The 57,671-nt window shown below is 64.9% G+C and carries 26 protein-coding genes (1 of these 26 running past the window's edge); 18 read left to right on the top strand and 8 right to left on the bottom strand.

What is annotated here, in order from left to right; all coding sequences use genetic code 11:
• From FRC98_RS13155 to egtD, 4 genes are all read left to right on the top strand, one after another.
• Nucleotides 1-339: the end of an FHA domain-containing protein gene (locus FRC98_RS13155; RefSeq protein ID WP_230467590.1), read on the top strand. It extends 645 nt beyond the left edge of the window; 339 of the gene's 984 nt are visible here — the last part of the coding sequence; its start codon lies off the left edge, out of view; the stop codon is at nt 337-339.
• Nucleotides 336-1,886: a PP2C family protein-serine/threonine phosphatase gene (locus FRC98_RS13150; protein ID WP_146981903.1), complete on the top strand. Its 1,551-nt coding sequence runs from the start codon at nt 336-338 to the stop codon at nt 1,884-1,886. Before FRC98_RS13155 ends, FRC98_RS13150 begins: the two co-directional genes overlap by 4 nt.
• 88 nt (nt 1,887-1,974) lie before the next feature.
• Complete coding sequence (gene egtB / locus FRC98_RS13145) at nt 1,975-3,267, top strand: ergothioneine biosynthesis protein EgtB (RefSeq protein WP_146981902.1); 1,293 nt, start codon at nt 1,975-1,977, stop codon at nt 3,265-3,267.
• Between the two features lie 46 nt (nt 3,268-3,313).
• Nucleotides 3,314-4,276 carry an L-histidine N(alpha)-methyltransferase gene (gene egtD / locus FRC98_RS13140; protein WP_230467589.1) on the top strand — a complete coding sequence of 321 codons (963 nt, stop codon included), beginning with the start codon at nt 3,314-3,316 and terminating at the stop codon, nt 4,274-4,276.
• 23 nt (nt 4,277-4,299) lie between these two features.
• Here the strand turns inward: egtD and FRC98_RS13135 are convergent, their stop codons facing one another.
• On the bottom strand, nt 4,300-5,184 hold the full coding sequence (locus FRC98_RS13135; RefSeq protein WP_146981900.1) for a hypothetical protein: 885 nt from the start codon (nt 5,182-5,184) through the stop codon (nt 4,300-4,302).
• 62 nt (nt 5,185-5,246) lie between these two features.
• Nucleotides 5,247-6,323, bottom strand: a complete 1,077-nt coding sequence (locus FRC98_RS13130) for a hypothetical protein (RefSeq protein WP_146981899.1) — start codon at nt 6,321-6,323, stop codon at nt 5,247-5,249.
• 103 nt (nt 6,324-6,426) lie between these two features.
• Here FRC98_RS13130 and FRC98_RS13125 point away from each other — a divergent pair, with 103 nt between their 5' ends.
• Nucleotides 6,427-7,248: a hypothetical protein gene (locus tag FRC98_RS13125; protein WP_146981898.1), complete on the top strand. Its 822-nt coding sequence runs from the start codon at nt 6,427-6,429 to the stop codon at nt 7,246-7,248.
• Nucleotides 7,249-7,341: 93 nt separating this feature from the next.
• Nucleotides 7,342-9,054: a GspE/PulE/PilB domain-containing protein gene (locus FRC98_RS13120; RefSeq protein WP_146981897.1), complete on the top strand. Its 1,713-nt coding sequence runs from the start codon at nt 7,342-7,344 to the stop codon at nt 9,052-9,054.
• Here FRC98_RS13120 and FRC98_RS13115 read toward each other — a convergent pair.
• Nucleotides 9,051-10,274: a cyclic nucleotide-binding domain-containing protein gene (locus FRC98_RS13115; protein WP_230467587.1), complete on the bottom strand. Its 1,224-nt coding sequence runs from the start codon at nt 10,272-10,274 to the stop codon at nt 9,051-9,053. The genes FRC98_RS13120 and FRC98_RS13115 overlap by 4 nt on opposite strands.
• A gap of 199 nt (nt 10,275-10,473) precedes the next feature.
• Between FRC98_RS13115 and FRC98_RS13110 the strand changes: the two genes are divergently transcribed.
• The 5 genes from FRC98_RS13110 (at nt 10,474) to rnz (ending at nt 17,830) form a co-directional block, all read left to right on the top strand.
• Entirely contained in the window at nt 10,474-10,806 is a 333-nt protein-coding gene (locus FRC98_RS13110; RefSeq protein WP_146981895.1) for a HesB/IscA family protein, read from the top strand.
• 170 nt (nt 10,807-10,976) lie between these two features.
• Nucleotides 10,977-12,911, top strand: a complete 1,935-nt coding sequence (locus FRC98_RS13105) for a hypothetical protein (protein WP_146981894.1) — start codon at nt 10,977-10,979, stop codon at nt 12,909-12,911.
• A 90-nt stretch (nt 12,912-13,001) separates the two neighbouring features.
• Nucleotides 13,002-15,821: a DNA polymerase I gene (gene polA, locus FRC98_RS13100; protein WP_230467586.1), complete on the top strand. Its 2,820-nt coding sequence runs from the start codon at nt 13,002-13,004 to the stop codon at nt 15,819-15,821.
• Nucleotides 15,822-16,061: 240 nt separating this feature from the next.
• Nucleotides 16,062-16,532, top strand: coding sequence for a thioredoxin-dependent thiol peroxidase (bcp, locus tag FRC98_RS13095; RefSeq protein WP_146981893.1), 471 nt, complete (start codon nt 16,062-16,064; stop codon nt 16,530-16,532).
• Between the two features lie 374 nt (nt 16,533-16,906).
• The gene (rnz, locus tag FRC98_RS13090) at nt 16,907-17,830 is read left to right on the top strand and encodes a ribonuclease Z (RefSeq protein ID WP_146981892.1); all 924 of its coding nucleotides are present in this window, start codon (nt 16,907-16,909) and stop codon (nt 17,828-17,830) included.
• Between the two features lie 292 nt (nt 17,831-18,122).
• Here rnz and FRC98_RS13085 read toward each other — a convergent pair whose 3' ends face one another.
• Entirely contained in the window at nt 18,123-21,104 is a 2,982-nt protein-coding gene (locus tag FRC98_RS13085; protein WP_230467585.1) for an MXAN_5808 family serine peptidase, read from the bottom strand.
• A gap of 820 nt (nt 21,105-21,924) precedes the next feature.
• Here FRC98_RS13085 and FRC98_RS13080 point away from each other — a divergent pair.
• Together FRC98_RS13080 and FRC98_RS13075 are read left to right on the top strand one after the other, a co-directional pair.
• Nucleotides 21,925-23,157, top strand: a complete 1,233-nt coding sequence (locus tag FRC98_RS13080) for a serine/threonine-protein kinase (protein WP_230467584.1) — start codon at nt 21,925-21,927, stop codon at nt 23,155-23,157.
• A 160-nt stretch (nt 23,158-23,317) separates the two neighbouring features.
• Nucleotides 23,318-26,113 carry a VWA domain-containing protein gene (locus FRC98_RS13075; RefSeq protein WP_146981889.1) on the top strand — a complete coding sequence of 932 codons (2,796 nt, stop codon included), beginning with the start codon at nt 23,318-23,320 and terminating at the stop codon, nt 26,111-26,113.
• A 598-nt stretch (nt 26,114-26,711) separates the two neighbouring features.
• Here FRC98_RS13075 and FRC98_RS13070 read toward each other — a convergent pair.
• Genes FRC98_RS13070 through FRC98_RS13060 form a run of 3 tightly spaced genes read right to left on the bottom strand, consistent with a single transcriptional unit; the run spans nt 26,712 to nt 40,501 of the window.
• On the bottom strand, nt 26,712-28,484 hold the full coding sequence (locus FRC98_RS13070; protein ID WP_230467583.1) for an acyl-CoA carboxylase subunit beta: 1,773 nt from the start codon (nt 28,482-28,484) through the stop codon (nt 26,712-26,714).
• Nucleotides 28,484-29,095, bottom strand: coding sequence for an acyl-CoA carboxylase biotin carboxyl carrier protein subunit (locus FRC98_RS13065; RefSeq protein WP_230467582.1), 612 nt, complete (start codon nt 29,093-29,095; stop codon nt 28,484-28,486). The genes FRC98_RS13070 and FRC98_RS13065 overlap by 1 nt, the downstream gene beginning before the upstream one ends.
• Nucleotides 29,096-29,152: 57 nt before the next feature.
• On the bottom strand, nt 29,153-40,501 hold the full coding sequence (locus tag FRC98_RS13060) for a type I polyketide synthase (RefSeq protein ID WP_230467581.1): 11,349 nt from the start codon (nt 40,499-40,501) through the stop codon (nt 29,153-29,155).
• 919 nt (nt 40,502-41,420) lie between these two features.
• Here FRC98_RS13060 and FRC98_RS13055 point away from each other — a divergent pair.
• The 5 genes from FRC98_RS13055 (at nt 41,421) to FRC98_RS13035 (ending at nt 55,826) form a co-directional block, all read left to right on the top strand.
• Nucleotides 41,421-45,185 (top strand): tubulin-like doman-containing protein, encoded by a 3,765-nt coding sequence (locus tag FRC98_RS13055; protein WP_230467580.1) that lies wholly within the window; start codon nt 41,421-41,423, stop codon nt 45,183-45,185.
• Between the two features lie 279 nt (nt 45,186-45,464).
• On the top strand, nt 45,465-49,874 hold the full coding sequence (locus tag FRC98_RS13050; protein WP_146981885.1) for a hypothetical protein: 4,410 nt from the start codon (nt 45,465-45,467) through the stop codon (nt 49,872-49,874).
• Complete coding sequence (locus FRC98_RS13045; protein WP_146981884.1) at nt 49,871-53,485, top strand: DEAD/DEAH box helicase; 3,615 nt, start codon at nt 49,871-49,873, stop codon at nt 53,483-53,485. Before FRC98_RS13050 ends, FRC98_RS13045 begins: the two co-directional genes overlap by 4 nt.
• On the top strand, nt 53,482-54,516 hold the full coding sequence (locus FRC98_RS13040) for a hypothetical protein (RefSeq protein ID WP_146981883.1): 1,035 nt from the start codon (nt 53,482-53,484) through the stop codon (nt 54,514-54,516). Before FRC98_RS13045 ends, FRC98_RS13040 begins: the two co-directional genes overlap by 4 nt.
• A gap of 344 nt (nt 54,517-54,860) precedes the next feature.
• Entirely contained in the window at nt 54,861-55,826 is a 966-nt protein-coding gene (locus tag FRC98_RS13035; protein WP_146981882.1) for a transposase, read from the top strand.
• Here the strand turns inward: FRC98_RS13035 and hutI are convergent.
• On the bottom strand, nt 55,793-57,076 hold the full coding sequence (gene hutI / locus FRC98_RS13030) for an imidazolonepropionase (protein ID WP_146981881.1): 1,284 nt from the start codon (nt 57,074-57,076) through the stop codon (nt 55,793-55,795). The two genes, FRC98_RS13035 and hutI, sit on opposite strands and share 34 nt — an antisense overlap.
• Between the last annotated feature and the right edge of the window lie 595 nt (nt 57,077-57,671).

Below are 57,671 nucleotides of genomic sequence, written 5' to 3'. Positions count from 1 at the left end.
AACTCCCAACACTGGCCCGCCCGCCCCGAGCACTTCTGGGATCTCAGCGGCCTGCCCGACGTCGAGCGAAAATTCGTCGCCTTCCACCACGCCCGACTCTTCTTCAAGAACCAACGCTGGCATATCGAACCGCTCTCATCACGACAGCGCACCTACATCAACCGCATCCCCATCAACGCCCCGACCGCTCTCGAACCCGGCGATGAGATCGGCCTGAGCTCGGCCCTCTTCCACCTTCAGCATCCCTCTGCGCGCGCAATCCCCCGACGCAACATCACCCCTCCGCGCCCCGTCAACTGGAGCGAGGGCCGCCCCCCGGCTGAGGACCCCGACCGATGAGCACCAACCCCGACCCTCAGATCGCAGCGCTTCCCTCCGAGCCCGACGCCCCCACCGCCTCGCTGCTCCTGGGCCCAGACGAACAGCCTTACCTGCGCTGGTCCGGCCCTGCAGGCTGGCTCAACGACGTGTGCGAAGCCTTCGCCGCCCCCGGCCACCCCTGCCTCCCGGCCTCCGCAACGCGTCACGACGATCAAACCCTCACCCTTAATCTCCCCTCCCCCAACCTCCAGCCCTTCGACACCTGGGCATGGCGAAACCTGCCCGATCATCAGGCCGTTGACGCCCTCCTCGACCTCACCCGCGCCATTCAACAACTTCATCACCGCGGCTGGACGCTGCGCGGCCTGCGCACAGGCGATCTTCTCCTCGACACCTCCCGCGGCACCCTCCTGATCGCCGCCGCGCCGCGCCTCGCACCGCTGCCCAGAACCCCCGACAACGAGACCATCTGGCGAGACATCCGCCTCTTCGCCGAGCTCGCCTACGAAAACTTTCTCGGCCACGAGTACCCCGGCGGCCACCACCTGGTCGCCATCCTCCAGGATCGCAACGCCCTGCGTGATGTCGGCCTCACCCACCCCTCACTTCCCCAGCTCCTCGCCGGCTGCGTCACCCCCTACGGCGACCTTGCCTACCGCCACACCGACGAACTCATCGACGGGCTCACCCACCTGCGCACCGAACTCTCCCGCCCCCTGCAACTCGAGATCGCCTCGCGATCCACCCAGGGAAACTACCTCTTCCGCCAGAACAACCAGGACAGCTGCGGACACATCCTCCTCGACACCGTCTGCGACTCCCGCACCCACCGCACCGGCTTCTTCTGCGTCGCCGACGGCATCGGCGGCATCCAGGACGGCGCCGCAGCCAGCACCGCCGCCGTACGCGCGGCCTGCTCCGCTTTCTTGCGCGCCTGGGAGCACGCCCAACCTCAAGACCTGCTCAACGCCCCCACTGACTTCGCCCGCGCCATCGCCCGCGTCACCAGCCAACATCTGGCCCTCTACGGCGAATTCTCCCCCGACCAAAACCGCGGCGGCACCACCTTCACAGGCCTGCTCATCGCCGGCGATCGCGCCGGACTCTGCCACGTCGGCGACTCCCGCGCCTGGCTGCTGCGCGGCGATCGCCTCGTTGCCCTCTCCGAAGATCACACCCTGGCAAACATCTTCAAAAAACTCGACCACTCCCCCTCCCCTGCCGAACGCGACGCCAGCAAACGCACCATCGCCCGCTTCCTGAGCACCGGCACCGAACTCGATGACGCCCGCATCGACGCCTTCCGAAACGACCTCTCCGCCGAACTCGACCAGCCCGATCTTCCCTCCCGCGGACTTCAACTTCGCGACGGCGACCTCCTCATCTTGACCACCGATGGCGCCCACGGCGAGCTAAGTGACGAAGATTTACAATCCCTCGCCCAGACACACCGCGACGCCCCCCACGCCCTCTGCGACGCCATCGTCCAAAACGCCCTCACCCGCGTCGGAAAAGACAACAGCACCGCCATGGTGATCCGCCTTACCAGGCCTCAAAGATCCTGACGCTGAACATCTTTTTACTTGTCTCTCGCTCGCGTGCTCCTAGCTTGGCTGTACTCGTTTTCAGCCATCCCTCTTTTTGGGAGCCAGTATGCGTGGGGACACATCCCGGTCGCCGGTACTCGACCGCCTGCCCGACATCGACGCCCTCGTTGCGCGCTTTCGCCACGTGCGACGCGCCACCGAACGCCTCGCCGAACCCATCCCGGCCGAAGATCAGGTCGTACAATCGATGCCCGATGCCAGCCCCACCAAATGGCATCGCGCGCACACGAGCTGGTTCTTCGAGACCTTCGTCCTGGCCCCCCACCTGCCCGACTACCAGGTGTATCACCCCCGCTTTGCCCTGCTCTTTAACTCCTACTACCAGGGCGCCGGCCCCCAATTTCCCCGCAATCTCCGGGGCACCCTGGGGCGCCCCACCTGCGACGACATCACCCGCTACCGCGCCCACGTCGACGACGCCATCGAACGCCTCGTGGACCACCACCCCGACCGCCTGCGCGACGTCGCCTCATTGATCGAAGTCGGCCTGGAGCACGAGCGACAGCACCAGGAGCTCCTTCTCACCGACATCAAGCACGCCCTCGCGTCCAACCCCCTTCAACCCGCGTACCGCGAACTCGAGGCAGCACCGCCGGCAGATCCCACGCCCCTGCGCTGGCGATCCTACAGCGGCGGCGTCTACCGCATCGGCCACTCCGAGCAGCTCAACGCCTTTGCCTTCGACAACGAACGCCCGCGCCACGGCGTCTTCCTGGAGCCCTTCGCTCTGGCCGATCGCCTCATCACCAACGGCGAATTTCTCAACTTCATCGAGGACGGCGGCTACGACTCCCCGCGCTGGTGGCTCTCCGCCGGCTGGGACCTCGTCCAACGCGAGCAATGGCACGCCCCCCTCTACTGGCAGCGCCTCGACGAGCGCTGGCACACCTTCACTCTGGGCGGCTTGCGCGAACTTCGCCTCGATGAGCCCGCCTGCCACCTCAGCTACTTTGAGGCCGACGCCTACGCCCGCTGGGCCGGTGCCCGCCTCCCCACCGAGGCCGAATGGGAAGTCGCCAGCGCCGACCTCCCCCTCAACGGAAACCTCCTCGAGAGCCACGCCCTTCACCCTCGCCCGGCCACGGAGAGCCCTTCCAACGCGCTCCGACAAGCCTTCGGCGACGTCTGGGAATGGACCTCCAGCCCCTACTCACCCTACCCCGGCTTCGAACCCTGGTCGGCCACCCTGGGCGAGTACAACGGCAAGTTCATGTGCAACCAGTTCGTCCTGCGCGGCGGCTCCTGCCTGACCGCCACCGACCATATCCGCCCAACCTACCGAAACTTCTTCCCGGCACAGGCCCGCTGGCAATGCACCGGTATACGCCTGGCCCGTTGATTTCCCTGATGTTTCTACCTGCGAATCTCTTCGTGCGAGCATGTTCATGAGCCTTGATACCACCCCCTTTCCCTCCCCCGCTTCTCGCTTCCTCTCCGACGTCGTTGACGGCCTGACGCGTGAGCAAAAGCGCCTGCCCTGCAAATACCTCTACGACGACCGCGGCTCGCAGCTCTTTAACGCCATCTGCGAGCTGCCCGAGTATTACCCCACGCGCACCGAACTCGCTCTGACCGAGCGCTTCGCCCCCGAAGTCGCCCAGCGCATCGGCGAGAGCGCGAACCTCATCGAGCTCGGCGCCGGCAGCGGCCTCAAAACGCGCACCCTGCTCACCCACCTCGAAGATCCGGCCGCTTACATTCCGGTCGACATCTCATCCCACGAGCTCTCCCGATGTGTGCGCGCCATCTCTTCCCAGTTCCCCGAACTCACCGTGAAGCCCGTGGTCGCCGACTACACCGGCGACTGGTCATTGCCCCGTCTGGCCAGAAGTGCCCGCTCCCTCTTCTACTTCCCCGGCTCCACCATCGGTAACTTCGAGCCTGACGCCGCACGCGGCTTCCTCGCTCAAAAAGCCGCCCTCGCCGGCTCCGACGGGGCCCTCCTCATTGGTGTCGACCTCAAGAAAGATCCCGCCATCCTTGAGGCCGCTTACAACGACCGCGCGGGCATCACTGCAGAGTTCAACCTCAACCTGCTCCGACGCATCAACCGCGAACTCAACGCCGACTTCGCCCTACACGACTTCCGCCACCAGGCCATCTACAACGCCGACGCCGGACGCATCGAGATGCACCTGATCAGCGAACGCGACCAGCAGATTGCCCTTCCAGGCCGCACCATCGAGTTCACACGCGGCGAATCGATCATCACAGAGCACTCCTACAAATACGCCATTGAGGAGTTCGCAAGCCTCGCCGAAGACGCCAACTGGCGCACCCGCTCATTCTGGGTCGACCCTGACGGCCTCTTCAGCCTCTGGTACCTCGAAACTTCCGAAATCCACTGATGTGCGCCCCCTTCGCGCTCGTTTTACTCAAACCCCTGGGGCATCCCCCGCGGCCAGAACACGCTGCGGGCCGGATACTCATCGAGCTGACGCTCACGCCACGTCCCGCCGTGACGCGCCGGCCACAGGCCGACTCTGGCCTGCGCCGATGCCTCCCAGGCCGACGCCCGACGATGGTCAAACGCCGGACTCACAAACGCCGCGCCGGTGACCTCTTCCCACAACACCAGGTGCAACGCCTCCAAAACCCAGCGCTCGGGCTGCGCCCACGCCGCAGCATCGGTGGGCTCCGCCTGCGCATCCATCGCCCCCAGCCCCACCCACCGGGCCTCATCCTTGTGCCAGCGCATCGCCAGCCCGGACGACTCCTCGACCGCCGGCTCCACCCGCACGCGCCACTCCGAGACGCCTTCCCCCGGTACACCCGACGCCTCCACCCATACACCCGGGCCAACCTCCCCCTCCGAGAAGATGCGCAGCACCACCCCTTCGCGCGCACCATCAGCCCGCATAAAGAAGCTCAACTCAAAACGCGTCGCCTCACCCAGCGGGTCAAGCACCATCAGGGCCATCTGCACCGCCTCCGCCGCCGGCCCCTCCCTCTGCGGATCGCTCAGCGGCCACAGCCCATGAAACACCACGTCCCAGACCTGCTCGCGAAACGACGCATCGGTGACCTCCCAGGCATCAAACACCACGACGTCGGCGTCATCACCCACTCCCAGCGGCCAGATCTGTTCCGCCGACTGAGCCTCCCACCCCATCCACGCTGCGCGCTCATCCTCAAGGCCCAAGAGCCCGCCCTCCAGGCGCCCCGATGAGCGCTCCGCCGGCGCACCACTCGCACACCCCGCCGCCACAACAAGCCCCAACACCCACACCCAGCACGTCCACCGGCCCAACACCATCGCCACTCCTTCACAACCACACGTTCAAACCTGCCCCCTTATCGCAACCCCATGGTCGCCCTTCACAACGACTCCCCACCGCTGGCGCGATACGCCACACTCAACCCGAGCACCTGCCGACCATACGCCTCACCCACCCCAAACTCCTGCGCGTAAAGATCATAACGCAGCTCCACCTCCCACCTCGCCCCAACCTGGCGGGCCAACGCCACCACCAGCGCGTTGCGGTTCTCATCATCGATCACAAAGGTCTCATCGATCAGCACCGGATCTTCATAACGCGTACGCTGAACCTCCACCCTCCCCGATACAAACGTCTCCCACGGCCCCGGCAGCGTCAACGACGCCTCAACCTGATGCCGACGCAACCCCTGCCCGTACGAGTTCGAGCGGTTTCGCTGATACGCATACCCCACCTCCGCCACCAGCCAACGCCGATGACTCACCCCGACCTGCGCCACATCAAACACATCGGAGCGCCGCGCTCCCTCCTCCCACCCCAACGTCTGCTGCCCTTCCAGACGCAGCGGCTCCCCCTCAAACCCTCGCCAGCTTCGACTCACGCTGGCCCGCGCCCACACATCCGAGCGCAGCCGAAACGCCGCGCCCACCTGCGCCATCGGCCCCTGACTGCTCACCTCCGGCTGCGGCTTAAACCCGAAATAGCGCCACCCGCCCGTCCCCCACACCCGCACCCGGCCCCCCGACCACAACAGCTGCCCGCTGCCACCCGCCCGTACATAATCGCGCGCGCTGACCCTCTCGCTGCGATCTTTCACATCGCCCGACACGCTCACCACAACCCCCGACGCCCACCACCGCGTCCCCACAACCTGTGCGGCACTCAAAAACGCATCGGCCTCCCGAGCCCCCAAAAACACCTTTCCCCCATGCTGCACCTGCCCCCGCACCTGCCCCATCTCCCCCACCCCCGACTCCACCTCAAGCTCGCCATAATAGCGCGTCAACCCATCGCCCGCGCTGCCTGCCCCCTCCTCCCGGTACGGGTTGCTGTCATACTCGGTGCCCGCGCGCACCGCCGCCTCCCAGCGCGCCTCCTGCGCCCCGGCCTCAGAGCTCAGACACACCAGCGCCGCCCACACCCCCACCCCTGCAAAACCTGCGATCGCCCGAATCAAACACTCCCTTATGGCAACCACCCTCGACTCGTCCTATGCTGAGCGCGCACCATCTGCACGGAGCTCACTCACACCACTTCCTTATCTTTGCCCCAAGACGACCATGTTCCCTGGCGCTTTTCAACGCTGCTCTCTAGCACTTCTGCTCACCGGCATCCTCCTGCTGGCGGCCGCCTGCGCAAAAACCATCCCGCCGCCCGATAACGCCCTCGAAGATCCCGCCGAGCTCCGCGCCGCCATCGATCAGCGCTACGCGCACATCGACGATGCTCGCTTCAAAGAAGTCACCCTGGAGTACTTCGGCGAAGGCGAACGCGTCCGGGTCCGACAGCTCATCCTCGTACAAAAACCCGCAAACCTGCGCGTGCAAACTCGCCTGCCCGGCTCCGACGAGATCCTTAACCTCCTCGTCAGCAATGGCGAAACCTTCGCCATGCACCAGCGCGACACCAACGACTATTACACCGGCAAACCCACCCGTGAGAACATCAACCGCCTGCTTCCGGTCGATCTCTCCGGCGCCGACGTCGTCCGCGTGATGCTCGGCGGCGCCCCGTGGGACCGCTTCGATCGCGAGCCCGGCACCGACACCCTCGACTGGGACCGCCGCCGCGGCCTCTACCGGCTCAGCCGCCAGACCTCCTCCGGCGGCACCCTCGCGCTCTTCGTTCGCCACACCGACTTCGCCGTCACCGAGGTCTTAGAACAGGGCCCCGACGAGCAAACCCTCTACCGCTACACCACCGAGGGCTGGCGCGACCTCCGCGAGTTGGTGATGCCCGTCTACCGCCGCTTTGTATGGCCTGACCGTGATCTTGACTTCTCGCTGGATGTGCGTGAGACTCAACTTAACATTTCGCTGCAACAACCACTCTTCGAGCTTCCGCCGCCCGCCGGGAGTCGAATCATCGACGTCAATGGCTGAGCCTCCCTCCAGAGGCTCGTTGACCCCCGCGGCCCCGGCCCTAAGGCCCTCTTCGGGCCGCGCCCCCCGTCAGATCCCAGGACAGCGTTCTCGATGATTGACGACGCTCAGCTCATCCCCCAGCTGCTCGCTGCGGGTCTCGTCGACCAGACTCGCCTCCAGCATGGCTTGCGTCTGGCCCAGCGCGACGCCGCCTCGCTCTACGACGTTTTGATCTTCCACAAGATCGTCGACGAGAGCGCCCTGGTGGAGATCGCCTCCAACCTCCTCAACGTCCCCTGCCTGCATCTCGAAGAGACCGCGATCGACGTGGAGATGGCCCACCTGGTGCCCGCGCCCATCGCTCAGCGAAGTCGCACGCTCCCGGTGCGCTTTGTCGATGACGACGGCAACCGCGTGCTCCTGCTCGCCATGGCCGACCCCATCGACGTGATGGCCATGGACGAGATCGCCAGCCACACCGGCGTCAACATCCGCCCGGTGCTCGTCGGCCCGGCCGATCTCCGACGCGCCCTCGACGATCTTTACGCCCGCGCCGAATCGGAATCTCTGCCAAAATCCACAACCGTGGAGCACCACAGCGGCCTCTTTGCCGCCTTCGATCAGCCCGACGATCACGCCGCGGCCGAAGACGAAGATCCCATCATCGACCTCGGCGACCCCATTGATGAGCCCGCCCCCCTCATCGAGACCGGCGCCCAGGCTACCCCCGACGACAGCTGGGCTGCATTCTTCGACAACGCCCGTGACCTGGGCGCCGAAGAAAGCTCGGTGATCTCGCAGGAAATGCGCGATCGCCCCCCCACCGACATGTTTGAAGTCGTCGAGGAAGACCTCGACGAGCTCGACGAGGACCTGGGCTTCGGCGCCGAACCTCTCCCTTCATTGCTCGAAGAGTCTGTGGGCACTTCCGTCGGCTACCCCCAGCCCCTGGATGAGTGGGAACTCGACGACGACTTCGACTCCCCGGCGCCCCTGGCCAACAAAGACGATCGTTCGCACGCTCCCCCCGGCTTCGCCGTCGATCGCTCCGAGGCCAACCGCACCCAGATCGGCGTCGGCCTGCGCGGCCTGGGCCTCGACTTCGCCGAGCCCCCCGACGAAGACGTGATGCCGCTTCACACCATGGACGTCGAACTTCTCTCCATCGAAGAAGAGCTCAACGAACCCGAAAGCGAAATCCCCCCCCTTCCTCCCAGCGAAGTCGAAGATCTCGAAGATCCCGAAGATCCCGAAGATCCCGAAGAGCCGGCAGCGCTCGAAGAACCGGCCGATGCCGATCAGGCCGATGCCTCCGAAGCATCGCCGCAACCGGAATCCTCCGCCGCTAAACCTGCGCTCTCCCTCAAAGAAAAGCTCGCCCTCAAGCCGCCATCCTCGGCCAGAAGCATCCGCGACGCCCTCACCGGCAGCGCCGCCAAAACCGCCGACGAACCGGAACTCGACGCGTCCGACGCTGGCGAAGTACACCCGGCCGATGCATCCGAGGCCGATGAGCGCGAAGGGGTCAGCAAACTCGGCCGCATTCAGGTCAAACGCATCGCCGTGCCGCGCTTCGGCGGGGCCATCGAAAAACGCAGCGACCTCGACGCCCGCCGCGCCGACGCTTCCGGTGAGCCCGAAGCAGCCAAATCCCCCGAAGCCTGCGATGACGCGCTCGACGCCGACGAGCCCACCGCACGCCTTGCCATCCCCGACGACGTCGACGCCGCCCTGCTCGCCAGGGCCGCGCTGACCCTGCTGGTGGAACACAACCTCGTCTCCCCCGAAGAGATCCACGCTCTCATCGAGAAGTTGCGCCGCTAAGCGCTCGCACCGGCGATCTCCTGCAACAAACGCGACGCCCCGGCCAGCAGGCGTAAGAGCACCTTGTTGCCCAGCGCCGGATCCTCGGTGACCAGCTCCCGAAGATGGTCCCGCGACAAAAAGAGCGCCTCCCCATCTTCCTCTCCGCACGCATCCGCCGAGCGCACAGGCTCGCCGAAGAGCGCCAGCTCCCCAAAGTAGCCCCCGGCCTTCACCCGATTGAGCTCCCTTCCGGCCAGCCGCACCGAGACCTCCCCGCTGACGATCAGGTACAACCCGTCGACCTCATCGCCGCGCCGCACCAGCTGCTCGCCAGCCCTAAATTCGCGCACGTACACGTAGCGCACGACCTTTAAAAGCTCCGGCACATCGAGCTCCTCAAAAAGCTCCAGCCCCCGCAACAACTCCACCTTATCCAGGGAGTCGCGCCGCGTCGGGTGGCGCTGAAAATCACCGGCCTCGATCTCCGAGATCTCCACCACCATCGCCGTCACATTGTCACGCCCTCCGCGCGAGAGTGACGCCTCCAATAGCCCCTTCACCAGCGCCTCCCCCCGGGCATGCCGCTCAAAGGTGGCGATCTCTGCGCCGCTCAAATAGCGGGTCAACCCGTCGCTGCACATCAAGATCCGGTCCCCCTCTTCAAGCTCGACCAGCGCTGTGTCCACCTCCACATGCGGCGCGCTGCCAATGCAGCGGGTGAGCACGTGGGTGTAGCGCGCCGCGTCCGGATAATGCGCGCGCAGCTCAGGGTGATCCCGCAGATGCTGCTCAAAGGTATGATCCCGGGTAATGCGATAGATCGCCCCCTCCCGCATCAAATACACCCGGCTGTCCCCCACATGCGCCACATAGGCCACCCCGGCCCCCAACACCACCAGATCGAGCGTCGTGCCAATCCCCCCCGGGTACGCCGGCTGATTCCCCAGCTGATACACCTCCGTGTTCACCCGGTGCATAAAGCGTGTGAGCGCCTCAAACATCGCCTCCCGACCCGCCTCATCCTCCCCCACGGCATGCGCGTCGGCCAGCGCTCGAAACTCCATCGCCGCCTCCTCCACAAGGCGCACCGCCCGCTCACTGGCAACCTCCCCGCCAGCCCGGCCCCCCATCCCGTCGGCCACCGCAAACACCCCCACGTCCCCATCGCAATAATAGCGATCCTGATTGCTCTCCCGAACCCGTCCCTTATCACTGCGCACCCAGCCCTGCGCTAACATGCTGACTCCTTCTGGCAAATGCCCATCATCGTGCCATCTCCGGAATGCCCCCCCGTCCTCTGACGTTGTCGCTTTGACGCGAGCCCTGCCCACGTCCTTGACCTCGCCAGGGCTCCATCCTAACTTCCAGAAAGGCGCTTTCCAACCGGCGCCCCGCATCACACCAGACCCGCAGGCGGTCTTTTTTCAGGAGCTTTTCATGATCGGCATTACCCCCCTGGCGGCCGAGAAGGCCCGCAAAATGATGGTGGACAATAACCTTTCCCCCGAGGCCAACAACGGCATCCGCATCGGCGTCAAATCCGGTGGCTGCTCCGGCCTCAACTACGTCCTCGACATCGTCGACAGCCCCTCCGATAACGACCGCGTCTTTGAGCGAAACGGCGTCAAGATCTTCTGCGACCCCCGCAGCTACCTCTACCTCAACGGCACCGAGATCGATTTCGAAGACTCCGTGATGGGCGGCGGCTTTAAGTTCAACAACCCCAACGCCCGCCGCTCCTGCGGCTGCGGCACGAGCTTCGCGGTCTGATCGAAGGCCTGGCACCGCGGCGTCAGCACCATAACATCGCGATCGAACGCCTGGCACCGCGACCTCGGCAGCCCTACCTTTGCTCGACTTCGCTCGCCCCCCGCGTCATCCTCTTAAGCGCAGCCCCTCGGGCTGCGCTTGTTTTTTTTTGCTTCATACCCGAGCCCCTCATGCGCCCCGTGATGCAAACGCTGCAACGCCCCATCGTCTACCGCAGCGCCATCGCGCTCTACGTCGTCATGATGCTCGGCCTCATCACCGCCTCGGTGGCCATTGGCAACCGCGATGTTCGCTCAGCCCTCTACCTGACCGGCTCGCCAACCTGGAACACCCACCAACCCCAGGCGTTACGCGCCCTCTATTTCGATGCCGCCACCGGCGCGCGCCTCGCTCCCGACGACTTTGAGATTCGATGGAGCGCGCCCGATGCCGCCCCCCTGGCTACCGCCGAAGCCGGTCCCGGGCACTACCTTCACATCCAGATTCCCCCCTACGACAGCCTGGCACCCCGGCAAAACAGCGACTCGCACGACAGCCTGGCACCCCGGCAAAACAGCGACTCGCACGACAGCCTGGCACCCGACCAAAACAACGACTCGCACGACAGCCTGGCACCCGACCAAAACAACGACTCGCACGACAGCCTGGCACCCCGGAAAAACAACCACTCGCACGACAGCCTGGCACCCCGGAAAAACAACCACTCGTACGACAGCCTGGCACCCCGGAAAAACAACCACTCGCACGACAGCCTGGCACCCGACCAAAACAACGACTCGCACGACAGCCTGGCACCCGACGCCTCCGCCGAAACACGAGAGATCTGCGCACTGGCCCGCCGCGAGTCTTTCCCCGAACTTCATGACTGCTGGACCATCGAGCTCCGACAGCCCCCCCGCTCCCCCTCCGAATCGCTTCAGCTCGCGATAGGCCCCCCCACCTCCCGAGACCCGGAGCAAGACGATCGGCGCGCACCGCTCACCGCCGAAGACCCCACCTCGCCACTCACCCTGCAAATCGGTCCCACCGACGGAGAGCTGGTGCGAGGTCTGCCAGACACCCTCGGGTTGCGGGTGATGGAGCGCGCCTCCGGCCAACCTCTCCGCGCCCACCTCGACATCACACTTGAGCGCGGCCTCACACAGGCTCCCCTCAAATCCTCGCTGACCACCGACGCCCTCGGGCTCGCCGCCCTTCCCATCAACGCCCTGACCGAACTCACCCTCAAAATCACAGCAACCCCCCTCGACAACTCCGACGACGCCCCCTCAACCTTCACATTACGCCTCCCCACGGTCGCGGCGCAGTTCGCCATCGACATGCCGCGCCCTTACGTCGTGGCCGGCCAACCGGTGGAAGGCGCAGTCAGCACGATCCTTACAGACTCCCCCTTCATGACCGACCTCTTTGCGGGCTCGTCCATGATCGCCGCCAGCGCCTTTGGCTCCTCAAAAAACGCCGGCGGCTTCACCCTCCCCACGCCCGAGGCCGATGCCATCGGCCCACTGGCGCGCGTGCAGGTCTACCAGAGCTTCTTCGGCGCCGGAGACGCCTGGGACATCGCGCACCTCCTCGTCCTCAACGACGGAAGTCCCCAGACGCTACGCGAGACCACCTCGCTCCTCCTCGATTACCTCCACACCAATCACCCCGATGAGCACTGGGACGTCTACCGCGACCTTTTCACCCCGCCCCACTCGCCATCTGTCGACACCCCCGAGCGCATCGCCCCGCTGATCCGCTTCGCGCTCAGCCGCCTCCCTCGCGACTTTCAATCGCCCCAACCCCTGCTCAACACCCGCGAAGAAGACCGACGCGAGCTCGAAGCCTGGAAAGACGACCTTCAACGCGACCTCTACCACATGATGATCGTCGTCCTGCTCGTCGGTCTTCTCATCGTCGCCTACTTCGCGCTTCTGGGGGTACGCCGCCTGCGCCGTGAAAAATCGCTCCTGGCCGAGATCGATCTCGAGCTCGACGCCCCCCTCACCGACAACTCCGACGCCCGAATCGAAGACCTCGTCACGCTCTTTCAAGCCTTCATCGTCTTCGCCACCATCGCCCTCTTCGGCCTTGGAATCATTCTGGTCGTCAGCTATCTATGACCTCGATTCAGCCTTAAGCCATGCGGTCTTCCAGCCCTCATGCACGCTATTGAAACCCCACATTCTCTTCCCAGATGTTCAGGAGCCTCCATGCCGAAGACGCCCGACGATAACAACCAGATGAGCTTCGCCGACCTCGCCGATCACGCGAGCCTCAATGGCAAAACCCTCTACCTCGTCGACGGCTCCTCCTACATCTACCGCGCCTTCTACGCGATCCGGAACCTCTCCAACTCCGCCGGGATGCCCACCAACGCCATCTACGGCTTTACCCAGATGCTCAAAAAGCTCATCGAAGACGAGAACCCCGATCTCATCGCGGTCACCTTCGACGCCTTCGACGCCGACGAGCACACCTTCCGCAAAGAGCTCTACGACGACTACAAGGCCAACCGCAGCGCCATGCCCGACGAGCTGCGCATTCAGATCCCCTACTTCCGCAAAGTCGTCGAAGCCCTCAACATCCCCATCATGGAGCAGGCCGGCGTGGAGGCCGACGACCTCATCGCCACCGCCACCGTCCGCGCCCGCGAGGTCGGCCTCAACGTCTGCATCATCAGCGCCGACAAAGACCTGATGCAACTTCTCGGCGACGGCGTCTCCATGCTCGACACCATGCGCGGCCGGCGCTACTCCCCGGCCGACGTCCTGGAGCGTTTCAACGTCACCCCCGACCGCGTCAAATTCGTGTTAGCCCTGGCCGGCGACACCTCCGACAACATCCCCGGTGTCCCGGGCATCGGCGAAAAAACCGGCGGTAAACTCATCGCCGAATTCGGGGACCTGGAGACTCTGCTGGCCAACATCGACAAAGTCTCGGGCAAAAAGCGCAAAGAAAATCTTACCGAATTTGCCGACCAGGCCCGCCTCAGCCTGGAGCTCGTCACCCTGCGCGACGACTGCCCGATCGCCTTCGACATCGAACACCTCCACCTTTCCCCCCCGGACTTCCAGGCCCTCGCACACCTCTTCCACGAGCTTGAGTTTGAGAGCGTGCTGCACGATCTCAACCGCTGGTTCAAATCCCGCGGATGGCTCGACGACCGCGACATCGAAGATCTTAAAGACAGCCTCCTCGACGAGGAGATCACCCGCACCGACGAAGCCCGCAAAGACTACCGGGCCATCTTCACCCTCGAAGAGCTCGACGAGGTCCTCGCTGCTTGCAAAGACGCCGGACGCTTCGCCTTCGATCTTGAGACCACCAGCGTCGACCCGCTGGAGGCCCGCATCGTCGGGATGTCCTTTGCCTACAAGCCCAACCACGGCGTCTACATCCCGGTGGCACACAGCTACGAAGGCGCCCCCGCCCAGCTCTCCCTCGACGAGGTGCTGGCCCGCGTCGCCCCCCTCCTCGAAGATCCCGATCTCCCGAAGATCGGACAGCACTACAAATACGAGTGGCTGGTACTGCGCCGCCACAACATCGGCTTCCAGGGCGTGGCCTTCGACACCATGCTCATGAGCTACGTGCTCGACCCGGGCAAAAACTCCCACGGCCTCGACACCATCGCCTTTGATTTTCTCAACCACCGCAACATCAAGTTCAGCGACGTGGCCGGTCGCGGCAAAAAGCAGCTCACCTTCGACCAGGTTCCCCTCGACAAAGCCACCCCCTACGCCGCCGAAGACGCCGACATCACCCTGATGGCCTGCGACGCCCTCCTGGCGCTCCTCGATGAGGAACCCGAGCTGCGCAAACTCCACGACACCCTGGAGATCCCGCTCTCTCGCGTGCTCGGCGTGATGGAGCTCAACGGTGTCAAAGTCGACTGCGACATCCTCAACCAGCTCAGCGCCGAATTCGAAGTCGAGCTCGAAAAACTCCAGGACGAGATCAACGTCCACGCCGGCTCCGAGGTCAACCCCAACAGCCCCACCCAGCTTCGAGAGGTCCTCTTCGAGCGCCTGGAACTCCCGGTGAAAAAACGCACCAAAACCGGCCCCTCCACCGACCAGAGCGTGCTCGAACAGCTCTCCGAGCTCCACCCGCTGCCGCGCCTCATCCTGGAGTACCGCTCCTTCTCCAAACTCAAAGGCACCTACGTCGACGCCCTGCCCGAGCTCATTCGCGAGGACACCGGCCGCATTCACACCGACTTCAACCAGGCCGTCGCCGCCACCGGACGCCTCTCTTCCTCAAACCCCAACCTGCAAAACATCCCCATCCGCACCGACCGCGGCCGCGAGATCCGCAAAGCCTTCGTCGCCGATGAGGGACACCTCTTACTGGCCGCCGACTACTCTCAGATCGAGCTGCGCATCATGGCGCACCTCTCCGGCGACCCGGTCCTCCTGAAAGCCTACAAGGAAGGCCAGGACATCCACGCTTTAACCGCCTCCCAGATCTTCGACATCGACATCGACGAAGTCAGCGGCGACCAGCGCCGCGCCGGCAAAACCATCAACTTCGGCGTGATGTACGGCATGGGTCCCCGACGCCTGGCCCGCGATCTCGACATCTCCATGCCCGAGGCCAAGAGCTACATCGACAACTACTTCGAGCGTTACCAGGGCGTGGCCACCTACTTCGAAAAGCTCGTCGCCGACGCCGTCGAGACCGGCTACGCCCTGACCATGTTCGGCCGCAAACGCCTCCTCCCCACCCTGGAAAACAAAGGCGCCGGACGGGCCTTCGCCGAACGCGCCGCCATCAACACCCCCATCCAGGGCACCGCCGCCGACATCATCAAACTGGCCATGATCGCCATCCAGGACCGCATCGAAGCAGAAAACTGGCCGGCTCGCATGCTCCTCCAGGTCCACGATGAGCTCATCTTCGAGATCGCCGAAGACGCCCTCGACGAACTTCGCCCCAAAATCTGCAACATGATGGAAACCATCGTCACCCTCGACGCACCCCTGATCGTCGATAGCGGTGTCGGCAAGAACTGGTTCGACGCCAAATAACCTGCACACCCTATCAGCCCCGGCAAGACCCACTTCTGACTTTTTTACCGGATGCTCTGGCACCGCACGCACCCACAGTCGCCGCGGTGCCAGGCCACCGATCTTCGCCGCGGTGCCAGGCCACCGATCATCAAAGACGCGCCTTGAACCGGTGCCAGGCGTGTGTACATCTCCCCACGCGTAGGCCCTTTCGGCCTGCAAATCGCTTTTCTTAAAATCATCATCACGGAGTTCGTCACCATGGCAGTAAACCCGAAACTCTCCGTCGGCGACGCCGCCCCCGACTTCACGCTCGCTTCCGATACTCAGGGCGACGTCAGCCTCGCTGATCTCAAAGGGCAGAAGTTCGTCCTCTACTTCTACCCCAAAGACATGACGCCGGGCTGCACCAAGCAGGCCTGCGACTTCCGCGACAACCTCGACACCTTTGCCGAGCGAGGCTACGCCATCTACGGCGTCTCCCCCGATCCGGTGGAGCGCCACGCGAAGTTCCGCGAGAAGCACGACCTCAACTTCCCGCTTCTGGCCGACACCGACCACAGCGTGGCCGAGGCCTACGGCGTCTGGCGCGAGAAGACCAACTACGGCCGCACCTACGAAGGCCTGGTTCGCTCCACCTTCTTTATCGACGCCGACGGAAAGATCGAGGCTATCCACGACAACGTCCGCGCCACCGGACACGTCGACCGACTGGTCCGCGACCTCGACTAATTCTCCGACGAGACACAAACGCCCCGGACGCGGCCGATACCGCATCCGGGGCGTTTTTTGTCTTGTTCCATGGGCTGACATGTCGCATGGCCTGGCACCCGGACATGTCGCTTTGCCTGGCACCCGCACATATCGCTTTGCCTGGCACCCGCACATGTCGCTTTGCCTGGCACCCGCACATGTCGCTTTGCCTGGCACCCGGACATGTCGCATGGCCTGGCACCCGGACATGTCGCATGGCCTGGCACCTACGCAGCGTCATATCACCCCGGTTGACCCGATCCCTGCGATCGTCCATGGTGGCCGACCTTTTGGCCCCGACTTCTCCGGCGCCCTGACGCTTCATCGATTTTGCCAGCCTCGACCATCGTATCATGTCCATTCAACTCGTTTTTCTCGGGACCGGCAGCGGCAAGCCCATGCCGCAACGCAACGTCTCATCGGTCGCACTCTTTCGCGAAGGAGAGCTCTTTCTCTTTGACTGCGGCGAGGCCACTCAGCTGCAGCTGACCCGCTCGGGGCTTCGCCCCGGCGCGCTGCGCGCGATCTTTTTGAGCCACTTCCACGGCGACCACGTCAACGGCCTCCCCGGCCTGCTCGGCTCACTGACGCTCAATCAGCGCGATGACGCTCTCGACATCTACGGCCCCCGCGGGTTGCGACGCTGGTTCAAGACCCTCCATGATCTGCACATCCTTCGGCCCGGCTTTCGCGTGCGCCTGCACGAGATCACCGAGGCTGGCACCGTCTTTGATGGCGAGGGCTTTCACGTCGAGACGCAGGCTTTGAATCACCGCATCGATACCTGGGGCTACGCCCTCGTCGAAGAGAGTCGCCCGGGACGCTTTGATCTTGAGCGCGCCCGCGCCCTGTCCATCCCCTCAGGCCCGCTCTTCGGAAAGTTGCAACGTGGCGAAACCATCACCCTGGAGGATGGCCGCACGATCGAGCCCGCCCAGGTGCTCGGGCCGGCACGACCAGGTCTGAAGATCGCCTACTGCTGCGACACCATCCCTTGCCCCGAGGCCGTTGAGTTGGCTCGCGATGCCGACCTCCTCATCCACGAGGCCACCTACGTCGCCGGTGATGAACGCAGCGCCCACCAGCGCGGACACTCCACCTCGGCCGACGCCGCGCGATGCGCTCGCGACGCCCGGGCCCGGCGCCTGATTCTGACGCACATCTCCCAAAAGCACCTCAACCTGGAGGAAGTGCTCCGGGGCGCACGTTCGATCTTCCCCAACGTCGAGATCGCGCGTGATCTGGCCGAATTCACGGTAGAGCGCCGCGATCACTAACGCGATGTGCGCATAGGTTGCTCCGGGTGACATCGATCTTCGTTCTGATGTTCGATGGCCTGGCACCAGGTCGTCTGCAACCACATGTCCGATGGCCTGGCACCAGGTCGTCTGCAACCGCATGTTCGATGGCCTGGCACCCGATCTTCAGGTTGTTTGAAGAAACATGTTCGATGGCCTGGCACCAGGTCTTGAACCTGCACACCCCAGGTTGGCGCAATTAAAAAACGCCCGGATCATCCGATCCGGGCGTTATTTATGTCTCACATCATCCAGGGCTTTCGCCCGAACATCAGCTTCGTTCGCGGTACACGTACACGCTCTCCGTGGTCATCAAACCAGACTCGTCACGCGTGACCAGCGAGATTCGGTTCATGCCCTCAAAGAGAGGCACCTGGGCGTCGAAGGACACCTCATCGCGATCGACGCGCTCATAGTTCAACTTACGCGTCTGAACGTCACGTGGGCCCCCCTGACGCTGCACCACCACGTAGTAATCCTGAATCAGACCCTCATCGCGGATGGTGCCCTTGAGTTGCACGGCCGCGTCTCCTGTCAGCATCTGCGTCGGGTTGAGCGACACCATCGGCTTCTGGAAACGGCTCCAGCTGGCGACACTATCGCCCGAGGACGCCTCACCATCGGCCGTCGTCGCCTTGTCGGAGCTGACCCAGACCTCGCGATCTCCGAGCTTGAGCTTGAGCCAGTCGCCACTGCGCGCTGCAACCTCCAGCCGGGCACCGGGCTCCAGACGCGCGACCTCCGCGCTCCGGGCGTGCGCACCAACGTGCGAGACCGCTCCCTGGGCGCCGATCGTCGCCACGCCTCCGGCCTCTTCGACCGGTGCCACATCCTCGATGACGGGAATCTCCAAAATCTTCTGCACAAACTCCCGGTAGGCCATGTCGTAGAGGTCGAGCTCCAGCCGGGCCACTCCCTCCTCGGGGCTTCGGCGCACGCGGAACTCAAAGTCGAACTCTTCGGTTCCGCCCGCCGCCAGATCCTCAACCGTTCCCCGGCCGCGGTTCAGATAGATCGCATCGCCCGAGAGGTTCTTGAGGTAAACCATCACCTCATCGCTGGGCACGGCGCCAACATTTTCCAGATGAATGCGCAGGGTGACATCCTCCTCAGCCTGCAACACCCCATCACCGTTTCCGCCGAGAACCTCATAGGAGAACGCAAACTGCGGACGCTCCTGGCCCTGAATCGGAAGGTCAAAATGATGCTCGCCAGCAAACTCCTGCTCATCATCGCTGACCACAAACTCCATGCGATCGTGGCGGCTGGCGCTGTCCTTGGGAATCTCCAGGGTGACCGTCCACTCCCGCGTCTCCCCGGGCTCAACTTTACCGAAGATAAACTCTCGGTGGCGCAGCAGCAGGTTATCGGAGCGCGTCAGCGCCTTAACCCGGTGGAGCGGCTGAGTACCGCGGTTGGTCAGCGCGGCGGTCACCTCGATCTCCTGACCGGCCTCCCAGGGGCCTTCGGTCGAGGTGCGCACCTCAAGCTCGTAATCGGCGTTGGCCACCGACTCGCCAGCGCTCCAATCCACGCCCATCTTGTCGAGTTCCGTCTTGATCTCGGCCAGCTCCGCGTCGAAGACCGACTGTAACTCGCCCTGGAGCTTCTCCAGCAGCGCCTCCCGTCGGTGCTCTTCGCCAGCGGCAACCAGCAGCCGCTGGGCCAGCCGAATTTCAAAATCTTCGCGGAACTCATCCGGGTTGACGAACTCCTCTTCATCCTCGCTGAGCGCGTCTTCATCCAGGTAGCGAATCTGCCGCACCACGCCCCCGGCATCGGGCTGGGTCGAGGGGTTGGCCAAAGACATCGCCAGGTCACTCTCGCGCTGCATCGACTGTGACAAAAACATGTTGACCGAATCCGGCGTCACCACCACCGGAATCGTGCGCAGATCGGGGATGATCCCCTCGTTCTGAATCGAAACCCCACCCGGGGTCAGATACTGCGCCACCGTCAGCTTGAGCGCCGAGTCGTCCGGGAACTCATAGAGAATCTGCACCGTTCCCTTGCCAAAGGTCGTATCGCCCAGCACCACCGCCCGATCGTTCTTCTGCAACGCACCGGCCACAATCTCACTGGCCGAGGCGCTTCCGCCGTTGACCAGCACCACGATCGGATAATTGGGCTCGGTGCCCGCGCGGTTGGCCGACTTCGTCTCCCGAAGCTTGTTGCCCACCCCGACGGTGCTCACGATCGTCCCTTCATCGACAAAGAGGTCGCTGATGCGGATCGACTGCTCCAGAAGCCCGCCCGGGTTGTCCCGCATATCCAGAATCAGCCCCTGCATCCCGCCCATCTGCTCCTTGAGCTCCGCCAGATGGGTGCGCACATCGCTGTAGGTGTTGGCCTGAAAATTCTTGATGCGCAGATACCCCACCTTCTCGGCCAGGGGCTTGGAGTCCACGCTCTCGATCTTGATCACCGCTCGCGTCACCGTGAACTCGCGCGGCTCCGGCCAGTTCGCCCGCTGAATCCACAAATTCACATCGGTGCCCGGCTCCCCGCGAAGCAAATTCACCGCCTCGTTGAGGTTCATATTGATCGTCGATTCCTCGCCGATACGCACAATACGATCCTGTGCCTTAATGCCCCGCTGCGAGGCCGGCGTCCCCTCAATCGGGCTGATCACAGTGAGCTGCCCGTCGCGAATCGAGATCACGATCCCCAGCCCCCCGAAACGCCCCCCGGTCTGGGTCTGCATCTCCTCATAATAGGTCGGCGGCAAAAGATTGCTGTGCGGGTCCAGCGTGGAGAGCAGCCCGTTGATCGCGGCGTACTCAATATCCTCATTCTTACGCTCCGGATCCTCGGGCAGGTGCTGCTCCACAAACAAAAAGATCTCTTTGAGACGAAGGCTCATCTCCCAGAGACTCTCCATGGAGTTGGCCTCAAACTCCCGCCGCTCCGAGCCCACCTGCACCACCACCTTCTCCGGGCTCTGCTCGGGCTCATCGACCTCATAGCTGACCACAAACTCCGGAATCTGGTTCTGCACCGCCTCCAGGGACGCGATCAGCATCTTCGCCGGCTCAATACGCTCGGGCTCCACGTAGTTGTCTTTCAGCTGCAGGAGCACCCGGTTGAGAATCCGCAGCGAAGAGAAGCGATACGCCTCCTCCTCCCCCTCCTGGGCCGAGACCGTCGCCTGACTTAAATCAAACTGCACCCCGCGCTCGCCAAACTGCACGCTCAGCGCAAACGCGATCGTCACGGCGACGGCAGCTACCACATAGCGACCCTGTCGTTTCATAAAGCTCATCTCGTTCCTGATCGTCTCCCCTCACCACGTGCGCACACGCCGCAAGCGGGTCTCTTGTGTCAAACTCACCATCGGGATCTTAGGTCGACGCCTCTCCGACCGACAACCCGCGCTGCCCCACCTCTAAACTGATCGTTGTTGATACGCCGAATGGCTTCGCTCAATGCGCCTTCCCGCCCATCAAAGGTGGTCCCCCCGCTGCCAGATTCAACGTCGCCCGCACACCTTACCATTCCCGCTCAAATTGTCCCACATCTTCTTACAGATCCCCCCGGGTGCCAGGCCATCGATCGTCGTCACCATCACAACCCGCGACCGCGGTGCCTGGCACTCGTACATCTCAACACACATCGAAATCCGCCGCGGTGCCTGGCACTCGGACATCTCAACACGCATCGAAATCTGTCGCAGTGCCTGGCACCCGGACATCTCAACACGCATCGAAATCTGCCGCAGTGCCTGGCACCCGGACATCTCAACACGCATCGAAATCTGCCGCGGTGCCTGGCACTCGCACATCTCCCACATTTCACCGTGGTGCCTGGCACCCCTACATCCCCCACATTTCGCCGCGGTGCCTGGCACCCCTACATCCCCCACATTTCGCCGCGGTGCCTGGCACCCGGACATCCCCCACATTTCACCGCAGTGCCTGGCACCCGGACATCCCCCACATTTCACCGCAGTGCCTGGCACCCCGACATCTTCCCCACCGCCAACTCCTTTACTCTTGCCACCTTTCCCCACAGAGGCCATCATAGCCCGCCGCGCCCCCTTTCCTCGTGATCTGCCCGTTGCTCGAGTTCCCCCCATGGCCCTGATGCCCGCTGCCGGCGACATCGTCGACGATGTCTTCCGCGTCGAAGAAGAAATCGACAGCGGCAACTTCGGCGCCGTCTACAAAGTTCGCGATCTGCTTGAGCACCGCACCCTCGCGCTCAAGGTGCTCAAGCCCGGCCCCCACGACGAGAATGAGCTGCGCCAGCGCTTTGAGCGCGAGGCAAGCCTCATCTACAGCCTGCGCCACCCCCACGTCGTCCAGGTCTACTACTACGGCCAGACCGAGTCGGGCCTGCCCTACATGGCCATGGAGTACCTGCAGGGCACCGACCTGCGCTCCTTGCTCCAGCACCACGGCGCCCTCTCCGAGGCGCTGGCGCGCCGCATCACCATTGAGGCCCTGGCCGCCCTGCACGCCGCCCACGCCACCGGCATCGTCCACCGCGACTTAAAGCCGGCCAACATCTTTTTGGTCAACGATGGCGACCGCGGACAGGTCAAAGTTCTGGACTTCGGCTTTGCCAAAGCCCTCGATGGCGAGACCGACTTTGAGATCACCAACGCCGGCACCCTGGTGGGAACCCCCGCCTACATGTCGCCGGAGCTCGTGCACAAAAAGAACGTCGGCCCCCAGGCCGACATCTACGCCTTAGGTTTGATCCTGGCCGAGATGCTCACCGGCGAAAAAGTTGTCGACATCGAAAACGTCTATGACACGATCGTCTTTCAGGGCTCCAAAAAAGACATCAAACTCCCCCGTGAGCTGCGACGCTCGGTCTTTGCGCCTATTCTGGAGCGGGCCATCGCCAAAGATCTCAGCCGCCGTTATCAGAGCGCCGTCGAGATGATCGACGCACTGCGCGCCCTCAACCTCGAAGGCGTCGGCCCCTACACCGACGATGTCCCCCTGACCAGCGCCCCTCCCTCCACCGGCAGCGCCGACCAGCAAGCCCACACTCGCCCCCGCTCCGACGGGCGACCCTCGCTGGTAGAGATCGACCAGGCCCTGGCCGACGCCTCCGCCCAGCACCTGGTGCTCGAGAGCGAGCCCACCGTCGACTACCTGCGCCAGGCTCAACCTCGGCAGCCCGGCTACCGACCCACCGCGCAGATGCCCGCCGTCTCACGCAGCTCGACGGCCACCATGGCCACCGCCCTGCCTGAAGAGCCCGCCGAGGAGGGGCGCTCCGCCTGGGTGGATATCGCGCTGGGACTTGTCGTCGGCGCGATCGCGCTGGGTGCGATCCTCTTCTTCTTCGCCTGACCGCTCGTTTTCCCGGCCCCATCCCCACCTCTCTAAATACACGCGCGTGACTTCTTCGCGTGTCCTGACAGGGGGACACATTGGCGGCGCGCTGGCGAAGCGCCTCGCTCTACCTTAGGGTGGGAACATCGACGATGACCTCCGAACGAAGGTTGCCCGCGTGCTTACCTCTGCCCCTCGCCATGATGACTTCCGCTCTTCCCGCTTCGCGCCACGCCTGACCGCGCTGCTCATCACCCTGGCTGCACTTCTCTGCGCTCCCCCGCTCATCGCCCAGGAGAGCGCTCCGGCCCACAGCGCCCAGTCGCGCAGCGTTCAGTTTCTGATCGTCGTCGACGACTCCGGCTCCATGCGCGTGCGCACCGCCGAGGGGCCGGCCGCCGACCCGGAGCGCCTGGCCATCTTCGCCACCCGCTCCCTCTTAAGCATGCTCGACGATCGCGATGAGGTCAGCGTCCTGCGCCTCAACGGCGCGCGCGAGGGCGAATCCCCGATGCCCATTGCGCCCCTGGCCGAGAACCGCGCCCGCCTCCAGTCCATGCTCGCCAACGACGGCCCCGTCGCCGCCTACCCCGGCAAACTCACCCCCTGCGCCTCAGCCCTCGATGCGGTGCGCGACGAGCTCAACCGCGCGCGTCGCCCCAACACCGCCCAGGTCGTGCTTTTTCTGACCGATGGCGAGTGCAACGACGCTCAAATCAACGCCGAGCGCTACCTCGACTCCATCGACTCTCACCAGGACGAACTCTTCCAATTCTACCTCCTGCGCTGGCGCGGACGCGTCTTCTCGGAGTACCTGGTCGATCTTGCCCGAGAGAGCGGCGGCAGCGTCGGCGAGGTGGGCGCTGACGATCCCACCGACCTGCTCGGCCCCTTTGCCAATGCCCTCTCGCGCTCCCAGGGTTACAGCGCGCATCTTCTCCGCCCGGGCACCACCACCATCCCCGCCCACACCGGCGCCCGCCGCATCCGACTTCTGGCCGTCGCCCCGGATCAGGGAAGCGAACTTCGCATCAACCTCAACTCCCCGGCAGGCCAGCCTAGCACGCTCGGCGCCTCCCGCAGCGGTCTTCACCAGTACGAAGACGGCAAACGCTACCGCTACGTCGCCCTCGACTATGAACCTGGCACCGCGCCGGTCACCGTCCAGGTCTCAGGCGGCGCCAACCGCTGGCGGGTGGTTGCGCTGCCCGACTACCGTCTCTTTGTGGAGACCCGCGTCCAGCAGGGGCGCTGCGGAAGCCAGGGCGAAGACACGAGCTATGTGCAGGTCGGCGCAGGCATCTGCGTGACCCTCTCGCTTGTCAATGAAAAGGGCCAGGCCGTCAGCGCCGACGTCGCCTCCCGCGGCACCGAGGCCGCCCTCCTCTACCAGGAGCCCGGCGCCCGGCCGCGCCGCCTGCCGGCGGCCGCCACCGACGAGGCGGCGATCTTCCGCTTTGAGCGCGTCAACCTCCAGGAGGGCGACCACATCCTCTCCCCGCGCATCACGCTGCCCTCCGCCCAGGGCACCCCGGTGACCCTGCGCGGCGCCGCGCGCAACCTCCAGGTCTCCACCCGCCGCATCTCGGCGACACCGGCCAACCTGGAAGCTGGCGATCTTTTGCCCGGCACCGATCATTTTCAAGAAATCCTCATCGACGGGAACTTCCCCGCCACCCGCGCCCGCCTCACCGTGGCCCGCCCCGCCGATCTTCCCGAATGCGTCACCTTCGCGCTCAGCGGTGTGGCCACAGACCAGGCCCAGACCATCACCCCCGGCCAGTCCTACACCCTGGAGACCCGGGTTGCCCCCTACTGCGGCCCGGTCGATCTGCGCCGCACCCTCGACAACGCTCTGCGCCTGGAGTTCGACCGCGGCGCCCACTCCATCCCCATCCCCACCCTCACCATCCCGGTGCGCGCCGAGCTCATCAGCCAGTTCGCCGCCCCCACACAGATTGAGACCACCCTGCGCGGCGGCCAACTCCGCGATCTTCGCGTGAGCCTCTCCGGAAACCACCGCCGCGCCCAGCGCTTCGACGCGGTCATCCTCCCCACCGACGAGCGCACAGGCTGGCCGGGCGAAGACCTCCGCCTGACCTTCCTCGATGCTAAGGGCAACGCCCTCCCCGAAGGCGACCAGGGCCAGGTCACCACCGAAGTCGTGCACTCGCCAGGCACCGCCCCGGACGCCGCAGACTCCAGCGCGCTTCTTACCCTGCGCCTGCGCGCCGACGCCTGCTGCGAGGCCGGCATCTACACCACCGAGATCGCGCTCGTCCCCCGCCAGGGCGCAAGCGCTCCGGTGCGCCTCCCGCTGACCGTGCAGGTGGAGGCGGCCGGGCTGTGGCGCTGCTGGGGCACCACCATCGCCCGCACCTTCTTCATCCTGCTCCTGCTCCTTGTGCTCGCCTACATCTTCAACATGTGGCGCTCCAGCCATTTCCTCGACCGCGACCGCCTGGCCGACCGCCTCGTCCCCCTCTACTGGAGTGACTACGGAGAGACGCGCCCCCAGACCCGCTCCGCCGAAGATGTGCGCCGGATGGTCCGCAAAAGCCTCGGGCTCTGGCCGCGACTCAAAGCCTGGCTTGCCGCCAACCCGCTGGTCTTCGGGCTGCCCGGCCGCGACTACTACGAGAGCGCCGAGCTTGTGCTCGACGCCACGCGCAACATCCACCGCAGCCGCCTGCGCCTGAGCCACGAGCGCGAACTTCTCACCGAACTTCGCGCCAACCCTCGCCGCGGCCTGGCCAAGATCTACACCACCGCCCAGGGAGGCATCTCTTTCTACGCGGTACCCGCCGAGGGCAACCGCCTGGGCGTCTTCGAGCTTCAGCGTGAGTTCGACGACTTCACAGACCCCACCCTGGAGTTTGAACCCAAACTCATCAACCTTCGCCGTCGCACCGAGCTCATCGCGATGCACTCCGACCGTGAGCCGGACACGATGGCCGGGTGGCGTATCGGCTAAACATGGGTGCCGGTGATGTGATCGAGTGCCTGGCACCTCGGCGGACATGATGTGTCCGAGTGCCTGGCACCACGGTGAATTCACTCTGTCCGAGTGCCTGGCACCACGGTGAAATTATTCTGTCCGGGCGCCTGGCACCTCGGCGACATCATGTTGCGCGATGGCCTGGCACCTCGGCGAAATCAGTTTGCGCGATGGCCTGGCACCTCAGCGAAATCAGTTTGCGCGATGGCCTGGCACCTCGGCGAAATCTTTCTGTACGAGTGCCTGGCACCTCGGCGAAATCAGTTTGCGCGATGGCCTGGCACCTCGGCGAAATCTTTCTGTACGAGTGCCTGGCACCTCGGCGAAATCAGTTTGCGCGATGGCCTGGCACCTCGGCGAAATCTTTCTGTACGAGTGCCTGGCACCTCGGCGAAATCAGTTTGCGCGATGGCCTGGCACCTCGGCGAAATCTTTCTGTACGAGTGCCTGGCACCTCGGCGAAATCAGTTTGCGCGATGGCCTGGCACCTCGGCGAAATCTTTCTGTACGAGTGCCTGGCACCTCGGCGCCAACACCATGTCCGGATGCCTGGCACCTCGACGAAACGCCTCCCTCAGAGCGGCCCGTTCCCATGCCGTTTAGGCGCGCTCCACTCCCGCTTATTGAGCATCACCCGCAGATGCCGATAGAGGCGCCAACGCGTCTCACAGGGCTCGATCACCGCGTCGATATAACCGCGCTGGGCGGCGATGTTCGGGTTGAGAAAACGCTCCTCATAGTCGGCCCGCAGCTCCGCGGCGCGCGCCTCCGGATCGTCGGCCGCTGCGATCTCTCGACGATTGAGCACCTCGACCGCCCCGTTGGCGCCCATCACCGCGATCTCTGCGCGCGGCCAGGCCAGGTTCACATCCCCGCCCACATGCTGCGAACTCATCACGATGTACGCGCCCCCGTAGGCCTTTCGCAGAATCACCGAGAGCTTGGGCACGCTGGCCTCGCAGTACGCGTAGAGTAACTTCGCTCCGTGGTCGATCACCCCGCCGTACTCCTGCTCCCGACCGGGCAAAAACCCGGGCACATCCACCAGGCTCACCAGCGGAATCCCAAAAGCATTGCAGGTGCGAATAAAGCGCGCCGCCTTGCGGCTCGCGTCAATGTCGAGCACCCCGGCGTTGACCAGGGGCTGATTGGCCACAAGCCCCACCACATGCCCGCCCAGGCGACCCAGCCCCACCACCACATTCTTTGCCCACCCGGCCTGCACCTCCATAAAGGTGTCGCGATCGACGACCAGCTCCACCACCCGACGCACATCGTAAGGTTTGCGGGGGTCGGCGGGCACGATCGCATTAAACGCCACATCCATCCGCGCCACATCATCCCCGGGCGCCACAAAAGGAGGCTCCTCCCTGTGGTTGGAGGGCAAATAACTCAGCAGGCGTCGCACCTGGCCAATCGCCTCCTCATCACTGCCCCACCGAAAATGACTCACACCGGTGCGCTCCGCGTGGGTGCGCGCCCCGCCCAGATCCTCGACCGTGATATCCTCAAAGGTCACCGTCTTGACCACCTTCGGACCGGTCAAAAACATAAAGCTCGACTGGTCGACCATCCCCACAAAGTCGGTCAACGCCGGCGAGTAGACCGCCCCGCCGGCGCAGGGCCCGGCGATGACGCTGATCTGCGGAATGACGCCGGAGGCGGCCACATTGCGCCGAAAGATCTCCCCGTAGCCCCCGAGCGCATCGACGCCCTCCTGAATCCGCGCGCCCCCCGAGTCATTGATGCCCACAAAGGGCGCCCCGGCCCTCATCGCCAGGTCCTGCAATCGGGCGATCTTCTGCGCGTGCGCCTGCCCAAGACTGCCTCCCAGCACCGTGCGATCCTGGGCGTACGCAAACACCGGCCTGCCCTCAATCAGCCCGCTTGCGGTGATCACGCCATCGCCCGGGATCTTTTTCTTCTCCAGCCCGAAGCCCTGCGCGCGGTGGGTGACCTCGGCTCCGATCACCTCCAGCGTCCCATCGTCAAACAAGCGCTCCAGACGGGCCATCGCAACGCTCACTTTCGCTCGCGCCTCCCAGATCACCTCGGTGCCGGGCATTCGATCTTCTTGAACTTTTTGACCACCTGCACGGGTGCCTGGCACTCGATCTTCTTGAACTTTTTGACCGCCTGCACGGGTGCCTGGCACCCGATCCTCTTGAACTTTTTGACCATCGGTACGGGTGCCTGGCACCCGATCCTCTTGAACTTTTTGACCACCTGCACGGGTGCCTGGCACCCGATCTTCTTGAACGTTTTGACCACCTGCACGGGTGCCTGGCACTCGATCCTGCGACTTCACCACCGATTGCAGCTCGACCATCTCATTGGACTGACTCATCACAGCTCCTCGTTTTGGTTCGACTCACCGGCATCCCAGCGCATCAACACGTCGTCTTTCCGCACCGTCTCACCAGGGCCCACGCACACCTCGCCAATCACACCGGCGTGCGTCGCGTAGAGGGTGTTCTCCATCTTCATCGCCTCGATCACCGCCAACGCCTGACCACACTCCACCCGCTCTCCCGCAGCCACCTCCACCGAGAGCACCACGCCGGTCATCGGAGAGCGCTGCACATCCTCAGCTGACACCGCCGCAGCCGGCGCCTTACTGCAATCGCGGGCGCTGCGGCTGAGCACCACCTCGCCAGCCGAGCGCACCGTCGCGCGGCGCGCTTCCCCTCCCGCAGCACTCGCCGCAGTGCCTTGCACCCGAACCTCACCCGTAGCGCCGGCGACCGTGCCCACTCCCAGGGTGTGTTCGACTCCATTGACACGCACCACCACGCGGCCGCCTTCCTGGCGCCCGACCAGCTGCACGGCCACCTCTTTGCGTTCTCCCCACTCCTCCACCGGCGACTCCACGGTGGCGACCCACTGCCCCCGCGTCGCCTCTCGGATCTGCACCAGGCGCTCCCGTCCGCCATCCAGCTCAACGACATACTGTGCCATCATCTTCTCCAGGTTCGCGTATCTCACCGACACCTCGCGTACTGCTTGCGCGGGCGCTCAGACCTTCCAGGGGGACACCGGCTGACGCATCACCGACGACCGGTCCTCCGGCTCCGCACTTCCTCCCCACACCCCGCGATGCCTGAGCAACGCGACGACCGCGGCGAGTTCCTCTTCGCTCAGGGGTTTCGCACCGGTGCCAGGCTGTCGCGCTTCTTGATCTTCTCGAACCCTCGCACCGGTGCCAGGCTCCCGAACTTCCAAATCTCGAAGATCTTCGCCCCATGCCCGGGCCACCGACTGCGCAAAGCCCCCCTCAACCCGAAGCTCCACCTCCATCGCTCGCACACCGAGCTCCGACTGTCTGGCGTGCGCCTGGCCATGCAGCACAACCTCCACTGCCGCCCGCAGTCGACCGGCCGACACCCGACCTGTGCGATCGCCTGGCGCCGCGACATCATCCTCGCGCACCGCCACGATCTCGATCTCCGAGGCGCTCAGCTGCAATCCCAGCCCCAACGCTTTGGACACCGCCTCTTTGACCGTCCACAGCGCCGTCTCCCGCTGGCCGGCGACGAGCGAACCCACCGCCAGCGCCCGCTCCCCGGCGCTGAAGTAAGCGCTCCCAAAGGCCTCCGATCGCGCCTCCAGCGGCTCCAGATCTACGCCGAGACGACACCTGGCGCCGGGCATCGCCACCACCGCCACCGCCTGACCGGAGGTATGCGTGAGGCTCAACGCCGGCAAGCGCCGGCCCCCCGAAGTCCCATCTCTCCACCGAAGCTGCGGCTCCCCGCTGGCATTCTTAAACACGCAGATCGCGCTCGAATCGATGCGCTCCCCGTAAAACATCAGCGCCCAGCACCGCGCCGCCTCCCGGGCCGCAAGACGCGCCGCCAGCCACTCCCCACGCCGCTGCGCGCTGCGAAGCCGCTCATAGCCCTCAAGCTCCGCGGCGCTCAACACCTCGTCGAGACGACCTCCCAACCCATCCAGCATCGCCTGCGCCTCGGCCGCGCTCAGCCGCACCTCCAGATACGTCGCAGCCTTGCCGGGGGCCAGGCGATCGCGCGCATCCAGCGGGGCGTGCGCTACCATCTCAACACGCTCCATCACCTGCAGCAGACGACCATCATAACCCCGCACCTCCACATCAAACGCGATCGTTCCCTCGGCCGCATCAACTCGCCGATGCGCCCGCACCAGCAGCGGCTCACCCACCGAGGCCTGCCCGCACATGCGGCTTTGACCGATGCCCAGCGGCAGGTAGGTGCGCCCGTGATGCATCAGCCCCCACAGCCCCACCGCCTGAAGCCCGAGCTCGCGCACCAGCGGGTCGCTCACCCAGCGCTGCGCCAACATCCCGGCCATCAGACGATGATTCGAAATCGCACCGGTCGCCAGGATCGCGTCCTCATGATGCCAGACCTCCCCGCTCAGCAGCTGAAAACTCCCGGTATGAAAAAAGCGCTGATAAATCGCATCGCGATCGGGCCCCTCGCACCAGCTTTTTTCAGCAGCCCCCCATGCCGACAGCGCTAACTCATGTGCCAGGGGAGTCCCGCAGAGTACCTCCGCTCGAAAATGCTCCTGACGCACGGTCCTTCCGGTGCGCACCACACGCTCCGAGCTCACCCGTACCTCGACCCGCGCGCAGCCTCGCTGCTGGCCCACGACCCGGGCCGTGGCCAGCGCACGAACCGGCTCGGAGTGCGCGAGTTTAAGTGCCCGCTCAAAACGCACCTCCCGAAGTTCGGCCACCGGCTCTCCGGTCAACACCATCGCCGCCGCGCTCATCAACTCGTAGCCCATCACCCCGGGCACAAGCTCGTTGCCCTCATAGCGATGGTCACTGAGAAAATGATCGCGCTGCGGATCAAAGATGCGCTCGACCACCACCTCATCGGAACCCGTAGTGACGACCCGATCGATCAACGCAAAACTCGTCACAGTGCCAGGCACTCGATCTTCGCAGTGATCTGCACGGGTGCCTGGCACCCGATCTTCGGGCACCCGATTTTCATGATGATCTGCACGGGTGCCTGGCACCCGATCCTCCCCAAGCTCACCCAACTCCCCGGCCACCACGAACTCGCCAGTAAGACCACGCTCCAGCGACTCCCCGACCATCGGCGCTCCGATCTCCGGCGGCAAAAACTCCACCCCCTTCGCCTCCAGGATCGTGCGCATCGAACCCTCGACCGCCATGCCCACCTCATCCCAGGCCGTCCAGTCGATCGCCAGTGCGCGCAACGCGCGACCGCTGCGTCTGGCGACCTGGTTGATCTGCATCACCTGGCGAGCGAGCGCGTCATTGGCCGCCGCATAATCGGTCTGCCCGGCGTTTCCAAAACGCCCGGCCACGCTCGTAAACGCCACATAAAACTCCAGCCCCCGATCGCCCAGCGCGCGCCAGAGGTTAACGCCCCCCACCGCCTTGCCCCGAAAGACCCGATCGAAGGCCTGCACATCCTTGTCAGCCAGAAGCCGGCTGTCCTCCACGCCCGCGCCATGAATCACGCCGCTGACCCTCCCGAACCTCGCCGCAACCTCAGCCACCAGGCGCTCGACCTGCCCGGCGTCGGCCACATCACAGCTGAAATACTCGGCGCGCGCGCCAGCATCTCGCATCCTCTCTAGGTTGGTGACGATCTCCCGCTGGGCCTCCAGCGGCCGCAACTTCTGCCGCACCGCCACCGGCGTGGCGCGCTCCCCGGAGGCCTTGAGCGCCTCCTTGATGCGCGCCCGCTCCGCCTTCAGATCCACTCGCAGCGGATCGGGATGCGTAAGCGGTGTGCGCCCCACCAGCGCCAGCGCACACTTAAAGCGGCGCGCCAGATCGACACAGACCTCCGCGGTGATCCCACGCCCCCCGCCCGTCACTAGAATCACCGCGTCGGGCCCCGGCGCCTGATGCACATTGGGAGTCTCAAGAAGATCGGAAGCCTCAAGCACCACCGGGCGGTGACTCAAACCTCCCGCAAGCCCCACCTCACAGTCGCTTCGACCCTCCACAAGTTCCCAGACCACCTCGGTGGCCAGCCGCTCATCGAACTCTTCGCCGGCGACATCCACCACCTTCACCCGCGCCCACTCCCACTCACGCGCCAGCGACTTGCTAAACCCACTGACCGCTCCCCCCGCAACGCTCGGTGTCGATCCCGGACTCAGACCAAAACAGCCCCCCATCATGGTCACGCTCATAAAAGTCGCCGCAGTGCCTGGCACCCCGGCTTCTTGAACTTCCGCCGCAGTGCCTGGCACCCCGGCTTCTTGAACTTCCGCCGCAGTGCCTGGCACCCGATCCGCGTGATAGGCCTCAAACGCCCGCGCCACATGAAAAGTCTGGCGCGCCGCCCAGTACACCTCGTCGGCATCTTCCTGCGCCCCGGCCACGCCCAGAAGATTGATCACCGCGTCAACCCGACGCTCCTTAAAGACGGCGAGCAGCATCGCCTCATCGCTCAAGTCGACCCCGGCCTCATCGAGTGGTCCCCGACGCCGGTCGCTGGCCAGGCGCACCACCTGCGCCCCAAAATGGCGCAGTGTGCGGGCAAAAAGCTCGGCCACCAGCACCGGCCCCCCCACCAGCGCCACCACCCGGTGGCGAAGCTCCCGCTGCAAGCGCAACACATCAATCGCCTCGCCGCCCACAGCCTCAATGGCCACCGGTCGCATCGCAAAAGACGAGTTCTGCGCCCCGGCCACAAGCCCCGGCGCCGGCCGACGCGTCTCATCGGGCGCCGGCATCGACGTCGCCGAAGCTCCGTTGAACACCTCCGCAGACGACTTTATCGCCTGCGCCGGCGCCCCCCCTCCAACCCCGCCAGGTGCCGGCATGGGAAGCCCGGGCAGAATCGCATCTGCCCCCTTATGCGGCTCGCGCGCTCCGGGCGGCCGATCCTCCGGCTGTACCGGCCGCAACCGCAACACGCGCGACGCCACCTCCAGCTCATAGCTCGCAGCCCCGCTCACCTCCCCCAGCCACCTGCGGTAGCGCGCCGGATCGAAGACCCGCTGCTCCCGACGCGCCCGGTACCTGAAGAGCGCCAGCGCCAGCTGGCTGCCAAAACCCGCGGCCAGCCGCAGCGCATAGTCCACCGGGTAGCTCCCGCCCTGACTCAACCTCAGATCCCCGAGCTCCGGATCGGGCTCCTCGAAATTCGCAATCGGCGGCACCACCTGGCGCTGCAGAACCTTCATCGCCAGCACATCCTCAATGCCGGCGGCCATCGCATGTCCGGTAAAGCCCTTGGTGTTGGCGATCACCACCCGATTGGACTGCTCGCCAAAGGTGCGCCGCAGCGCGGCGATCTCCGCCGACGCGCTCCCGCCCCGCGCCGGCGTGTAGGTCTCATGCGAGATGAACACCGTGCGATCGGCGATCACCGCTCGCTGCACACCAAAGCGCTGCTCCACCTCGTCGACCAATCCGGAAACCTCGCCAGCGATATGATCAACATCGAGACGCGTGGGGTGATGGGCGCTGTTCACAAAACGCGTGGCCAGCACATCGGCGATGGGCTCAATGCCCCGGGCCTCGGCCAGCCCCGCCTTCTCCACCACCAGTGAGAGCGCACCCATGCCGATGATCATGCCGTGGCGACGCCTGTCGAAGGGGAGCGCCGCCCGACTCACATCGCTCTCGGTGGTCGCCGCGCCGGTGGCCAGAAAACCGCTTCCGATCCACTCCATCAACGTGCTGCCGCTGGCCTCATCGGCCGACAGAATCAGCACCCGCTTGCAACGCCCGCAGCGAATCCAATCCTGCGCCATGCCCACCGCGGTGGTCGTCGACGCACACGCATTGTTGATCTTCGTATTCGGACCGCGCGCGCCCACAAACTCGGCAAAACGCGAGTTCGCAATCCCCAGCACCAGGAGCAAGAAGCGGTGATTAAACTGGTAATCGTCGCTTGCCTGCGCCCGAAGCTCCTCGATCAACGCGTCCTGCCCGGCAAAGGCCGACGCAAAGATCACCCCCGTCTCTCGCCCCACCGCCTCGGGCAGCGTCCAGCCGGTGGTCACGCGTTTGCCGGTGGTCGTCTCCCGGTAGCGCGGCACCAGCGGCAACCCGGCATCACGCAGCGCCTCAAAGCCCGCGGCAAACGCAAGCTGACTGGTACGATCGAGCGAGGCCCGCAGCCGCTCCGGCACTCCCCACTCCTCCAGATCAAAGTCGTCTCCGAGGCCGGCGAGTTTGATGACCTCGGCCATATCGGTAACGGGGCGCATCTCGCCGCCGCCTCCCTCATGTTTCTGCAAGCGCACGATGCGATTTCCGACCATCGCCTCACGCGCTTTCACCGGCACCTGCCCGATCATATTTTTGCCGGCCAGGAGCTCATCGATGGCATGCCGCCTGAAGATCGCCCCTTCTCCCGGAAGCCCCACCGCACATCCCGAGATTTCAACATCGGCCGCCACCGCGTGACGTGCCGGCTGGTAAGGCACAACTCCGTCAAGCGGCGTCGCGTCCTTTTCCATGAGAGCGCTGGCATCGACGTGATCGAAGGTCGCAGCGCGCCCCGCATTGTTGGGAGTCGCATCGATCGTGGCAGCGCGTGACTCTGTACGATGGCCTGGCACCACGTCTGCACGATGGCCTGGCACCCGGTCTGCACGATGGCCTGGCACCGCGGCTGCACGACTGCCTGGCACCGCGGCTGCACGATGGCCTGGCACCGCGGCTGCACGACTGCCTGGCACCGCGGCTGTACGATGGCCTGGCACCGCACCATCCCCCATCATCCCCACACGCTCCGCCACATAATCCCCCATGCGCCTCAACGTCGGATACTCCGAGAGACGAAAACTCTCATCCCGTTCCAGACCATAAAGCTCGCGCACCTGCGCCATGATCTCGGCCTGTTTGACCGTATCGACCCCGAGATCCGCCTCCAGCTCATAGTCGACCTCGATCTCTTCGGCCTCATAGCCCGTCTGCTCGCACAGCACGCGCATAAGCTCTGCATCGATCGACGCTCGATCGACTGCAGGCGACGTCGCATCCCCGGACACTACATCTGCACGACTGCCTGGCACCTCGTCTGCACGACTGCCTGGCACCCGGTCTGCACGACTGCCTGGCACCTCGTCTGCACGACTGCCTGGCACCGCGTCTGCACGATGGCCTGGCATCTCGACATCACTAACGCGCGCCTCACCCGGCCGCCACACTCCCGCCGCCCACATCCCCGCCAACGCCTCATAGAGCGACGCCACATCCCCCTTCTTCGGATGGTTCGTATGCAACGAAAGGTGCGGCCTCCCCTCCAGAATGCTCCCCACAAAGGAGGCCTGCGCCCGCTTGGGCCCCACCTCCACAAACGCACGCGCTCCCCCTGCGTACATCGTCTCAATCACCCTGATAAATTGCACCGGAGCGGCCACCTGCTCGGAGAGCAGATCGCGAATCGCATCCTCACAGCCCGCCACCGAGGGGTAATACCCGCCGGTCACGTTGGTCAGGATCGGTACCTGCGGCGCACGCACCTCAATATTCCCAAGATGCCGCCGCAAGGGACCGCTGGCCGCGGCAACCACCTCCGTATGAAAAGCGTGACTCACCGGCAGAAGCGGCGCCTGAAGCCCCATCTCCTCAAACAGTCTCACAGCCTGACGCACCGGCTCACTCAACCCCGCGATGATCGTCTGCGTCGGACAGTTGATGTTCGCGCAGACCACATACCCATCGATGCGATCGAGCACCGGCTGCACCACCTCCACCGGCGCGCTCACCCCGGCCATCAACCCGGTATCACCGTTCATCGGCGTAACTTTGGCCATCTCCGTTCCCCGCGCGGCCACCGTGCGCAGCGCGTCCGCAAAGCTCATGATCCCCGCCGCCACACACGCCCCGTACTCCCCGAGGCTATGCCCGGCGACCATCTGCGGCCGAATCCCCAACTCACCGAGCAGGCGATACAACGCGATATCCGCGGTCAGCACCGCAGGCTGGGTGATCTCGGTCTGCGTCAGCGCCTCGAACGCCGCGCGCTCAGCCTCAGCTCCCTCCAGCGCTCCCGGGTCGATCACCTCACTGAGCCGGCGCCCGATCACATGCATCATCACCTCATCGGCCTCCTCAAAGGTGCGACGCACCACCTCGAAGCGCTCTTTGAGCGCCGAGAGCATCCCCAGGTACTGCGTGCCCTGCCCGGGAAAGAGCATCGCCAGCTTCCCACCCACCGGGGACTCGCCAAGCACGATCCCCTGGTTAGCCAGCACCTTCCAGCCCTTCTTGCGAGTCGCCGCACGCTTTGCGCGCTCCAACCGCTCTTGCAACTCCTGCACATCGCCAAAGGCCACCGCCAGCCGCACGCCCTCCTGAACCTCACCAGGTCGCTCGCCAGCCTCCTCGCCATCAAGCGGCAAACACCACGGAGCAACCGCTACCATGCCACCGCGCGCAAGACGCTCCATCACGTCATCGATCACGACCTCCAACTCCCCCACCGATGCTGCACTCAACCCGAGAACGCCCTCGTTCGAATGCCTGGCACCCGATCCAAGATCACCTCGCATGTCCGAGTGCCTGGCACCCGATCCAAGATCACCTCCCATGTCCGAGTGCCTGGCACCCGATCCAAGATCACCTCCCATGTCCGAGTGCCTGGCACCCGATCCCGGTTCACCTCGCATGTCCGAGTGCCTGGCACCCGATCCGGCTTCCGCACCCATGTACGGTTGCCTGGCACCCGATCCAACCTCAGCACCCATGTACGGTTGCCTGGCACCCGGCACGCTCCGCCCGGGCCGATACTCCTCCAACACCACATGGAAATTCGTCCCCCCGAACCCAAACGCGCTCACCCCCGCCCGCCGCACCTGCCCATCAAACACCTCCCAGGGCTGCGCCTCGGTCTGCAGCTTGAGCCGCGTCCCCTCTAACTCCAGCGCCGGGTTCGCCCGCTCCACCCCCAGCGTCGGCGGCAACACCCTGTGTTTGAGCGCCATCGCCGCCTTGATCATCCCGGCCGCTCCCGCCGCCGACTTCAGATGCCCGATCATCGACTTGACGCTCCCCAGCGCCACCCGCTCCGCGGCCCAGTCGCCCCGATCCTCGCCGAGCGCCGCGCGCAGGCTGGCAACTTCCGTCGGATCCCCCACCGGCGTGCTCGTCCCGTGCGCCTCAAACAAACTCACCGAGCGCGGCCCAAACCCCGCGTCTTCATACGCTCGGTCCAGCGCGCGGCGCTGCCCGTCCGGGTTCGGCGCGGTAATCGCCTTGCCCTTCCCATCACTTGAGCCTCCCACCCCGCGAATCACCGCATAGATCGAGTCCCCATATTCGATCGCATCACTCAAGCGCTTGAGCACCAGAATTCCGGCTCCCTCCCCCATCACAAAACCGTTCGCTCCCTGATCAAAAGGCCGCGACCCATCGGGCGAGAGCGCTCCGATCTTCGAAAATTTCACAAAACTCGTCGGCCCCATCGTGCGGTCGGCGCCGCCGCACACCACCATATCGTACTCCCCGCTTCTCAAGCCTCGGACCCCGGCCTCAACCGCCGCCAGACTCGACGCACACGCCGCATCCGTCACAAAATTTGGCCCGCGCAGATCGAAGACCTGCGCCACGCGACCGGCGATCACATTCGCCAGCTCCCCGGGCATCGAGTCCTCGCTCACCTCCCCGAGCTCCCCCTTAAAACGCGCCTCCACCTCGGCCAGAAGCGCCTCGCGCTGCGCCCCACTCAGCGCACTTGAAGACAGCGCCATCAATGCCCCCCGCAGCGCCTGATCCATCTTCGGATAGAGGATCCGCAGCGTCGAATCATCCCGCAGATCCCCCCCCAGCGCGTTCCCCAGAATCACCGCGCAACGATCCCGCTTAAACTCTTTTTCCAGATACCCCGCATCCTCCAGCGCCTCGTGCACCGCCTCCAGGCACAAAAGCTGCGTCGGATCCACACTGGCCACCACCCTGGGCGGCATCCGAAAGCGACGCCGATCAAACTCAAAGCCCTCAATCCACCCCCCGATCTTGCTGTAGGTCTTATCCGGCGCATTGGGATCTTCATCGAAATAAAGCGCCGGATCCCACCGGTCCGCCGGCACCTCTTTAATGGCCGAGACCCCGAAGAGAATATTCTCCCAGAACTTCGCCGCACTCAGCGCCCCGGGCATCTTCGCGCCGATGCCCACAATCGCCACCGCCCGATCCCCATCGACCATCACGCCATTCTTACGCTCAACCATCGTCATCCCCTCTCGCTGTATCGATTTCAGATCTTCGCCCTGTTCGATTGCCTGGCACCTCGTCGAAACACTCGCCACCATCGCCTCGTCCGAGGGCCTGGCACCCGGCACCATCGCCTCGTCCGAGGGCCTGGCACCCGACACCATCCCCTCGCCCGAGGGCCTGGCACCCGGCACAATCCTCTCGCCCGATGGCCTGGCACCCGGCACAGTCCTCGCGTCCGATTGCCTGGCACCCGACACGATCGCCTCGCTCTGTTCGGGAGCCTGGCACCACGCCCACCGCTCCTGCGCCCAGCGCCTGGCCACCTCACTTACCTCCCAGTGCAACGCATCGATCGAGTCCGCCGCGCACAAGCGCACCCCCTGCCCGCAGTGAAAAAGACCGCTCTCAAGCTGCTCCTCCTCACTCAGCTGCTCAAAGCGCGCCCCGCCCTCAGCCAGCACCTCCGCGATCCGCTCGGACTTCGCCGCCGCCCGCAACCCTCCCAGGTTGTCGCGCTCATAGAGGTGCTTTCGCTCGCTGAGTTTCACCCCCTCCTTTAAGCGCTCCACCTCCCGCGCCAGCACACGTCGCGCCGCCGGACTCATCAACACCCGCGTCGGCGTATTGACCGACTCCCCCATGATCACGGTGCCAGCCGATCGTCGCGCGACCTCCTGATAAGTCCGACTCACCGCCCCGCTCTCCACGGCCTCCCGGCACATCAAGTACGCCGTCCCCATCTGAATCCCCACCGCCACCCCGCACCGATGCAACCCGAAGAGCATCGCCGCAGCCGCCGCCGCGCTCGCCGCGCTGCTGATTCCCCCGGCCACCACCACCGCAACCTCCGACGGCTCAACCCCCGACGCCAGCGCTTCCTCAACCGCAATCACCCCCATCTGCCACAGCGCCAGCGCCCCCAGCGTGCCCACATGCCCCCCGGCTTCCGATCCCTCCCAGATAAAGCGGCGCTGCCCCTGTTTAAGCGCCGCCTCCAGCACCCCGGGCGTCGGCGTATGCAGATAGGTCGGCACGCCCTGCCCCTCCAACACCATCGCCTGCTCGGCGCTCCCGGCGGCCACCAACCCCAGGAAGTTCCCGCGTTTCCTGGACATCGTCGCCATCTCATCGATATGCGCATCCCGATACGGGTTGGCCTCAAGCCCGATGATCCCCGCCCCGAACGGCGCATCGCCCAGACACTGCGCCGTCGATCCGATCACCCGGCAAGCGACGTCAGTCGGCATATTGCCCAGCGCAAGCCAGGGCAGCGCCCCGGCATCCACCACCGCCCGGGCAAACTCGGGAGTATCACTCACCTGAGCCATCGGCCCCTGATGGATCGGCAGCCGCGTCCCGTTAACGCGAGCCACCCCCTGACCCTCGGCCAGCGGAAAGTCGTCGACCAACGCCCCCATCACCCCCATCACATGCTCGCGCACCCCACGCACCGCCGCCCCCACGCTGCCGTAACGCTCACGAAACACCCTCGCCAGCGCCCCGCCCTGCCCCATCGGCCACAACTCGCGCTTCGGATCGATCGCCTCCCAGCGCTCAAACCGACGCGATCGCACCTCTTCCAGATAGGCCCGCGCCCCTCCCTCCTGCTCCTGATCGACATACGCGATCTCGCGCGCAGCCAGCTCCCGCGTCGGCCGCGTCGCCAGCAAGGACCACGCCCGATAACGCGCCCCCACCACAACCCCCAGACAACGCGTATCGGTTGCCCCCACCCGCTCAAGCACCTTCACCGCCTCCGACGAAGGCGCCATCCCCTCACACAACCACAACGCCTCCTCCAGCACATACCCCGACGCCCCCGCCACCATCACCGCCGCCGCCGTATCCGGCCCCATCGCCCCCCGCACCACCGCCGGCACACCCACCTCACCACGCACTCGCCCCAGCAACACCAGCCCCGACTCTTCCCCGCAAAGCCCCCCGGCCTCCAACCCGCAGATCACCACCCCATCTGCCCCCAGGTCAGCGGCGACTGCAGCCTCCTCGACCGAACACACCTCCACCCAGACCCGCAACCCCGCACCTTTTGCAAATTGCACTTTACGACGCAACGCGTCGTCGTCGAAACGATGTTCGCACGCCAGCACAACCCCCGACACATCGCACCACCCGCCGACATCATCGCCCGGCTCAACCCTCCCCCAATCACGAGGTTCCAGCCGCGCTCCAGCCGCCTCCCGCGACAGCCACACCACGCTCGCTCCGGCCTCCCTGGCTTCGACCTCCGCACCAGACCCAGACGCAACCGATTGAAAATAAACAAAAACCTGAACTTTATCCGTCGACCGAATATCTTGCATCAGTTCCTCGTCCTCTCGTGGTTTGCCCCACCCCCGGTCTTGCTGAGCGTCTACTCACTAGAGGACGAAATTCATCATGACAAGCTATAAATCATTAATTTTATTGAATGAATAGCCATTCACAAACCCCAAAACCATGAATGACACACCAGTCACTACAACAACTTACAAACGACTGACCAATCAGTTTAAAACCTCCCACTCAACAAATGAATCACCAGTCAGCACTACGATTTCAACATGAATGAATCCTCAGTCATTTTCTCATTGCTCGACAACGACGCCTGCCGCTTCGCCTGGCACCCGTTTGAAACCTTCTCGTACGAATGCCTGGCACCCCTTCATCTGCATCTCGTTCGAGGGCCTGGCACCCCTTCATCTTCGTTCGGGTGCCTGGCACCCATTCACCTGCACTTCGTTCAAGTGCCTGGCACCCATTCAAAACTCTCTCGCTCGAGCGCCTGGCACCCGTTTGAAACCTTCTCGTACGGATGCCTGGCCCCCGGTCAAAACTCTCGCGCTCGATTGCCTGGCACCCCATCAAATCACTCGCGCTCGATTGCCTGGCACCCCATCAAATCACTCGCGCTCGAGGGCCTGGCACCCCAACATCATCCTCCCCCCCGAAATAATCTTGCCCCCACCCGCCTCCATCCCCGATACTCCCCCCTACTCCACACCCGAGACGTCACGGACGACCTCTCGCCAACCCACGGACGGACCTCGCTGCTCCCGCGAGGGGACCCCTGCCTGCGACCGCCTGCTGCGCGATCGCCTGACACCCTTCCCCTTGCCACCCAGAAGGCCTCCCACGATGGCGAACCGTCAAAACCTCGTAGTCGACGAACTCCTCACTCGCCCCAGCAACGTCTGCCCCACCCTCTTTGTGGGCCTGGGCGGCTGCGGCTGCCAGATCGTCATGCGCGTCGCCCGGCACCTCAAGACTCGCCACGACTACGCCGAGCGCTACAAGGACCTGACGAAATTCGCCCTCATCGACACCAACATCAACGATCTGGAGCTTCACCGCGAAGACGCCGACGAGTCCTTTCTCATCAGCGACTTTGAAAAAGAAGCCTACGCCAACCTCGCCAGCGGCAAGCTCTTCTTAGAGGCCGACGACTACTTCACCCAGTGGGTCCCCAAAGACTACCGCTTCCGCGCCGGGGACACCGCCGGCGCCGGCCAGATCCGCATCGAATCGCGCCTGGGCTCCTACTACCAGATGAAGCACGGCGACCTTGTGCCCCGCTTTCGCCGCCTGCTCGAGTCGCTCAAACGCCACGAGCACGGCCACCGCCGCCTGGACACCTCCGAGATCCGCATCGTGCTCTGCTTCTCGATTGCCGGCGGCACCGGCTCGGGCTCCTTCCTTCCCCTGGCCTACATGCTCCGCGACCAGGCCCGCGCCCTGGGCAAACCCAACATGCTCGGCGTCTGCGTGCTCCCCGCTGTCTTCGAGGACAAAACCGGCGCCAACAAAGACGGCACCTTTGCCAACTCCTACGCCGCCCTCAAAGAAGTCGAGCACCTGATGAAGCTCGGCTCCCCCGAGTCTTCCTTCTTCCCGGCCGACGGCATCGAGTTCCACTACGATCCCTCCGACACCTCCAAGCGCGCCGTCCGCGAAAAACCCTTCGAGTTCCTCTACCTCATCGACAAACCCGAGAGCTTCTCGGTCGACCGCCCCGTCGATGCCGCCGCCGACGGCCTCTACCTCCAGCTTTTCTCACCGCTCTTCGCGGTCCAGGCCGGCGACTACGACAACTACACCCAGCACCAGCGCTTCCTCGTCCCCCACGACTTCGAGGCCAAAGGCATCCCGGGCTTCTCCAGTTTTTACGGCTCCTACGGCGCCGCGGTGCTGCTCGTCCCCACCGACGGCCTTGCCGAATACAGCGCCCGCGCCGCAGCGCTTAACATTATGCGCCAGAGCTTTCTGGGCGCCATCCCCGCCGATCCCCTCTACAACAGCCTGCGCTCCCACCCCGAGCCTTTTTACGAGGTCACCGAACGCGACGACGACGAAGACGCACGTCCCGTCAAAATGGCCGACTTCGTTAAAAAAGAAGAAGGCATCCGCCATCTTCTTCGCGACCGCCTCTTCCAGAAACGCGTCCGCCTCCTGGCCCGCTGCGAGGCCGATGCCGGCGAATTCGGCAGGTTCATGGCGATCTTCCGCCACGGTCATCGCCTCGGCGAAATTCCCCGCGAAAACGCCACCTGGGCCCTTGACCCCGAGCGCCTCACCCCCGACCGCGAGCAGCTCGCCGACCGCGGCATGAACTTCTCCATCGGCGCGCTGACCTTAGAAGCCCTCTGCGGCCCCAAAGCCGGCGCCCAGCCCGGCCTGCTCTCTGCTGCGCGCCGCGCCATCGAATCCGCCAGCGAAGAGCTCGAGGCGGAAGTTTCGATCGAACGAAACACCCTGGCCCGCGACCTCGTCGGGCGCGCCCTCTACTGGTCCGAAGACCTCAAACGCCGTGGCCAACGCGTCCTCGACCAGGGCTACACCCAGCACGGCATCGCCTTCCCCGGCTTAGAGGAACTTCTCGAGCTCAACTTCCTGGCCTCCGACACCGAAGACGTCAGCCTGGCCGCCAAACGCTTCGCCGTACTGGCGATGCGCGACGAGCTGCGTACCGAGATGCGCCAGCCCCCCGCACCCGCACCCTTTGAGCTCGACGGCGTCGACGACGACGAGAAGATCAAAGAAAAAGACGCCCCCGATCTCATCCGACGCCTTATCGACCAGGCCATCGAGCGCGCCACCCACGAACTTCTCACCCACTTCATCGAGCAGCGCACCGCCCTTCGCGACAAGCTCTCCGAATCGCTGCGCATCCTGCGCGTCCTGGAGCAGGGTTTTGACGACTTTGAGCGCGACCAGACCCGCCAGCTCGAGCGCCTGCGCGAGCAGGGCGATCACTCCACCAACCAGTTCGTGCTCGACGCCGAGGCCTTCCAGATCGAGAACGGCCGCCGCATGTGGGACTTCTTCTACGCCGACCGCGTCGCCCCGATGCCCGAGCTCGCCATGAGCAACCCCCGCATCCAGCAACGCTTGAGCGGCACCGTGCGCGACTTGAGCCTGCGCGGCTCCGGCTCCACCACCGCCACGCTCAACCAGCTCTTCGACGCCCTTAAATCTTACGCCCTTACCCACCTCGACACGACGCTCTGCGGCGATCCCAAAATCGCAGATCCCGCCCGCCGCGACGGCCTCACCCTGGCCCAGGCCCTGGAGCTTGAGGTCGTCTACCGCGCCCTCTACATGAGCAATCTTGAGGAGATCCAACAACGCAAAGACGCCGCCATCACCGAGGTCGTCGCCCGCTACCGCGCCCAACCCGCCGAGCGCCGCCTCGACCTCAACGAGGCCATCCACCAGGACTACCTGCGCGACAAGATCCGCCGCGTCGTCAACGAACGCGCAGATCTGCTCGTCAGCTACGACGAGTCCCGCGACCAGCACGGCGGCGTACGCCCGAACCACGTCTTCCTGGCCGCTATCGACGAGTCCTTCCGCGACACCACCGTCGAGCGCGCGCTTGACGGCGCCAACCTCGGCGGCATGCGCTGGGTCAAACAGGGCTGGCACAACCCCCGCCAGATCGTCTTCTACCGCGCCGTCCTCAACGTCCCCCTCTACGTCTTCGGCCGTATGAGCGAGATGAAGGACCATTACTACCGCTTCAAAAACCTCTCCAAACGCTCCAAGATCCTGCACATCGACCGGTCCTGGGAAGACACCCTCCCCGACCTCGACCCCGACACCGCCCAGGAACAGCATCGTCAGGAGCAGATGCGCGCGAACATCGTGAACTTCGCCGCCCTCTGGACCCTCAAAGATCCCCTGACCAACCAGGGCTACATCGTCCTGCGCGATGGAACCTACCTGTTGCGCGACCCGCAAAACCCCACGTCGCTGCAAAACGCCACCTCCGACAGCTCCGCCGGCTTCAAGCCCCTGGGCGATCGCCTGGCACCGGCCATCAACGCCCTGCCCGACGCCCTCGACGCCGAACGCGTCAAATACCTCCCCTACCTCCAACTGCTCACCGCGGTGCGCGAAGGCATGGCACCCGCCGTCCTCCAGCAGATCGTCAAACTCCCCTTCCACTGGCGCAAAAACCGCGACGAGCTCCGCACCCAGTACGGCACCTCCCCCTCCCCGGTTCAGCAACTCAAACTGAGCGACTTCACCGACGCCTTCAACCGCCTGCGCGAAGCCCTCGACGGCCTGCTCGAGCACCTGCGCAACATCGAGACCGAGCGCCTCACCCTGGGCGGCGACGCCAGCGCCAACGCCGCCGGCCTCTCCTCCGCCCAGGCCGGCGAAAACCTGCGACAGAGCGTAGAAATCCTGCGCGGCTTCCAGCAGGGCTGGCAATCGATGGAGCAACCCGAGCGCTCCACCTCCGTGCCCCCCTCCTTCCGCTCACTTTTCCGTCCCCTGGCCGAAGAAGAGCTGCACGACACGCTGGAATCCCTTCGGATCGGCACCTCAACTTCCGACAGTACCCATGATCGAGTGCCTGGCACCCGGACATCACCTGCCCTCGACGAACAGGACTGATACGACCCGCTCGAGTGCCTGGCACCCGTACATCGCCTCACGATCGAAGACCGGCGATCGAGTGCCTGGCACTCATACAGATCGAAGACCCTCGATCGAGTGCCTGGCACCCATACAGAGCACCCGTGTTCGAAAGCCTGGCACCCATACAGATCGAGTGCCTGACACCCGGTCGTTCATGATCAAATGCCTGGCACCCGGTCGTTCATGATCAAATGCCTGCAGATCGAATGCCTGGCACCCTGACATCTTTTTTTCCGCGCGCAGGAACCCCATCCCATGCCAGACCGCCCCGCCACACCTCACCTCTACCCCGACCCCACGCTCGTGGTCGGCATCGGCCGCGTCGGCCTGGCCCTGCTCGAAGAACTCGGCCAGGACTGGCGCTGGCTCTCACGCACCGCCGCAGACGACACCTCGGTCAAGAACCTGCGACTTCTCTCCATCCTTCCCAACTCCGAAGTCGACGATCTGCGCTGGCGCCACCCCGAAGTCCGACTCGCCAGAATCGCCCTGCTCGCCGGCGACGACGACCTCCCCACCCTCACCCTTCACTTCGCCATCATCCGCTCCCTGGGCCTTATCCGCTTCCGCGACGGATCTTACCAACTCGCCATCCCCAGAGACCGCGGCCCCATCGAAACCGGCCACAGCCACAAAACCCGCCGCAAACGCTTCTTCGACTGGCTCCCCCTCGACTCCGACCCCCGCCGCGCCGTCGAACGCCTCCACCGCCTCGCCAGCCGCGACCCGGAGGTCGACCTCTTCCTCACCCCCATCGTCGAACGCGTCCTCCACGGCCAGAGCCCGCGCCTGCTCCTCAACCTCATTGCCCGCGCCCGCGCCTACTCCCAGGGCCGCGACCCTTCTCCCTGGTCATGGCTATCCCCCCACATTCCTCATGATCGAGGGCCTGGCACCCGGTCCGAACATGATCGAGTGCCTGGCACCCGGTCCGAACATGATCGAGTGCCTGGCACCCGGTCCGAACATGATCGAGTGCCTGGCACCCCTTCCGAGCATGATCGACTGCCTGGCACCCGATCGTCCCTGCACCTCACCCCCACCGAAGCATGGGCGCACGAAGACGATCGCCACCCCGCCCTGCGAGCACACATCGCCCCCCCGCCTTCCAACAATGACGGCACCTCACGCCCCATCATCATCCCCCCCAACTTCTGCCCGGTGCCAGGCGACCTTACATCTCCCCTGGCCCCCCGACGCCTCCTGAGCATCGACTGGGAAACCACCGGCTGGGTCGCCAGCGAACTCGACACCCACGACACCATCGAGTTCCTCCCCCTCGATTTGAGCCCCTTTCGCCTGGGCCTCTTCGACCACGACGCCTCCCCCGGCTTCGACCACGACGCCACCGCCGACGCCCTCAAGGAACTTGGCGATCTTCTCCACCGCGGCCTTTTGCGCATCTGGCTCGATCTTCAACAGGAGCGCCACGAAGATCCGCTCCTCTCCCTCCAGGAGCGCCGCCGCCTCAACGCCGAAGCCTCCGCCGAGCAATGCCTGGAGCTTCTGGCCGAACTCGTCGTCGAACCCCTCACCGAAAAGGGCGTCGACTCCCCTCTCCCCCGCGTCTCCCACCGCCCCGACCGCTGGGTCGACGGCCCCACCCTTCCGCTCGAGCCCTCCCCCACGCTCCGACAGGCCATCGTCGATACCGAAGACGCCCGCTCCTCCCTGGAGCGACCGCTCCTGCAACGTCTGCGCGAACTCGGCCTGAACTTCGGCCTTGATGAGCTGGGTGAGCGCCCCCTCTTCCGCTCCATCTCTCTTCGACCCGACGACCTCAACGCCGAGGCTCGTCTCACCCCCCTGCGCAGCGTCGTCAACCAGGAAGCGCGCCACCTTTTGAGCTTTGACCACCTCTCAAGCTACCGCCAGCGCGCCTCCCGCCAGCCCCCGCGCCTCACCGTCTACCTCGTCGCCGACGCCAAAGAACCCTTCACCCGCCGCGCCCTGCGCCCGGTCCTGCGCGCGATCCACCAGGAGCTCATCCGTGCCTACGGCCCGCTCCTCGACACCAGCCGACAGGGCTTCGATCGCACTCTCGCCATCGTCCCCATCATCTGGACGCCCCACCCCGCCGACGCCTTCGGCGGCGAACACCCTCAGGCCAACATCACTGAGGAAGCCTCCATCCTCAAAGCAGTCCACGACCTGCGCCGCTGGGTCGAATCCGTTCCCCCGGCCCACCGCTGCATCCCCCAGATCTTTGTCAACAGCCGCGTCACCGCCAGCGCCGTGCTCGGCCTCGACGACGCCATCCGCCAGACCCTCGATTTTATCTCCCTGCAAATCCGCAACGAGCTCGGTCGTGACCCCTGGCTGCGTCACACCGCTCAAGGTTTTGACGACAACGACCTCTTCGCCACTTTTAGCTGCATCCAGATCAACTTCCCCGCCGAGCGCGCCCGCGATTATCTGTCCAACCGCCTGGCACGCGAATCTCTACGCCGCCTCAAAACACCCTCCACCCAAAGCGCGGGCGCAGACACCAAGTCCGAAGATCACCTCGACCCCGTCCTCCCCCCGCCCCGCTCCCTGCTCGATCCGGCGCGCGAAAAGCTCGCGCACCTCACCTCCCAGACCGCCTCACGCCTTTGCGCCGACGTCGACGACCGCCTGCAAGTCTCCACATCCACAACCTCCGAAGATCTCCGCACACGCTTCGACGAGGCTTTTGAAGATCACCTCTTTAAGCAGGTACACAACGCCTGGCACACCCTCACCCGCCAGCGCGGCGACATGGACCTGATGGTCAACGCCCTGCGCCAGGACGCCAACCTGCACCTCCTCGACGCCCTCACCCTGAGCCGCAAAAACGCCGACCGCCTCATCGAGGAGCGCGCCGCCGACGGTGGCCTTGCCCAGGCCCTCACCGGCTTCAACCTCCTCCACCAGAACTCCCGCAACCTCCTCGACGACGCCGAGCGCCAGCGCATCTCCGCCCAGGAACTTTGCCTCAAGCATAACCTCCCCGACCCCGCGCCCATCGCCCGCGCCCGACACGACCTTATCGACGCCGCCAACCAAAAACCTGACCTCAATCCCCTGCGCTTAGGGCTTGTCACCTGGGCTATCCTGGCTCCCGCCCTGGGCGCCCCCCTGGCCCACGCCGCAGCCCGCGCGCTCAACCTCCATCAGCAACCCAACTTCATTGAGCCTCTCCTGGGCCCGGCCGGCTGGCTGGTGGGCGGACTCCTCGCTTTCCTCCCCCTGGCCCTGCTCCTGCGCGCCCACCTGCGCGCCCACCTCAACCGCGTCCACGACGCCATCGACGCCTTGAGCAACGCCCTGCGAGACGTCGTCATGGGCTCCTCCTCAAACCCCCTCCACGCCTCACCCTCGATCCACTCCTTCTTCGCCGCGCGCCTCGACTTAAGCCACGCCTTAAGCACCCGAAACGTCTCCGATCACCTTCACGACCGCGTCGACGCCGACCGCAACCTGGCCTTCCGCCTCATCCAGAGCGTCGAGCTCCAGGAGCGCCGCCTCCAACAGCACGCCGAATCCCTCGGCGCCAGGCCCGCCCCCCACGACGTAGCCGCCTCTTCAGAGCGCCTCGACGACGACGTGCAAAAGATCTTCTCCCTCAACCCCTCACGCCCCGGCGCCACTCGCCAGCACACCCTGCTCGCCCCCGAACTTCTCCTCGAACACTACCACCGCCACTTCCCCGCCCTGGCCGACGTCGAGGCCTGCCTCCCCGAGTTTCTCACCCACGCCGGCGGCTTCCACCGCTGGCGCGAACAGGCCTGCCTCGCCAGCACCGAAAGCATCCTCGGCTTCGGACGCAACTACTTTGGCGAACTTCTCACCACCCCCGTCGGCGCCCAACCGGCCTTCGAGCTCTCGGTGGGCCTCAACCTCGCCAGCTTCGTCTCCCACCACTACGCCTCGCTGGGCTTTGGCGCCCGCTTCGTCGGCTACGAGGGATTCGACACCTCCGGCATCCGCAAACTCGCCGACGCCTCCCTGCTCATCCACCCCCAGCTTCGCCCCGCCCTCGATCGCGCCCGCACCTCCCCCGACGCCCCACCCACCACCGAAACACTCGACGTCATCGAGGCTCCCATCCTCCCCAACACGGCTTTTTTGCTCTCGCTGGTCCAGGGAATCAACGCCCGCAGCATCAAAAACCTGCGCCGTCAGGAGTCCTTCTTCGACCGCCTCGATCTTCCCGACCCCGCCACGCCCTGGCAACACAACCCCATCACCATCGCATCCCGACACCGCTCCGGCGAGCCTGGTACCCGCACATCTTCTGACTCCACAACTTCTGCACGAGTGCCTGGCACCCACACATCTTCTGATTCCACAACTTCTGCACGGGTGCCTGGCACCCACACATCTTCTGACTCCACAACTTCTGCACGGGTGCCTGGCACCCACACATCTTCCGACCCGACAACTTCTGCACGGGTGCCTGGCACCCACACATCTTCCGACGCCACAACTTCTGCACGAGTGCCTGGCACCCACACATCTTCTGACCCCACAACTTCCGCACGAGTGCCTGGCACCCACACATCTTCTGACCCCACAACTTCTGCACGAGTGCCTGGCACCCACACATCTTCTGACCCCACAACTTCTGCACGGGTGCCTGGCACCCACACATCAAGCACCAGCACGGCAAACACCACCCCCGACGAGGAGAATAACTCATGACCATCATCGCTCTCCTCACCGACCTCCGCCTCCTGCTCTCCCTGCTCAACGAACTGGTCTGGCGCACCCTCGCTTTCTCCCTGGATGCCCTCTCTACATCCTCACCACTCCAGGTCGCCTTCCTACTCATCACGCTGCTGGTCACGCTCTTCGCCACCGCGCGCTCGATGCAATCCGAGCTCAACCGCACCCTGGACCGCGACCCCGACACCCGCATCAACCCGCTCCTCCTCGAGCTTCGCTACACCCTGCCCGGCATCGCCCTGCGCGCCTTTATCTGGATCATCACCCTGCCCGCACGCATGCTCCGCGCCCTCTTCAACCTCTTCCGCTCCAAACCCGACACCAAAACCACCCCGGCCCCCGAGCCCCCACCGATCCTCGTCCCCACCTTGGGCCCGAGCTACCTCTGGGCGATGCTCATCACTGCCGCCATCTTCGTCCTCTCGCTCGGCCTGACCCCGCTCTTGCGCTGGCAACTCGACGTCCCCGCGCACTTCCCCCTCTGGACCTACCTCGCCATCGGTCACCGCCCCGAGCTCGCTCCTTTCCTGCCACTGGACACCTACCCCTGGCTCGCCACCCTGCTCACCACAAGCTTCTGGCTCTTCCTCTGGTGGACCTGCGCCCGCATCGTCCGTCTGACCCACTGGAACGATCTGGGCATCAACCTCATCGACCATGTCCGGTCGCCTGGCACCCTTACATCCTGGCGCACCTACTTCGCAGCCTCATCGCTTCATGACCTGGATTCCTCCTTCAAAACCTGGGCCCGCTGGCTTCCCCTGGCCGCAGCCCCGCTCCTCTTTCTCTCCTTCACCGCCCTGGCCGCAGAGCCCTACCGCGTCAATCCCTCGTCCTTTGCCCTGGCACTGGTCGCGCTGACATCCTGGAGTCTTCACCTCACCCTCAAAGGCCTCTACCGCCCCGCCACGCTCGCCGAAGACACCGAAACCAGGGCTCCCGAAGCCGCCCCGCAGGCCGACTGGCTCGATGTCCTCGACCACCTGCAGACCACCCGGGGCTTAAGCCGACCGCCCCTGGCCCAGCCTCCGCGTCCCCTGCCCCAGCTCGACTTCCGCCCCATCTCCAAAGACGCCGACGCCCTGATCTCCCCGCTGCTCACCGAGCTTCTGCCCGCGCCGGCCCGCCTCACCTCGATGCAACACGACGTCCTCACTCACCTCTCCCACAGCTCTTTTGTGCACCTCGCCCCCCCGGCCGACACCCGCACCTTAGCCCTGGGACAGCGCTCCAATGCCAGCGGCTCCAGGCTGCGACACCGCAACCAACTCGTCATCGCCCCCGAAGGCGCCGGAAAGTCCACCCTCGGCATGCTTGCCGCCCTCAACACCGCACTGACCCACACCCGCAGCACCCTCTTCATCGTGCGCGACGACGAGCGCGCTCACCACACCGCCGAGCATCTGCGCAACCTGCTCACCCCCTCCACCCTGCGCTGGAACCTGCGCACCCGACGCATCGACAGCCACCTCGTCGAGGACCTCGCCACAGGCATCATCCCCGACGTGCTCGTCTGCGATCTCCACGAGCTCACCACCGCCATCCTGGCCGACGTCGACACCTTCCGCCCCCTGCTCACAAACCTGGGGCTCATTGTCGTCGACGACCTCCACGCCTTCTGCGGCCCGATCGAAGTGCACACCCAGCTCGTCATGCGCCGCCTCGACCTGCGCCTGCGCGCCCTGCGCCAGACCGACGACATCGGCGAAGACCTGGCACCGATCTTTCTGATGCTCGCCACAGAAACCATGGACAACCTCCCCACCTTCGCCCGCGCCCTCTGCGGTGTCGACGCCGCCCCGCGCATCTTCACGCTTCACCCCAAAAACCAAAACGCCTCAATGCCTGGCACCGATGCATCAGAAACATCGCCCAACCCCACATCTTCTCCCGATCAGCACCTCATCTACGACCTTGACACCTTCACCACCCCCGAGGGCGCGCCGCTCTCCGCCTTCGACATCATTGAGGCCTGCGAAACCTGCGCGGTGCCCTGGCACTGGCGCTCGGCCGGAGATGATCGCACGCACCTCGGCCGCGCCACCCTACCGCTGCGCGAAGAACCCCTGCACCACGTCGACGATCCCCTCCACGCCCGCGTTGTCTTCATCGAAGGCCACGCCACCAGCGTCACGCGCCAGCTCAACGCACTACAGCGCGCCGGTGCCCTCCTGGAGCCAAAACATCTCCCCGAGCCCGCCCCCACCGACGGCATCGACCAAAACAACGACGTATCCTCCCCGACCAACCCCGTCGCCCTGATCACCATCATCGATCCGATCGAACGCCTGGCACTCGATCATCTCCCCCCGTCCGATCGCCTGGCACCCGATCTCGAACACCTCGATCGCCCCGCACCGCGTATCGCCCCCCACACTCTCGCCTCCCTTCCTCGCCCCTTCTTGCGCCCCCCCGCCGGCGAACTCACCCGTCGTCACCTCGCCAGCGAGCTCACCCAGCACACCACCGAAGTCGCCTCCCTCCTCGACGTCTTCGGCAACGACATCGCCCCCACGCTCCGCACCCTGGCCCGACGCGGCGAACTTCTGCTCGACCCCCGCACCTCCATCTCCCAGACCACCCGCACCTACGAAGAGAAGCTCTACGTCCGCGCCCTGGAATCCTCCATCAACCCGGAGCACGCCACCACCGACGCCTCCCTTCCTGCCCCCGTCACCCAGGTCGAAGTCGCCTCCCCCCAGCACGTCTGCCTGCGCGAGCGCACCACCCTCATCGAACTCGGCCGCATCGACGCCCACAGCGCCCGCTTCCTCTACTACCCGGGCCGCATCTTCGACTCGGTGCACGGACGCCACATCGTCGTCACCTACGCCGACGACCAGGCCGCTCAGGGCGCCTTCAACGTCGGCGACGTCATCGTCGAGCCCTTCCTCGGCGACGACCGCACCGCCCCCATCCGACGCATTCACGTCGATCTTGTCGCCGCCCCCCACGATAGCATCACCCCCGAACGACATTTCCTCGGCGAGTTGCCGGTTGGCCTGGCACACTTCCCGGTGCAATGCCGACTCCACCACCGCGCAACCCGTCGCCTGGCACCCGACTCCGCGAGTATCCGCGAGCGCATCTACCAGCGCACCGACGACGAGCAGCCCCCCAGAATGCGCACCCGCGCGCTCGGCATCTTCCCCAACCTTGAGCCTGATGCCTCCCTGACCCTGGCCTCCGCGCGCATGCTCGCTGCAGCCCTGCGCGTGATCATCCCGCTGGTCTACCGCGGCGCCGACAGCGCCATCGCCACATCACTGAGCATCGCCGACGACACCCCCGAAAGCGACATCCCCCACGACCGCCTCCTCGCCAGCACCGATGCGATCTTCTTCATCGATCTTCACAGCGATGGCAACGGTGCCAGCCAATCGATCGAACGCGATGGCATCTCCCTCTTGCTACGCCTGGCCTGGACGCTCCTCGCCAACCTCTCCTCCCCTCACCCCCTTCTCAACGCCCACGACGACTGGGACGCCCCCCTCACCGATGAAGACGCCTCCCTGGCCCTTCAAGGCGCGCTGCATTGGCTTGAAAACCACATCCACCTCGACAACCACCACGGGGCTCACTCATGAAGACCTTCCTTCTACTCCCCGTCTTCTCTGCCGCGCTCTGCCTCATCGCCTGCTCGCCACCCGAGGGCCCCCGGCAACTTCCCGCCCCCCGACTCGACCTCTCTCAAATCTTCCCTCAGGCCGACACCACCGCATCTCCCCAGGCGAACCTCGCCACCAGCGAGGAGCGCTTCCGGCAGCTGGCAGACTCCCCCGCTCCATCTCCCGCCGCCCACTCGCGTATCCGCATCCCCCTTGGCGCCTCACTCTCGGGCGAAATCCCCCACACCCCCGACTGGAACTGGTCTCAGCGTACCGGCCTCACGCTGATCTCCCATCAGCCCGACACCTCACACCCGGACATCCTCATCCTCGCGCAACCCTACGCCCCCACCCGCCCACAACACCCCTCCCGGGCCCTCCAGACCTTTATCAGTGAGATCCTCCCCGACACGTCTCCTCTCTCTCTGACGGCGCTTACCCGAAACCTCTCCCAACTCGCCACGGAGTTGCAGTCGCTGCAAACCTCTCTGACCGGCGGCCGCGGATTCGGCTTCACCCCGGCACCCGACACCTTCTCCGGCTGGCGCACCCTCGGCCAAAACCCTGCCGGAACCCACCTGCGCCTGGCACACTACACCGGCATCTGGGCCTCCCAACCCAGCCTCCCCGCCGGCCTGACCCCTCAGAGCCTCTCCACCCTCTCCTCTCAACTCACCTCGAACCTCCCCGCAGATATCATCCCCGAAGATGTTCTTAACGAGACGCTCACCACCCTCAACGAGCTCTCATCCGCAGCGGAAAGTTCCACCACGTCCGCCCCGCGAGCAAATCGTCCCCCCCAGTCCGCGCGCCTCCTCATCGCCACCATCGAAGCCACTCCCTCCCGGGGGATTCACCTCGCCATCCTCTGTACGGGCACCACCACCTGCCCCCAGACCCCGCACCTCACCCACTTCTTGGAGAGTATCTCCTCTGCGGAGCTCACAACCTCAGCCCCGGCTTTCCCCCTCCCCGAACATACCGAACAACTCCACCTGATCCTCCCCTAACCCTTGCCCGTCACGGTGCCAGGCTGTCAGACAGTACACCCGTCACGGTGCCAGGCTGTCAGACAGTACACCCACACCCATCCCGGTGCCAGGCTGTCAGACAGTACACCCGTCCCGGTGCCAGGCTATCAGACAGAACACCCGTCACCGTGCCAGGCTGTCAGACAGTACACCCGTCACGGTGCCAGGCTCCTGGATCGAACACATCATCCGCCACGTCGAAAACTAACCTGCCCCCCTTTTCCCAAAAAAATCCACACCCCGACGCAAACCTACATCAACCCACACGATAATAGTCCTACGACGTCTCTCATCTCCTACCGAACCAGAACCCCGAGACAGACATGGGACGCCCTCTTCGAATCCAAAACCCCGACTACTGCTATTTCGTCACCAACCGCTGCTTCCAGGACCGCTTCCTGCTCACCCCCACCCCCGAGGTCAACGCCCTGATCCTGGGCTGGCTGGCCCGCGCGGCCAAACGCTACAACGTCGACATCTTCTTCTTTCTCTTCATGAGCAACCACTTCCACCTGGCCGTACGCGCCCCCCGTGAGAACCTCCATCAGTTCATGGGCTACTTCCAGTGTCACCTAGCCCACGACGTCAACAAACTTCTCGGCCGAACAGGCTCCCTCTTCGCGCGCCGCTACAGCGCCGAGCCCATGCTCGACGACTCCGCCATGATGCAAAAATGGCGCTACACCATGACCAACCCCGTCGATGCCGTCCTGGTCTCCCACGTGCGCTTCTGGCCCGGCGAGTCCTCCTACCAGGCCCACCTGGACAACGCCCCCATCCAGGCGGTGTGGACAGACCGCGAAAAACTGCGCTCCATGCGCCGGCGCAAAAACCACAACCCCGCCGACGAAGTCCAGGCAGACCGCCACATCGAGCTTCACCTGGCCCCCCTGCCCTTTCTGGAAAACCACACCCCGGCTCAGCGCACACGCCTCTTCAAGCGCTCCTTAAGCGCCCACACCCGCGTACTCAGCAAAGACCGCAATGAGCGCGGCGAACAGGTCCTGGGCGCCGTCAACGTGCGCTCCCAGAGCCCCTTCGACCGCCCGAAAAACCCTGCCCGTTCCCCTCGCCCCCTCTGCCACACCCGCTGCCCGATCCGGCGCAGAACCTACCTCAAGCTCGTCCGAGAGATCACCGAAGCCTACCGCGCCGCAAACGCCCTGTGGCGCGAAGGCCACCTGCCGACCTTTCCCCCGGGCACCATCCCCCCCGGCTGGAGCTGCACGACCTCCGCCCCGGACATCACCCCGCCCTACTCCTCCACATCGGCCTCTTCGGTCCAGTAAACGAAGTTCCCGCGGTAGATCACCGCCTCGGTATGTGTCTGCCCGAAGTGGTAGGTCAGATAGCGGTAATGCGGCACATCAAAACACGCCACATCGGCCCGCGCCCCGGCGCGAAGCCCCCCGATGTCCGTCCGCCTCAACGCCCTGGCTGCTCCCGCAGTGATGGAGCGCAGAGCCTCGCCAGGTGTCAACTTGTAAAGCGTACACCCCAGCATCAAGATCGTCCCCAGATCCTGCGTCATCGCACTTCCCGGATTAAAATCCGTTGCCAGTGCAACCTCACAGCCCGCATTCAACAGATCTCGCGCCGGTGCCAGGTGATCGATCGTCCCCAGAAACAGGTTCACCGCCGGCATCAACACCCCCACCACCCCGGCCGCAGCCATCGCTTCGATGCCTTCCTGATTCACAAACTCCAGATGATCCGCACTCGACGCCCCGACCTTCGCCGCCACCATCGCCCCGCCCGCGTCGGTGATCTCATCGGCATGAATCCGAGCCACCATCCCATGCTCCTGACCACACCTTAAGATTCGCTCGGCCTCCTCCGCATCAAACGCTCCCCGATCACAGAACACATCGCAATACGCCGCATATCCCCCCTTCGCCACCTGCGGAATCATCTCCTCACACACCAGGTCAACGTACGCTTTTCGCCGATCCCGATACTCCTCCGGCACCGCATGCGCCCCCAGAAAACACCCCACAAGCTCGCACGGCACCTCCTTCTGCGCCCGCTGCACCGCCTTTAAACTCTTGATCTCATCGGCCGTCGTGAGCCCGTACCCGCTCTTGACCTCCAACGTCGTCACTCCCTGCCGCACCGACAAAAACGCCCGCCGCACCAGCGCATCGGTCAGCTCCTGACCCGACGCCTGACGCACCGCCTCCACCGTCGTCAAGATTCCCCCACCCTCCTCCAGCACCTCGACATAAGGCTTGCCCGCATTACGCCAGGCAAACTCCTGAGAGCGCTCCCCGGCAAACACCGCATGGGTGTGACAATCAATCCACCCCGGCATCGCCACCGCCGTCTCAAAGACGTCCATATCCCCGCGACGCGCCGACTTCGGCCGCTGCTCCCATGGCCCTACCCACGCGATCTCTTCTCCCTCCACCACCACGCAACCGTCCTCGATCAAACCGACAATCGCATCGTCTCGCTCCTCCCCCCCATCCCCGTACTCCGCCAGCCGCGGCGCCTCCTGCGGCATCGTCAACAGCTGTCTGGCCCGAATCGCGTATCCCATGGTCACTCCTCTCTGTCGCAACTACTCAGCTCAGCAAACAACGCTCTCGCGTCACTAGTTCTCACCGCCTCCCCTATACCACACTCAATCAACGCGTCGCCCCGAACTCCAATCTGCACGACTGCCTGGCACCTCGACATCTTCACCTTCGAAGACGATCTGCACGAAGGCCTGGCACCTCGACATCTTCACCTTCGAAGACGATCTGCACGAAGGCCTGGCACCTCGACATCTTCACCTTCGAAGACGATCTGCACGAAGGCCTGGCACCTCGACATCTTCACCTTCGAAGACGATCTGCACGAAGGCCTGGCACCTCGACATCTTCACCTTCGAAGACGATCTGCACGAAGGCCTGGCACCTCGGCATCTTCACTCTCAAAAGCGATCTGCACGACTGCCTGGCACCGCAACGCCGCAATCACCCCCTCCTCATGATTGATCACATCTCATCCATCATTTGCCTCGCGATCAAAAACCCCTGCTCCAACTCCAGCAGATGAGCCCAGCCGCGGCCCAGCACCTGCCAGCCCGCCGGGCCATTGTTTTTGATGTGGCCGCCAAGCGAGGCGACCGCCGCCATGATGCGTCCGGC

The sequence above is a fragment of the Lujinxingia vulgaris genome, from assembly GCF_007997015.1.
Taxonomy (GTDB): domain Bacteria; phylum Myxococcota_A; class Bradymonadia; order Bradymonadales; family Bradymonadaceae; genus Lujinxingia; species Lujinxingia vulgaris.
This window is presented reverse-complemented; position numbering and strand designations above follow the sequence as displayed.

Bases quoted from the DNA above. Each gene is read 5' to 3' on its own strand.
- FRC98_RS13150 (WP_146981903.1), top strand. From the start codon at position 336: ATGAGCACCAACCCCGACCCTCAGATCGCAGCGCTTCCCTCCGAGCCC.
- egtB (WP_146981902.1), top strand. From the start codon at position 1,975: ATGCGTGGGGACACATCCCGGTCGCCGGTACTCGACCGCCTGCCCGAC.
- egtD (WP_230467589.1), top strand. From the start codon at position 3,314: ATGAGCCTTGATACCACCCCCTTTCCCTCCCCCGCTTCTCGCTTCCTC.
- FRC98_RS13135 (WP_146981900.1), bottom strand. From the start codon at position 5,184: ATGGTGTTGGGCCGGTGGACGTGCTGGGTGTGGGTGTTGGGGCTTGTT.
- FRC98_RS13125 (WP_146981898.1), top strand. From the start codon at position 6,427: ATGTTCCCTGGCGCTTTTCAACGCTGCTCTCTAGCACTTCTGCTCACC.
- FRC98_RS13120 (WP_146981897.1), top strand. From the start codon at position 7,342: ATGATTGACGACGCTCAGCTCATCCCCCAGCTGCTCGCTGCGGGTCTC.
- FRC98_RS13115 (WP_230467587.1), bottom strand. From the start codon at position 10,274: ATGTTAGCGCAGGGCTGGGTGCGCAGTGATAAGGGACGGGTTCGGGAG.
- FRC98_RS13110 (WP_146981895.1), top strand. From the start codon at position 10,474: ATGATCGGCATTACCCCCCTGGCGGCCGAGAAGGCCCGCAAAATGATG.
- FRC98_RS13105 (WP_146981894.1), top strand. From the start codon at position 10,977: ATGCGCCCCGTGATGCAAACGCTGCAACGCCCCATCGTCTACCGCAGC.
- polA (WP_230467586.1), top strand. From the start codon at position 13,002: ATGCCGAAGACGCCCGACGATAACAACCAGATGAGCTTCGCCGACCTC.
- bcp (WP_146981893.1), top strand. From the start codon at position 16,062: ATGGCAGTAAACCCGAAACTCTCCGTCGGCGACGCCGCCCCCGACTTC.
- rnz (WP_146981892.1), top strand. From the start codon at position 16,907: ATGTCCATTCAACTCGTTTTTCTCGGGACCGGCAGCGGCAAGCCCATG.
- FRC98_RS13085 (WP_230467585.1), bottom strand. From the start codon at position 21,104: ATGAAACGACAGGGTCGCTATGTGGTAGCTGCCGTCGCCGTGACGATC.
- FRC98_RS13080 (WP_230467584.1), top strand. From the start codon at position 21,925: ATGGCCCTGATGCCCGCTGCCGGCGACATCGTCGACGATGTCTTCCGC.
- FRC98_RS13070 (WP_230467583.1), bottom strand. From the start codon at position 28,484: ATGAGTCAGTCCAATGAGATGGTCGAGCTGCAATCGGTGGTGAAGTCG.
- FRC98_RS13065 (WP_230467582.1), bottom strand. From the start codon at position 29,095: ATGGCACAGTATGTCGTTGAGCTGGATGGCGGACGGGAGCGCCTGGTG.
- FRC98_RS13055 (WP_230467580.1), top strand. From the start codon at position 41,421: ATGGCGAACCGTCAAAACCTCGTAGTCGACGAACTCCTCACTCGCCCC.
- FRC98_RS13050 (WP_146981885.1), top strand. From the start codon at position 45,465: ATGCCAGACCGCCCCGCCACACCTCACCTCTACCCCGACCCCACGCTC.
- FRC98_RS13045 (WP_146981884.1), top strand. From the start codon at position 49,871: ATGACCATCATCGCTCTCCTCACCGACCTCCGCCTCCTGCTCTCCCTG.
- FRC98_RS13040 (WP_146981883.1), top strand. From the start codon at position 53,482: ATGAAGACCTTCCTTCTACTCCCCGTCTTCTCTGCCGCGCTCTGCCTC.
- FRC98_RS13035 (WP_146981882.1), top strand. From the start codon at position 54,861: ATGGGACGCCCTCTTCGAATCCAAAACCCCGACTACTGCTATTTCGTC.
- hutI (WP_146981881.1), bottom strand. From the start codon at position 57,076: ATGGGATACGCGATTCGGGCCAGACAGCTGTTGACGATGCCGCAGGAG.